General features: G+C 39.5%; 54 protein-coding genes (1 of these 54 cut by a window edge). 29 read left to right on the top strand and 25 right to left on the bottom strand.

All coding sequences use genetic code 11. From position 1 onward, the window contains the following. Positions 1-65: 65 nt before the first annotated feature. The gene (locus JG479_RS19245; protein WP_200220453.1) at positions 66-701 is read left to right on the top strand and encodes a methyltransferase family protein; all 636 of its coding nucleotides are present in this window, start codon (positions 66-68) and stop codon (positions 699-701) included. Between the two features lie 253 nt (positions 702-954). On the opposite strand, the gene JG479_RS19240 is transcribed toward JG479_RS19245, so the two are convergent. The 3 genes from JG479_RS19240 to JG479_RS19230 are packed head-to-tail and all read right to left on the bottom strand — an operon-like array spanning position 955 to position 5,578. Continuing rightward, positions 955-2,976 carry a putative bifunctional diguanylate cyclase/phosphodiesterase gene (locus JG479_RS19240; RefSeq protein WP_200220452.1) on the bottom strand — a complete coding sequence of 674 codons (2,022 nt, stop codon included), beginning with the start codon at positions 2,974-2,976 and terminating at the stop codon, positions 955-957. A 4-nt stretch (positions 2,977-2,980) separates the two neighbouring features. Continuing rightward, positions 2,981-3,508, bottom strand: coding sequence for a YfiR family protein (locus JG479_RS19235; protein WP_080945067.1), 528 nt, complete (start codon positions 3,506-3,508; stop codon positions 2,981-2,983). Between the two features lie 9 nt (positions 3,509-3,517). Continuing rightward, positions 3,518-5,578, bottom strand: a complete 2,061-nt coding sequence (locus JG479_RS19230; protein WP_200220451.1) for a TonB-dependent receptor plug domain-containing protein — start codon at positions 5,576-5,578, stop codon at positions 3,518-3,520. Positions 5,579-6,057: 479 nt separating this feature from the next. Between JG479_RS19230 and JG479_RS19225 the strand changes: the two genes are divergently transcribed. From JG479_RS19225 to JG479_RS19205, 5 genes are all read left to right on the top strand, one after another. Beyond that, on the top strand, positions 6,058-6,933 hold the full coding sequence (locus tag JG479_RS19225; RefSeq protein WP_200220450.1) for a sensor domain-containing diguanylate cyclase: 876 nt from the start codon (positions 6,058-6,060) through the stop codon (positions 6,931-6,933). Positions 6,934-7,082: 149 nt separating this feature from the next. Then, positions 7,083-7,268, top strand: coding sequence for an epimerase (locus JG479_RS19220; protein ID WP_024594980.1), 186 nt, complete (start codon positions 7,083-7,085; stop codon positions 7,266-7,268). A 108-nt stretch (positions 7,269-7,376) separates the two neighbouring features. After that, on the top strand, positions 7,377-8,393 hold the full coding sequence (locus JG479_RS19215; protein WP_200220449.1) for a Kelch repeat-containing protein: 1,017 nt from the start codon (positions 7,377-7,379) through the stop codon (positions 8,391-8,393). Next, positions 8,390-9,106 carry an SIR2 family NAD-dependent protein deacylase gene (locus tag JG479_RS19210; protein ID WP_200220448.1) on the top strand — a complete coding sequence of 239 codons (717 nt, stop codon included), beginning with the start codon at positions 8,390-8,392 and terminating at the stop codon, positions 9,104-9,106. Before JG479_RS19215 ends, JG479_RS19210 begins: the two co-directional genes overlap by 4 nt. Positions 9,107-9,227: 121 nt before the next feature. Then, positions 9,228-10,025, top strand: coding sequence for a response regulator (locus JG479_RS19205; RefSeq protein ID WP_197120515.1), 798 nt, complete (start codon positions 9,228-9,230; stop codon positions 10,023-10,025). Between the two features lie 57 nt (positions 10,026-10,082). Here the strand turns inward: JG479_RS19205 and JG479_RS19200 are convergent, their stop codons facing one another. After that, entirely contained in the window at positions 10,083-11,336 is a 1,254-nt protein-coding gene (locus JG479_RS19200; RefSeq protein ID WP_039486536.1) for an MFS transporter, read from the bottom strand. Positions 11,337-11,354: 18 nt separating this feature from the next. Then, a complete protein-coding gene (locus JG479_RS19195) occupies positions 11,355-12,365 on the bottom strand; it encodes a LacI family DNA-binding transcriptional regulator (RefSeq protein ID WP_052201256.1) in 1,011 nt (336 codons plus the stop codon). Positions 12,366-12,510: 145 nt separating this feature from the next. On the opposite strand from JG479_RS19195, the gene JG479_RS19190 reads away from it, so the two are divergent. Further along, positions 12,511-13,953 (top strand): glycoside hydrolase family 32 protein, encoded by a 1,443-nt coding sequence (locus JG479_RS19190; protein ID WP_200220447.1) that lies wholly within the window; start codon positions 12,511-12,513, stop codon positions 13,951-13,953. 133 nt (positions 13,954-14,086) lie between these two features. Continuing rightward, positions 14,087-16,837, top strand: a complete 2,751-nt coding sequence (locus JG479_RS19185) for a TonB-dependent receptor domain-containing protein (protein ID WP_200220446.1) — start codon at positions 14,087-14,089, stop codon at positions 16,835-16,837. Between the two features lie 91 nt (positions 16,838-16,928). Here the strand turns inward: JG479_RS19185 and JG479_RS19180 are convergent, their stop codons facing one another. Continuing rightward, complete coding sequence (locus JG479_RS19180) at positions 16,929-17,525, bottom strand: LysE/ArgO family amino acid transporter (protein ID WP_200220445.1); 597 nt, start codon at positions 17,523-17,525, stop codon at positions 16,929-16,931. Between the two features lie 105 nt (positions 17,526-17,630). Here JG479_RS19180 and JG479_RS19175 point away from each other — a divergent pair, with 105 nt between their 5' ends. After that, positions 17,631-18,530, top strand: a complete 900-nt coding sequence (locus JG479_RS19175; protein WP_200220444.1) for a LysR family transcriptional regulator ArgP — start codon at positions 17,631-17,633, stop codon at positions 18,528-18,530. 18 nt (positions 18,531-18,548) lie between these two features. Here JG479_RS19175 and JG479_RS19170 read toward each other — a convergent pair whose 3' ends face one another. Next, on the bottom strand, positions 18,549-19,862 hold the full coding sequence (locus JG479_RS19170; protein ID WP_200220443.1) for a M20/M25/M40 family metallo-hydrolase: 1,314 nt from the start codon (positions 19,860-19,862) through the stop codon (positions 18,549-18,551). A gap of 773 nt (positions 19,863-20,635) precedes the next feature. Between JG479_RS19170 and JG479_RS19165 the strand changes: the two genes are divergently transcribed. After that, positions 20,636-21,025: a hypothetical protein gene (locus tag JG479_RS19165; protein WP_052201258.1), complete on the top strand. Its 390-nt coding sequence runs from the start codon at positions 20,636-20,638 to the stop codon at positions 21,023-21,025. Positions 21,026-21,156: 131 nt separating this feature from the next. After that, positions 21,157-21,537, top strand: a complete 381-nt coding sequence (locus tag JG479_RS19160; protein WP_039486545.1) for a hypothetical protein — start codon at positions 21,157-21,159, stop codon at positions 21,535-21,537. Between the two features lie 698 nt (positions 21,538-22,235). On the opposite strand, the gene JG479_RS19155 is transcribed toward JG479_RS19160, so the two are convergent. Together JG479_RS19155 and JG479_RS19150 are read right to left on the bottom strand one after the other, a co-directional pair. Then, positions 22,236-22,916: an SDR family oxidoreductase gene (locus JG479_RS19155; RefSeq protein WP_024591546.1), complete on the bottom strand. Its 681-nt coding sequence runs from the start codon at positions 22,914-22,916 to the stop codon at positions 22,236-22,238. A 55-nt stretch (positions 22,917-22,971) separates the two neighbouring features. Then, on the bottom strand, positions 22,972-23,967 hold the full coding sequence (locus tag JG479_RS19150) for a DUF4382 domain-containing protein (RefSeq protein ID WP_200220442.1): 996 nt from the start codon (positions 23,965-23,967) through the stop codon (positions 22,972-22,974). Between the two features lie 227 nt (positions 23,968-24,194). On the opposite strand from JG479_RS19150, the gene JG479_RS19145 reads away from it, so the two are divergent. After that, complete coding sequence (locus tag JG479_RS19145) at positions 24,195-25,049, top strand: mechanosensitive ion channel family protein (protein WP_182671916.1); 855 nt, start codon at positions 24,195-24,197, stop codon at positions 25,047-25,049. A 75-nt stretch (positions 25,050-25,124) separates the two neighbouring features. On the opposite strand, the gene astB is transcribed toward JG479_RS19145, so the two are convergent. From astB to JG479_RS19130, 3 genes are all read right to left on the bottom strand, one after another. Continuing rightward, on the bottom strand, positions 25,125-26,471 hold the full coding sequence (astB, locus tag JG479_RS19140; RefSeq protein WP_039486553.1) for an N-succinylarginine dihydrolase: 1,347 nt from the start codon (positions 26,469-26,471) through the stop codon (positions 25,125-25,127). A 637-nt stretch (positions 26,472-27,108) separates the two neighbouring features. Next, a complete protein-coding gene (locus JG479_RS19135) occupies positions 27,109-28,215 on the bottom strand; it encodes an L-dopachrome tautomerase-related protein (protein ID WP_200220441.1) in 1,107 nt (368 codons plus the stop codon). 45 nt (positions 28,216-28,260) lie between these two features. Beyond that, complete coding sequence (locus JG479_RS19130) at positions 28,261-28,695, bottom strand: MarR family winged helix-turn-helix transcriptional regulator (RefSeq protein WP_007377114.1); 435 nt, start codon at positions 28,693-28,695, stop codon at positions 28,261-28,263. A 123-nt stretch (positions 28,696-28,818) separates the two neighbouring features. On the opposite strand from JG479_RS19130, the gene JG479_RS19125 reads away from it, so the two are divergent. The 5 genes from JG479_RS19125 (at position 28,819) to JG479_RS19105 (ending at position 34,280) form a co-directional block, all read left to right on the top strand. Next, entirely contained in the window at positions 28,819-29,247 is a 429-nt protein-coding gene (locus tag JG479_RS19125; protein ID WP_200220440.1) for an organic hydroperoxide resistance protein, read from the top strand. Between the two features lie 175 nt (positions 29,248-29,422). Further along, positions 29,423-29,779, top strand: a complete 357-nt coding sequence (locus tag JG479_RS19120; protein ID WP_200220439.1) for a metalloregulator ArsR/SmtB family transcription factor — start codon at positions 29,423-29,425, stop codon at positions 29,777-29,779. A gap of 20 nt (positions 29,780-29,799) precedes the next feature. Further along, entirely contained in the window at positions 29,800-30,810 is a 1,011-nt protein-coding gene (locus JG479_RS19115; RefSeq protein ID WP_200220438.1) for an ArsJ-associated glyceraldehyde-3-phosphate dehydrogenase, read from the top strand. 24 nt (positions 30,811-30,834) lie between these two features. Beyond that, the gene (gene arsJ / locus JG479_RS19110) at positions 30,835-32,052 is read left to right on the top strand and encodes an organoarsenical effux MFS transporter ArsJ (RefSeq protein ID WP_200220437.1); all 1,218 of its coding nucleotides are present in this window, start codon (positions 30,835-30,837) and stop codon (positions 32,050-32,052) included. Between the two features lie 107 nt (positions 32,053-32,159). Then, entirely contained in the window at positions 32,160-34,280 is a 2,121-nt protein-coding gene (locus JG479_RS19105; RefSeq protein WP_033020875.1) for a methyl-accepting chemotaxis protein, read from the top strand. 103 nt (positions 34,281-34,383) lie between these two features. Here JG479_RS19105 and JG479_RS19100 read toward each other — a convergent pair whose 3' ends face one another. After that, on the bottom strand, positions 34,384-34,971 hold the full coding sequence (locus JG479_RS19100) for a TetR/AcrR family transcriptional regulator (protein ID WP_197120524.1): 588 nt from the start codon (positions 34,969-34,971) through the stop codon (positions 34,384-34,386). 112 nt (positions 34,972-35,083) lie between these two features. Here JG479_RS19100 and JG479_RS19095 point away from each other — a divergent pair, with 112 nt between their 5' ends. Continuing rightward, the gene (locus tag JG479_RS19095; protein ID WP_004334524.1) at positions 35,084-35,626 is read left to right on the top strand and encodes a carboxymuconolactone decarboxylase family protein; all 543 of its coding nucleotides are present in this window, start codon (positions 35,084-35,086) and stop codon (positions 35,624-35,626) included. A gap of 60 nt (positions 35,627-35,686) precedes the next feature. Here the strand turns inward: JG479_RS19095 and JG479_RS19090 are convergent, their stop codons facing one another. Further along, positions 35,687-36,217: a hypothetical protein gene (locus JG479_RS19090; RefSeq protein WP_200220436.1), complete on the bottom strand. Its 531-nt coding sequence runs from the start codon at positions 36,215-36,217 to the stop codon at positions 35,687-35,689. A gap of 51 nt (positions 36,218-36,268) precedes the next feature. Between JG479_RS19090 and JG479_RS19085 the strand changes: the two genes are divergently transcribed. Then, positions 36,269-36,652: a DUF1294 domain-containing protein gene (locus tag JG479_RS19085; RefSeq protein ID WP_200220435.1), complete on the top strand. Its 384-nt coding sequence runs from the start codon at positions 36,269-36,271 to the stop codon at positions 36,650-36,652. 25 nt (positions 36,653-36,677) lie between these two features. After that, positions 36,678-37,196, top strand: a complete 519-nt coding sequence (locus tag JG479_RS19080) for a transthyretin-like family protein (protein WP_234047907.1) — start codon at positions 36,678-36,680, stop codon at positions 37,194-37,196. A 213-nt stretch (positions 37,197-37,409) separates the two neighbouring features. Here the strand turns inward: JG479_RS19080 and JG479_RS19075 are convergent, their stop codons facing one another. From JG479_RS19075 to soxR, 3 genes are all read right to left on the bottom strand, one after another. Beyond that, on the bottom strand, positions 37,410-38,495 hold the full coding sequence (locus JG479_RS19075; protein WP_039486587.1) for a rhomboid family intramembrane serine protease: 1,086 nt from the start codon (positions 38,493-38,495) through the stop codon (positions 37,410-37,412). After that, complete coding sequence (locus tag JG479_RS19070; RefSeq protein WP_039486589.1) at positions 38,485-39,126, bottom strand: hypothetical protein; 642 nt, start codon at positions 39,124-39,126, stop codon at positions 38,485-38,487. Before JG479_RS19070 ends, JG479_RS19075 begins: the two co-directional genes overlap by 11 nt. 420 nt (positions 39,127-39,546) lie before the next feature. Further along, on the bottom strand, positions 39,547-40,029 hold the full coding sequence (gene soxR / locus JG479_RS19065; protein WP_138490266.1) for a redox-sensitive transcriptional activator SoxR: 483 nt from the start codon (positions 40,027-40,029) through the stop codon (positions 39,547-39,549). A gap of 77 nt (positions 40,030-40,106) precedes the next feature. Here soxR and JG479_RS19060 point away from each other — a divergent pair, with 77 nt between their 5' ends. From JG479_RS19060 to JG479_RS19035, 6 genes are all read left to right on the top strand, one after another. Further along, positions 40,107-40,580: a flavodoxin family protein gene (locus tag JG479_RS19060; RefSeq protein WP_200220434.1), complete on the top strand. Its 474-nt coding sequence runs from the start codon at positions 40,107-40,109 to the stop codon at positions 40,578-40,580. A 65-nt stretch (positions 40,581-40,645) separates the two neighbouring features. Then, positions 40,646-41,158, top strand: coding sequence for a DsrE family protein (locus tag JG479_RS19055; protein WP_004334547.1), 513 nt, complete (start codon positions 40,646-40,648; stop codon positions 41,156-41,158). An 8-nt stretch (positions 41,159-41,166) separates the two neighbouring features. Further along, on the top strand, positions 41,167-41,802 hold the full coding sequence (locus JG479_RS19050) for an SGNH/GDSL hydrolase family protein (protein ID WP_200220773.1): 636 nt from the start codon (positions 41,167-41,169) through the stop codon (positions 41,800-41,802). Positions 41,803-41,880: 78 nt separating this feature from the next. Then, positions 41,881-43,419: an EAL domain-containing protein gene (locus tag JG479_RS19045; RefSeq protein ID WP_200220433.1), complete on the top strand. Its 1,539-nt coding sequence runs from the start codon at positions 41,881-41,883 to the stop codon at positions 43,417-43,419. 56 nt (positions 43,420-43,475) lie between these two features. After that, entirely contained in the window at positions 43,476-43,997 is a 522-nt protein-coding gene (locus JG479_RS19040) for a hypothetical protein (protein WP_039486600.1), read from the top strand. 249 nt (positions 43,998-44,246) lie between these two features. Continuing rightward, positions 44,247-44,936, top strand: coding sequence for a response regulator transcription factor (locus JG479_RS19035; RefSeq protein WP_039486603.1), 690 nt, complete (start codon positions 44,247-44,249; stop codon positions 44,934-44,936). An 81-nt stretch (positions 44,937-45,017) separates the two neighbouring features. Here JG479_RS19035 and puuE read toward each other — a convergent pair whose 3' ends face one another. From puuE to xdhA, 8 genes are read right to left on the bottom strand one after another with little or no spacing between them, the layout of a single operon-like run. Continuing rightward, positions 45,018-45,950, bottom strand: coding sequence for an allantoinase PuuE (gene puuE, locus JG479_RS19030; protein ID WP_200220432.1), 933 nt, complete (start codon positions 45,948-45,950; stop codon positions 45,018-45,020). Between the two features lies 1 nt (position 45,951). Next, complete coding sequence (locus JG479_RS19025) at positions 45,952-47,163, bottom strand: urate hydroxylase PuuD (RefSeq protein ID WP_200220431.1); 1,212 nt, start codon at positions 47,161-47,163, stop codon at positions 45,952-45,954. A gap of 5 nt (positions 47,164-47,168) precedes the next feature. After that, positions 47,169-48,533, bottom strand: coding sequence for a guanine deaminase (gene guaD, locus JG479_RS19020; protein WP_149603496.1), 1,365 nt, complete (start codon positions 48,531-48,533; stop codon positions 47,169-47,171). A gap of 2 nt (positions 48,534-48,535) precedes the next feature. Continuing rightward, complete coding sequence (gene uraH / locus JG479_RS19015; protein ID WP_200220430.1) at positions 48,536-48,874, bottom strand: hydroxyisourate hydrolase; 339 nt, start codon at positions 48,872-48,874, stop codon at positions 48,536-48,538. Further along, the gene (uraD, locus tag JG479_RS19010) at positions 48,871-49,371 is read right to left on the bottom strand and encodes a 2-oxo-4-hydroxy-4-carboxy-5-ureidoimidazoline decarboxylase (protein ID WP_149603498.1); all 501 of its coding nucleotides are present in this window, start codon (positions 49,369-49,371) and stop codon (positions 48,871-48,873) included. The genes uraH and uraD overlap by 4 nt, the downstream gene beginning before the upstream one ends. Further along, the gene (xdhC, locus tag JG479_RS19005; RefSeq protein WP_149603499.1) at positions 49,368-50,258 is read right to left on the bottom strand and encodes a xanthine dehydrogenase accessory protein XdhC; all 891 of its coding nucleotides are present in this window, start codon (positions 50,256-50,258) and stop codon (positions 49,368-49,370) included. The genes uraD and xdhC overlap by 4 nt, the downstream gene beginning before the upstream one ends. Beyond that, complete coding sequence (gene xdhB, locus JG479_RS19000) at positions 50,251-52,590, bottom strand: xanthine dehydrogenase molybdopterin binding subunit (RefSeq protein WP_200220429.1); 2,340 nt, start codon at positions 52,588-52,590, stop codon at positions 50,251-50,253. Before xdhB ends, xdhC begins: the two co-directional genes overlap by 8 nt. Next, positions 52,577-54,076 (bottom strand): xanthine dehydrogenase small subunit, encoded by a 1,500-nt coding sequence (gene xdhA / locus JG479_RS18995; RefSeq protein WP_200220428.1) that lies wholly within the window; start codon positions 54,074-54,076, stop codon positions 52,577-52,579. Before xdhA ends, xdhB begins: the two co-directional genes overlap by 14 nt. A 198-nt stretch (positions 54,077-54,274) precedes the next feature. On the opposite strand from xdhA, the gene JG479_RS18990 reads away from it, so the two are divergent. The 3 genes in view from JG479_RS18990 to JG479_RS18980 are tightly spaced (at most 3 nt apart) and all read left to right on the top strand, a layout consistent with a single transcriptional unit that may run on beyond the window. Next, positions 54,275-55,834, top strand: a complete 1,560-nt coding sequence (locus JG479_RS18990) for an ABC transporter ATP-binding protein (RefSeq protein WP_200220427.1) — start codon at positions 54,275-54,277, stop codon at positions 55,832-55,834. Next, positions 55,831-56,934 carry an ABC transporter permease gene (locus tag JG479_RS18985; protein WP_200220426.1) on the top strand — a complete coding sequence of 368 codons (1,104 nt, stop codon included), beginning with the start codon at positions 55,831-55,833 and terminating at the stop codon, positions 56,932-56,934. The genes JG479_RS18990 and JG479_RS18985 overlap by 4 nt, the downstream gene beginning before the upstream one ends. 3 nt (positions 56,935-56,937) lie before the next feature. Beyond that, positions 56,938-57,671, top strand: the 5' portion of a protein-coding gene (locus JG479_RS18980) for an ABC transporter permease (protein ID WP_200220425.1). It continues 193 nt past the right edge of the window; only the first 734 of its 927 coding nucleotides appear in the window; the start codon lies at positions 56,938-56,940; its stop codon lies beyond the right edge, outside the window.

Here is a 57,671-nt window from a genome sequence, read left to right as displayed (position 1 = left end):
AACTAAATCTATTGGCTTAGTTGTTTTAAAATTACTACCAATAATGATTGTGAGCTGTAACTTAAATGCCTTATGAAACATTTGTAGATGACTCTGCATCGCTAGTTGAATTTACCCGAGTTTACTTAGCTATTTTTTATACTTTTGTTGCCGGATTTTATACATTTAGAATTATTTATAAAAATCGAAATACACCATCAGGCGTTATTTATCCCGGTGATAAATTTTGTACTAGTTGGTGGAACCATATGGTTTTTAAATTTTTCAGGGCTGCTATTTGGTTTGTATGTGTAATTAGAGTGTTTGTACCTGAGTTAGATAGCTATCTTGGGCTATTCCCAATACTCAATGGCTGGCCAGGCGTATTATTTGGCGATGTATTATTGACCGCAGGCTTTATTTTAACGATGTTTGTACATTTTCATATGGCAGCCCTTTGGCGTTCAGGCATTGATCCTAAGGGACCACATGAGCTTAAAACATCAGGATTATATGAATACTCTAGGAATCCGATGTATTTAGGCGTTGTAGCTGCACAGGTGGGGTTCTTTTTAGCCTTACCTAGTATATTTAGTTTGACCTGTTTAGTTATTGGTTTTACAGCTATATATAGACAAACATTAGTTGAGGAGGCTCATTTAGCTCATCGTTTTTCTACACAATATAAAGAGTATCAACAACTAGTCCCTCGCTGGTTATAGCTTGGGATTGAGCTTTAAATACATGGATTTTTAAGGCAATAGTAAAGAAGTGTTCTGTGTTGGCTTGCTAAAATCTAGCACGATGGACATAAATCAGATCACTTCTTTTTGTTTTATACCAATTAGCTTAATTAAGTGATCTATTTTGAGGATGGAAAAACGTGTTGATAGCTAGGCAAAAAATTTGCTATTTAGTTGTTCTAAATGAGAATTTTTTAACACAGGTAGCGACACGCTCAGCCCCGCAAAATGATTAAGTATTATTGCGGATTGGTATTATATACTTTTCCATAAACTCTTGTTTAGTAATTGCCTTTGAAAAAATGTAGCCTTGAATATAATCACAAGCAAGCTGCTTTAATAGGTCATACTGTTTTTGTGTCTCAACTCCTTCAGCAACCACCATTACGTCTAGATTGTGAGCCATAGTGATAATAGCTTTCACGAGAGCAATACTATTATCGTTTGATTCTATATCGTTGATAAATGAGCGATCTATTTTTAAAATATCTATATCTAAGCGTTGTAAATACGCCAAAGAAGAATAACCAACACCGAAGTCGTCAATCGCAATATCTATATTAATAGTGCTTAAGCGTTTTAATTGTCGTTGTATTGACGAGTCGGGATCCATTAAAGTATTTTCAGTGACTTCAATTAAAATTGTGTTTGCAGGTAGTTGATACTTTTTACTTGCTACAATCCATTCATCCACCCAGCAACCAGCACGGTCAATTTCAAGAGGTGATGTATTCACACTGACTTGAATTGCCTTTTCACTTAAAACATTGAATTGGACGGTATCTTGAATTGCTTGAGATTTTACCCATTGGCCAATATCGTTTATTAATCCGTTTTTTTCAGCAACTGGTATAAATTCATTTGGCCCTATTAGGCCTCGTTCAGGGTGGTTCCAACGAATTAGAGCTTCAGCTTTTGGTACTGATTTCCCGTCGATTGAAAATATAGGTTGGTAAAATAATTCAAATTGGTTTTTAACAATTGCAGTGCGTATCTCCTCTATTAGACGACGCTTTTCTGTGGCTTTTTCTTCTATAGCATAAGAGAAAAATTCATAGCGATTCCGCCCTTTATTTTTAGATAAATACATTGCTTGGTCAGCGCGTCTAACGAGCTCTTCTACTGTTAAACCATCAGCAGGGAAAAATGTTAAACCTATGCTTGCGGTAACATAGACTGTCTCTTTTTTTACTTTAATGCTCTGCATTAAGCTACTTTTTACTGCTTCGGCAATTTTTGATGCTTCATCAGGACTATTTACACCCTCTAAAATTAATGTAAATTCGTCACCACCTAAACGTGCGACTGTATCTTTAGTCGTTATACAACTTTGCAGTCTTGTGGCTACTTGGTGTAAGAGTAAATCACCGTAGTCGTGACCTAGGCTGTCATTTACTTCTTTAAAGCCATCCAAATCTATGAATATAAGGGCGAACTTCATTTCCTTAATACTTACTAAGCTTTGTAGTTTTTCGTAAAAATAACGCCTGTTCGGTAAGTCGGTTAATCCATCTTGGTAGGCATATTGTTGCAACTGAATATTCGCATTTTCAAGTTCATTAGTACGCAGTCTAACTTGGTTTTCTAATGAATTTTCTCTTTGCTCAATGTTGTATAACATCGCATTAAAACAAGAGGTTAATTGTCCTACTTCATCTTGTGATAGCTGTTTAGCGCGTAAGCTATAATCGTGTGATGTAGTTATTTTATTTGCTGTTTGAGCTAGATATAAAATAGGGTTTAAAAAGCGACGCCTTAATAAAAGAGATAAAATTAGGCTGACGGCAAAGGTGAATACCATCAAAATCATTATAAACTTAAAGTAAAAAGTAATTCTGTCTTGAATGTAGCTGTTGTTAGCGCGTATTTTTAATATACCGTAATCATGCATATCGAGCTGAAGGGGTGTACTTACTTCAATACTTTGCTCCATATCTTCATCTTCGGATTGCGCAATAACAAGTTCCTCACCAGTCATACTTGTTACCATTATACTAATAACATCTGAGCGTATAAGTATTGGGTTTATAAGCTCTTGCACTGCATCTATATCATCAAACATAAGTGCTGTAGTTATATTCGGTGAAAGCATTTTTGACAGAGAGCCCAAGCTTTCTATTTGTTCCTCTTTAGCGCTAGTGATTTCATAAGCACTAAATACAATGGTTACTGTCGCGGTTGATACAAGTGCAACACTCATTAAGATAAATAGTAATTTTTTGCTCATCGTATTTAATGCAAATAGTTTTTTCATTGCACTACCTATCTACAACGCGGGCAAGGCGTAGCACTTTTGAGCTCATAGTAATGCCTGCATCTTTAAGCTGTTTTGGAGCAATTTCAAAGCGAATTTTACCACTGGAAAGAAAAAACCTGATATGACCGCCATTTTCAATAAATGTGTCTGTTTCACCAATGAGCATAACGTTTTTCAGCTCTAAAGGTGTTATGTTTTGCCATTCGATAAATGTATCAGAGGTAATAAATAGCATGTTACACGCCGAGGTTGTTACTTCATCAAGAGTGATTAATTTATTGTATAGAGGTAAGTTTTTTATAGTGCGACTTTTTAAAGCGTTGTTAGCCGCATCAATAAAGTATTTATCAGGGCTACAAATAATAAATTCATTAAGAGATTCTAAATGATAATCCCAGTGTCCAAAACGTGCAAAGTTATATAAGAAGCCTGCTTTTAGCATGTATTCTTTTTCAACAGCACAAACGCTGGCACTAAAAAGTGTCAACGTTATTAAGCTACTGTGAATTAAACTTCTTAATTTAATCATCTAATTAACTTAGAAATTTGCTGAAATTGTAAACGTAATACATTCATCAATATAGTTTGGTAATGTATAGGTTTCGCGCGTATTATTGTACTCAATATGTGAACCTGCAAAGAGGTTTTTACCCGAAATTGCAGTAGACCACACAGGTGTTGCTTGCCAATTCCAACTAACATCTAACGTTGTGTAATTATCAGTGTTATATGCATTTGAGTTTATTGCGCGCAATGTCGCAAACACATTATGGTTGGTTAAAAAAGAATAATCGGCTTTTGCAAATAACTGCCTGTTTTTAGAGTCATAGCCGATTGCGGGCTCTACTCGAGGAGGTAAATCGTACTTATAATCGGTGTAACTATAACCAAACTCAGTATTGAGATTATCAACTGGTTGCCATGATACAACTAGGTCGAACCCTTTAGTGGTCGTGTCTGCTACAGATGCAAAGTCTAAATCTATGCGAGTCATTGTTAGTGCTTGAAATACTTCTGGGATTCTCCCTGCTAGAAATAATTCAAGTATAGGTGTGAATTGTTCAGCATGCGTATTCATATCAATAACCGCTACGTTATTAGCATCTGTATAATAAGTAGAAAGATCCAATGACCAATCGTTAGCAGTAAAACGGTAGCCTAATTCATAAGATAGATAGTTTTCAGATTTAACTTTGTCGTTACCATTTAGGTAGGTTGCAATTCGATAGTCGTCTATTTGTCCAAAGCCAGAGCTTAAACCGGTAAGATCTTTAATTTCTGTACCATTAACTTTAAAGTTGTCGTTAAATTCAATCAATGTTGGTGTACGTACACTTCTCGATATAGCACCCCAAGTAAGGTGGTTATCTACTGGTTTGTATATAAGCCTTGCTGACGGTTGATTTTCCCAGCCGGTTAAATCGTTATGATCAAGCTTAGTACCAATAATAAAATCGAGTGTATCAGGCGTCACATTGTATTGAGCTTGAACAAGTGCACCAAACTGTTTGAGGTTATCAAAGTTTTTATCGCTATCTAAAAATACACTTTCTGCGAAAGAGATAGAGTTATACCGGTAGTTTAATCCCCAATCTAGCTGTAGATATTGGTATATGAAGTTCATTTGATAATCAATATCTATCGATTCAAAATCTTCTTTAATATAATCTTGGGAACCATTTTGTTTCAGCCAAGAAATTTGTAGCATTTGATTGGCATCGGGCGACACTCTGTTTTCAAGGCGCGCCATTATGCGTGAGTCTGTTCGCTTTAAATCATCTGAGAATGAAATGTTTTCGTTGGTTTCATCTATAACACCTCGATAGTTTTGACCAAGTGTTGAGTGAGTAACGTCCCCCTGAAGTAGCGCAGACCACTCATCATTAGGGGTAAAGTCAGCCCGAAAACCTAAAGAATTTTGTTTAGTTGTATCGTTAGGTGCGAGTGAAATCCCTTTTTTTGATTCATTCGCATCTTTTACATGACCATACACACGGTAGCTGCCTATGTTACTTATATCACCACCGTAACGAAGATTTGCATCAACATTTATTTGATTACCAGTTGTTACGTTTGCGTATCCACCGCGAGTATCAATACTGTTTTTAGTAATGATATTAATCACGCCATTATTTGCGTTACTACCCCAAAGTAATCCGCCTTGTCCGCGTATTACTTCAATGCGTTCAATATCATACAAAGGAACGTTGAGTGTTTCCCAATAAACTGCAGCAAATTTTGGGGTATATAAGCTTTGTCCGTCAATCATAACCAATAGTTTGCTAGAAAATCGAGAGGCAATACCTCTTGATGAAATAGCCCATTGATTGTTATCGAGCTGACGTACAATTAAACCTGGCACCATTTTCAGTGCTTCAGGTACTGATGTAGCACCAGAGTTAGTAATTTGTTCTTTACTTAATACATAAATAGATGAAGCGGTATCAAATGCTGATTGCGCTCTTTTCATCGCAGAAGTTGCTTGTACATCCATGCCCATTAAAGCATCAAGATCGAGGTCTTCATCTTCAAACGGCTCGGCCGTTAAGAAAGGGCAAACAAAAAGTAATGGCCAAAACAAACGTTGTGATATTTTCACCCAAAAGTCTCCTGCGCAATCAAAAAATCAAAAACAGTCTTTGTTTTTGTAATACATGTGATATCACACAATATTAACATACATTAACAGTGTAAAAGCATAAATGAGATTAAATCAAGGTAACTAATTTTGTAGTAGTTAAAAGGTCTAATTTCGCCCAATTGAACTGTAAAAATATAGTTAAATGAACTTTATAAGTATATTTATTAAAGAGTCAGTAAAATGTAAATAGCTGATAGCTATATGTTTATATACGACTTAAAATTTAGTCTATTTCAGAATAACTTCAAAGTATTTACGGTTATAAATATTTAATCTTAACTTTTTCGTGTCATGCTTCTCAAAGCAATATTAATTATATGGGCACAATTTATACCTAGCCCTGTGTTATCTGCGATTGTGGTTTAATTATCTTTGCTTTTGTTAAAGCTATATAGAATACTTAAATTTGCTTGGTTTTGCTTTGAAGGCACCAAAGTATGATAAAAAATGAATTAATTAATGTAGAAGAAGTACTCGCTTTAATGCTTGATGCCGTTTGTGTGGTAGATAAACAAGGCACATTTGTTTTTGTAAGCGCAGCATTTGAGCAAATTTTTGGTTATACGGCCGACGAAGTTGTAGGCAAAAAAATGATTAACTATGTTTACGAAGGTGATCATTACAAAACGCATAACGCCGTAACATCGCTATTGTCTGGCGAAACGGTAAACCCTCGCTTCGAAAACCGCTGGATGAGAAAAGATGGTCAAGTAGTCCATATATTATGGTCTGTGCGTTGGTCAGAGCAACATCAAGTAAGAATTGCAGTAGCGCACGATATAACTGAGCGAAAAGTAATGGAAGAGCAGCTCCATTACATGGCTCGGCACGATGTGTTAACTGGCTTACCAAATCGCTCTTTATTGATGGAGCGATTAGAAAAAGTAATTATTAGTGCAACTACAAACAACACATTTTTTTCTTTACTGTTTATAGACATAAATGGCTTTAAAGCAGTAAACGACACCCACGGACACGAAACTGGCGATAAGCTTTTATGTGCTATAGCAAAAAGGCTCTCAGCGTCGGTTAGGCATTACGACACAGTAGGGCGTTTAGGCGGAGACGAATTTTTAATTATTTTAGATAATTTAAGTTCTAGCCACGAAACAATCAGAATAAAAAATAAAGTCCTCACTGAGTTTAAAGCTGTCTTTAAGTTAGATGACGTACTACTAAATATTTCCCCCAGTATTGGCATTGCAAACTACCCAGAGCACGGACAAACAGATCACGAACTTATAAAATATGCTGATCAAGCTATGTACAAAAATAAACAACAAGGCTTAGATAACGTAACCTATTTACGTTAAAAAATCATGCTGAACTACCACCTTAGACAACTCATCTTCACAACGCCCTTAACTACAATACATTACTTACCGCCACATTTTTAATAGCGGTTTTCCAGCGCTGCGTTAAAAATCTATAAATGCTCTTACAGCAGTTTGTAGGTAGTTCCTTGATAAATAAACTGCACAAGCTATGCCTGGGTGATAATGAAGGCAATTACCGTATAGGCAGTAATACATTTTTTACTAATGATGCAGGCGAAAGCAAAGTTTCGGTCACTGATTACGCAACAGCAATGGTTGATGTAGCGCAAAATGCAGCGCACGTAAATCAGCATATTAGTATTGCCTACTAATATGGTTACTAATCAAAAGCGTTTGATTATTTAGATATAACAATACTGGCTCACAAGGTTAAAATAATTTAATCTGAGCGTATTAATTCTTATTAAATTATTTGCCTTATGAGCCTTCTTTTTTCTCTTGCGTTAGCAAGCCTTCCCGCTTTACCTGAGCCTGTTGCAAATAATGCTGTGGCTAAAGTTATTGTAAAAAACCAGCCCTACTTTTTAAGCTTTATGGGGCTGGGGGGCGATAAACAATACTCGTCAGTGCATAACAAAGTGTGGGCGCTTAAAGTTGGCGATTCACAGTGGCAATCTAAAACTGGTGTGCCTTCAAGCTTGCCATTAAAAGGGCGCTTAGCAAGTACTGCAGTCGGTTTAGGCGAGTACGCTTATGTGTTTGGCGGCTATACGGTAGCAGAGGATCATACTGAAGTTTCAAGCCCCGACGTATATAGGTACGACGTAATAAAAGATACCTACACTCATCTTGCGAGCATGCCAGTACCCGTAGACGATAGCGTAGCGCTGAGCTACAAAGCGCGTTATATTTATTTAATTAGCGGTTGGCATAACGACGGCAACGTAAACTTAGTACAAGTATACGACACGCAAAATAATACATGGCAACAAGCCTCGCCATTTTTAGGTGAGCCTGTATTTGGCCAAGCCGCTGCTATTAGTGGTAACACCATTGTTATTTGTGATGGCGTTAAAACACAAGCTAATCCTGATTCGCGTCGCTCGTTTGCAGGTGTAGCACAGTGCTTAAAAGGCACAATAGATTCAACTAACCCACAAAAAATAGATTGGCGCACATTGCCACATCCAACAGGCACTGCTCACTACCGAATGGCAGCCACCAGCTATAATGGCAATATTTATATGATGGCAGGCTCTAATAACCCATATAACTACAGCGCAATAGGTTACGACGGCAAACCTGCACCAGCAAGTGACCATGTTTGGCGCTTTAGTATCGAAAAAAACGAATGGCAGATTTTATCCCCAGTTGAAGTAAAGAGCATGGATCATCGTGGCTTACTTGAGCACAGTGGGGTTTTATATCGAATTGGCGGCATAGATAACAGTCAGCAAGTAAGCGCTAACGTGCTCGGTTACGAGGTTGAAAAGTGAACACTCTTTACATTACCGGAGCGGGAGTCAGCGCAGCCAGTGGTATTCCCACCTTTAGAGGGGAGGATGGTTATTGGACCATTGGCAGTAAAAATTATACGCCTATGGAAATGGCAACGCGCGCAATGTACCAAAACGCCCCAAAAGAGTTTTTAGCATGGTATTACCATCGCTTTGCAACGTATCGTAACCATGGCCCAAACGACGTACACCATTGGCTAAGTGACAAAAACCTAATTACTCAAAACATAGATGGGCTTGATGGCAAAGCGGGTAACAAAAATTACATAGCGATACACGGCAGGCTTGATCAAATGACCTTATTTCATGAGCAAGGGGAGCCAGTCACGCCACTTGCCACCCCGTGGGATAGCGTAGACGAAAGCCGCCTGCAAGAGTCTCTTTTTGAGCTATTTAATATTCAAAACCAAACGCCTGAGCTAAACCATTCATTTAAGCCCTTTGTTTTATTATTTGACGAATACTACACCGAGCTTTACAGAATAACACAAGCACAACAGCGTATGCTCAACGCCGATAAAATTGTATTTATGGGCACCTCGTTTAGCGTCAATATTACGCAAATGGCAATTGAAATAGCCCGAAATTACGACATTCCTGTTGAAGTGGTTGACCCCGAACCTGCGCATATTTTGCACGCTAACGTCACATATAAAAAAATGAATGCATTAGATTACATTGAATCTAATTAATAAGTGCTATATTTTAAAGGGGTTGGTAATGTTTTCTTAAATATTACAATCTCTTTATATAATATTAACGAGTCAAAAATGTTATTATTATCCTGATTATAACAATACTAAAGAGATCTGAATGAGCGACTTAACTGCAATAGCAAACTTGTCTATTTTACTTGTAGAGCCTTCAGAGGTTCAGCAAAAAATAATAATAAAATCGCTTTTAGAAAGTGGTGTAAAACAAGTTGAAACTGCATCTACACAAACACAAGCGCTTAGCTTATTAGCAAGTTATCACCCTGATCTAGTTATAAGCTCTATGTATTTATCTGACGGGACAGCCGACTCACTATTGCAAGAAATAAGATCAAACCCTATCACCGAGCATCAACCTTTTATGCTTATATCGAGCGAGCGTAATAAAAAATACCTTGAGCAATTACGTCAATCGGGCGTGTTGGCTATTTTACCTAAACCATTCAGTGCTGATGCAATTACACGCGCATTAAAAGCAACGCTCGATATTATAAGCGAAGAAGAAGTAGAACTAGAGCACTTTGATGTAACACTTTTACGTGTACTTGTTGTTGATGATAGTCGTTTTGCGCGCAAGCATATTATTCGTGTGCTTGCTGGTATGGGTATTCCAACCCCGGTTGAAGCAGAAGATGGTAAACAAGCAGTTGAAAAACTTAACGAACAGTCGTTCGATTTAATCGTTACCGATTACAACATGCCTGAAATGGATGGACGCGAATTAACCGAAACAGTACGTAGCTCAAACGCTTACTCGCATATTCCTATTTTAATGGTGAGCTCAGAGGCAAACGACACCCACTTAGCTAATATTGCGCAAGCGGGAGTTGATGCCATTTGTGATAAGCCGTTTGAACCCGCAACGGTGCGAGAATTACTGTATAAAATAATGTCTTGAACAGACAGCTAAGGCAAAAGTGATTTTAGCCTTAGCAATATATCTCATAAATAAATTCTAAAGACTTCCTTGGGGATTGAGTTTCTCTTTGCTGTTAACTTGGTTCGAATTTTTATCTGAAGTTAAAACAAATGCCGATACAACTACAAAGAATGCAACTACAATACCAATAAGCTTATATGCCTCAGCAAAGCCTATCGCATCGTACAAAATACCAGTAAATACAGATAAACCGCTTGCCGCAACCTGCCCCATAAACTGAAAACCAACAATATAAATAGTGGCAGAAAGCCTTGCATCAAATGTGGCAGATATATATTTAAAAATAGCAATTAGCATAATAGGTAGCTCAACTGCATGTAATAGTTTCATTGCAGAGATTGATAATGGATCAGTTGCATAGCCAGAGCCGATTATTCTTAGTGCCATAACAACACCGCTTACAATTAAGCCGTTTTTTGCGCCAATTTTATTGACTAAAAAAGGGGCTAAAAACATTCCACCCGCTTCTAAAAATACTTGAAAAGAGTTTAAGTAACCATACATAGCATTTCCCTCTTCTCTAGTAGGAAACTGCGCTGCAAAGTAAACAGGGAACTGCTGATCGTAGACGCCATATATACACGAAACGCCAATAACAAAAGTTGTAAACGCCCAAAATTTAGCATCTTTGAATAGCGCAATTGCGTCAGTAATTTTTAATGCGCTGGCGCTTAGGTTTACTTCCTTAGACTCATCACTTGCTTTAACAAACCATAAACACACTAAAAAAACTAAAGCACTTACACTTGCTAAAACAAAATTTAAGGTGGGTGATATATTAAAAATTTGGCCAGTAAAAAAGGTTGCAATAGCCCACCCAACCGAGCCCCACATACGTGCTTTACCAAATTCAAACCCAGTATTGCGGCCAACTCGTTCTATGTAGGTTTCAACGGCCCCAACGCCTGCAAAAAATGCGACCGAGCAAAATAAACCACCAGCAAAGGCCCCAACATACAAAGAACTAATAAGTAACGGGGTATAAACATAAATAAAAAATGGACCGCTTAGTAGCAACATCACACCAACAAACCATAACAGGTTCTTTTTTAAACCTAACTTATCTTGAATAAAACCATAACAAGGCATTACAAACAGTGCTGCAATAGCATTTATACTAAATACGATACCTGTTTGAGTACCATTTAAGCCTATTGCCTGGTTAAGCCATATAGGATAAATCGAAAAGCAGAAAGACCATGTTAAAAAAAAGCTTAAAATACAGCCGCTTAATAACCAATAATTGCGTTTAGATAAGTGTTCAGTCATTTGTCAGTGCCTTAATATCTACGCGGAGCTGTGTGACCCCCTAAGAAGTAGTTCTCCGCTAATTTCATGTGTTTTAGTGTGTGATTGTAATTCTTTATTTATTGCGATTTGTGCAGCTAGTTGGCCCATACGAAAGTAAGGAAGACTCACTGTTGATAATTTAGGTAGTAGGTTTTCGGCGATTAATTTGTAGTTATCGTAACCAACAATAGAAATGGTTTGAGGGATTTTGTAACCCATTTGACGTATAAGCATAAATACGCGCATAGCCATTTTATCGTTACCACAGCATATGGCTGTAGGGCGCTCGTGCCTCGACATAATGTCGCGTAATACATCGGGTAACTGTGCAAACTCATCTTCTGGGTCTGTGCAAACACCTATTTTTATCAACTCTTCTTCAACACTTATGCCTTTTGCTTCGTGAGCGTCTTTAAACCCTAGCGTTCTAAGTGGTGTAGCGGGCATATCTTCAAAAAGTGTTAAATACGCTATTTTTGTGTGCCCTAAATTTAATAACTCTTCAGTTAATTTATAGGCCCCTTTGTAATCATCGGGCAAAATAGTTGGGTGCTTAAGCTGAGATTCAAAGCAGTTAACAAGTATTAAAGGGCACTTATTAAATGATTGTTTAATATTCACTTCTCGGTGATAAACCGTCGCGTAAATAATGGCCTCGGCGCGTTGGCGCCTAAAATCATCCACCAGCCGAGAAAAGCTTTGTTCGTTACCACCAGACTCCCCAATCATTAATAGCTTGGAATGTTTTTCACACTCATGTTGAATGCCCGCAATAATATCGAAAGAGTCAGGCGTGGTGGTCAGGTGTTCGGTAATAAGGCACACAATGCCTTTCTCTTGCCCGCGTAAAGACTGCGCCGCTGCCGAGGGATAAAACTCAAGCGCTTTCATCGCGGCTTCAACTTTGTTTTTGGTTTTATCACTCACGCCCTCAAACCCGCCTAGTACTCTAGAAACGGTTTTTACTGATACGTTAGCTTTAGCTGCTACATCTTTAATTGATGACATATTGTTCAATACTCTCTTTATTTAGAAGGTAATGGATTTTCACACATTACGAACAATAAGTTGACAATAATTTAAAATTAGCCATTATAATGACCAACGATAGACATTTTTACAAGATTTAATTTACATTTATTAAGTGGTGCCTATGCAATCTTCTACAAAACAAAACGACTTAATTGAGCAGCGAAGCTGGACACCTCAATATCACTTTTATAAACCGAACCACTGGATAAACGATCCTAATGGGTTGTTTTATCTTAATGGTACTTATCATCTGTTTTTTCAGCTAAACCCAGATGATGTTGTATGGGGAAATATGCATTGGGGGCACGCAACCTCGGACGATCTTATTAATTGGCAGCATCAACCAATCGCACTTTACGCGGAACCAGAAGGCTTAGGTTATATATTTTCGGGCGGTGCAATTGTTGATAAAAATAATACATCGGGTTTTGCTAAAAATGGTGAAACCCCTATTGTTGCTACTTTTACACAGCAATCTAAAGACGAAACGCAAGTGCAAAGTATTGCGTACTCACTCGATGAGGGTAAAAGCTTTACTGTTTATGATCAAAACCCAGTTATTCCTAACCCAGGCTTAAAAGATTTTAGAGACCCTAAAGTAACCTGGTACGAAAAAGGGCAGTTTTGGATTAAAACGGTAGTGGCAGGCCAGTGCATACACATTTACAAATCGAATGATTTAAAAACATGGCATAAACTATCTGAATTTGGACACAAAATAGGTGCCCATGGTGGGGTGTGGGAATGTCCTGATTTATTCCCTCTTATTTGCAGCGATACTGATACTGAGCGCTGGGTATTAATTATTAGTATTAACCCAGGTGGCCCAAATGGTGGCTCAGCAACGCAATATTTTATTGGTGATTTTGACGGCGAAAAATTTGTATCTCAAGATGAACAAATACGCTGGTTAGATTACGGCACCGACTGTTATGCGGGTATTACATGGGATAACACACCCAATATTAAACATTCGCGTACCTACATTGCATGGATGAGCAATTGGCAATACGCAAATAATACTCCTGATAATACCTGGCGAGGAGCCATGACTCTACCCCGCACTATGTACTTAAAAAAAGCGGAGCAAAGCTATTACTTATTAACGCCAAGCGCAGTAAAACTACCTCAAGATACAGTCCGCTTGCAATATTGCTTAAGTAAAGAGCAGCCTATTAGTGTGCCAGAAGCTTATAGCTTAGAGTGCGATATTTCACTAACTCAAGGGAATATAGCCTTAGTTTGGAAAAATGATTGTAATGAACAATTCAGACTCGAAATAGATGCCGATACACAAAGTGTAACCGCCGACAGAACGAAAGCAGGTTTTACAGATAAAGGCTTTGACTCTGTAATAAAAATGCCGCTTAGCAAACATGAGTGCACTAACTTGCAATTAGAAATATTTGTAGACGAGTGCTCAATAGAGCTGTTTTTTAACAACGGGGCACATTGTATTACCGCATTGGTTTTCCCTAAACAAGCATTCTCGCAGCTGTATATCGATCAAAGCAGCAAAAAAGAGTCGCTAGAAAATTTAAAAATAACCAAGTACACCAAATAGTTAGAATAAACTAATTAACCCCAGCAAACTTTATGTTTAATTTGTTTTTTTAAAGTAAATAAATTGTTGACATAAGGTTTGTGGTGACGATAATGTCTAACGATAGACAACTGACATCAACAGGAACACAACTATGTTTAATAAAAACGTTATAGCTATTTCCATAGCAGCTGTTTTTGCAGCACCTAGCAGTCAACTGTTTGCTCAAGAAGCTGCTCAGGAAGCACAGCAAACAGAAAAAGCTGAAGTGCAAGATATAGAGCGCGTAATAGTCACCGGTGTTACGCGCAATATGCAAAAAATGGAAGCTACATTTTCTATAAATACTATTTCAGAAGAGGAAATGAAAGTTTTAGCACCTCACGGCGCAGCTGAATTACTAGGAAATATTCCTGGGTTTTTCCCTGAAGGCGGAACCGCAGGTGAAAGCCATAACAACGTACTTGTAAGAGGCTTACCACAAGCTGGTGGCTATCGTTATGTACCAAATCTCATTGATGGTTTGCCAGTATACGAAGAGCCCGAAGCGCCGTTTATGAATAACGATGTTTTTATTAAACCCGATTTGATGACCACAACCGTTGAGGCTGTTAAAGGCGGCCCCGGTGGCGTACTTTACTCTAATGCACTTGGCGCTGCTGTAAACTACATTACTCGTACAGGTACTCAAGATTTTGAAGGTGCGTATAAAATAGAAGTGGGTGACTGGGGGCATGTGCGTAACGATTTTTTTGTTGCAGGTCCAATTAACGATAACTTAACGTATGCGCTAGGTGGTTTTTATCGTGTTGCTGATGGTATTCGTGACCCAGGTTACACAGGTAATAGTGGCGGCCAATTTAGAGGTAATTTACTTTACATTAGTGACGATGGCAGCACAGAAGTAAAACTACAAGCTCATGTTATTAACGATAAAACAAATTTTTATCAAAATATACCGTATTCAATTACTGCCGATCGGGCGCCAGGCACGCCAGAAAATCCTTTTGAAATTGATCCAAGTCGTGTAAATAGTCTCGGTGTTGATTTTAGTGATGGAACTGTTTTATCTCATCAAACCAGTTTTTATGAGCTCTATAACGCTGACGGTAGCCAATTAAAGCTAGATATTAGTGACGGGATACAGCCTAAATTTAATATTTATACATTTGAATTAACTAAAGACTTTGCTAATCAATGGCGCTTTGATACCGCATTACGTGCAACAAGCGGTAGTAATGGGTTCCATGCGTTATTTAACGATCCACCAACAGAGCGCAGCCGTTTAGAAGCTGAACAGTTTTCTCGCATTCAAAGCTTTGATGGCGTAATTGGTGACTCGTACGCAAATGCAACAGGCGTTAAAGCATTTTACTCAGATACAGTAACAGGCACCGATTTAAGCACTGCAGAACGCGCAGACTCAATTTTAGCGCATAACATTCCGGTTTACGGCATGGTTGATGCCACAAGCTATGTAGGTGATTTTCGCTTAAGCCGCTTTTTTGACTTTGAAGAACATTCTCACGAGCTAACATTTGGTTTATACACAAGCCATTACACGTATGAAGTTCAATCTGTATTTGCAAGTGCCTATAGTAATATTAGTGAAAGCTCACGATTAGTTGATTTGTATGCTGTGGATGAGAACGATCAGCAGGTTGGCCCGTCTATTTCACAAGGTGGTGTTGATCAGCCCGCGTTATTTGGTTTAGGCGCAGATGCCACTATGCGCACCAATGCATTTTACTTCCTAGACCACATTTCAATGCTTGATGACAGGCTGCAAATTGATATAGGCGGGCGTTATCAAGAACTTGAAGTAGACCGTGTAACAACCAATTCATTCGACCCAGGCAATAGCTCAAACGATTTTACACCAAGTGACGTAGTTGTCGGCTCTACCAACGATACCTTAGCTGATAATTTTGTAAATGTACCCGACGGTACTGCGCTATTTGCCTCAGAAAGCTACGATGACTTTGGTTGGACTGTAGGCGCTAACTACCGCTTAACCGATACTATAACCACGTACCTAAGCTACGCAGACTCATTTAGGCTACCGGGCTTTGAAGATTACATATTTGGTGGCCCTGCAACTAACCCGTCTACCGGTGATATTGCTCGCGGTGACTTAGTCGAAGATATTAAGCAATACGAAGGCGGCATCCGTTTTTCACAAAAAAACTATGAGTTTAACTTTAGTGGTTTTTATATCGATTTTGCAGCAAAAGAAACCTTAGCAGCAACGCTTGATGACTTAAGTGATACAGGTGCAAATGGGGTGTCTTGTAGTGCAGTACCTGCACCGGATGATTGTGCAAAAATACGCGACAGCTTTCGTACAAGCCTAAAAACACGCGGGATTGAATTTGAGGGTACATACCGTCCAGAGTGGTTAGATGGATTATCGCTACAGGGTAGTATTGTTTGGCAAGATCCCAAGCAAGGGCAAGACTCTGCAATTCGCACTGCAATTATAGAAACAGATACAGATGGTGATGGCATTAACGATACACGCCGCTACGATGTGTCATCAGGTTCAGACAGACGACCACGCCGTCAATCTCAGTGGTTGATTAACGTGCGTCCGTCATACACGTTCTCAGAACTACCGGTCACTGTATATGGTCAAGTAATGCACTACAGTGAACGTTTTTCAGACGATGGTAATACCAACGTAACTATTTACCCTGGTTACACGCAATTAAATGCAGGTATGTTGTATTCATTCACTGAGGATATGGAGCTTCAACTTCATGTTAATAACTTAAATAATGCCGATTCGTTTACAGAAGGTAGCTCTGTAACTGAGGGGCTGCGTTTTTCTAATGGCGACTACACCGGTGTAGCTAGGCCATTACTTGGACGAACTATTAAAGCATCATTAATGATTAACTTTTAATAGATTACTTAAAATGTGTGTTGTGCAATGTATTGTAATGTTTAATTTTACAATGTGTTGACGCTAAGGGAGCGCTTGCTCCCTTTTTTTATTATGTAACGCTATACAACTGAAAGGCCACAAAACATAAAATAACCGCAATGCAGCTATCAAATATACGCCATCGAAATGGGGAGCTTAAAACCTTTTTTAATTTTGGTGCAAACAACACCAAGCTACTAAACCAAATAACAGAGGCCACGCAAGCGCCAATAGCAAAATGCAAAGGCGCAGGCTGAAGTGCGCCAATACTGCCAAGTAGTAACACGGTATCTAAATAAACATGTGGATTAAGTAAGCTTATAGCAAAGGCCGCAAGGGCCGTTTTCCACCAGCTCACTTTTATTACCTGAGTTACTTTTAACCCCGATGTGCCCTTAATTGCACTGCGTGCAGCGCCAAATGCTAAATAAAGTAACATAGCTATACCACCCCACGTTAACCACGGTAATAACCCCGGTAGCCATAGCTTTAATTCATTAGCGGCAAATACACCTACAATAATTAAAGTGGCGTCGCAAAGTATGCAAACTGCAGCTAAAACAAAACGGTTAGCGCCCGCCATACACTGGCTTAAAATCCAAATATTTTGCGCCCCAATGGCAATAATTAAACTCAGCCCCAGCATCACACCCGACAAAAACGACATACTTTAAATCCACCCAAATAAAACCAGCTATTCAATGCCTTGCAGGGTAGGGGCTATTCTGTTACAAATCCAATGAATATATTTATTGTTATATGCGTAAAACTCATGATTGATTACCAGTTACTCAATGCGCTTAGTGCCGTTATAAGTGAAGGCGGATTTGAAAAAGCCTCAAAAAAATTATTTATTACCCAATCGGCGGTGAGCAGGCGTATTCATCAGCTTGAGGCCAAACTAGGCGAGCCCGTATTAATAAGAACCCAGCCGCCAACGCCCACGGCACTTGGTAAACGTTTACTTAACCATTTACAGCAAGTATTGCAGCTAGAAGTAGCCCTTAATGTAGAGGCACTTAACGAGCACACAGATTTAAACACCCCGCTTAGCGTAAAGCTTGCTGCTAATGCGGATTCGCTTGCCACCTGGCTGCCCGAAGCACTCGCCATATTAGATACAGAGCTTGCGTGCAAATTACGCTTTGAGGTCATTAGTGAAGATCAATCCATTGCCCATAAAAGAATGAAAGACGGCGAGGTTATGGTGTGTATTAGCTCATCCCCCGAGCCCGTTAATGGCGGGCTGGTAAGCCCGCTTGGCGCCATACGCTACAAAGCCATTGCAAGCCCCGATTTTATAAAACAACATAAGCTTACTGAGCTTTCGCAATTAGCGCATTTACCGTGCTTGGTATTTAGTGAGTATGACAAGCTACAACACCAGTTTTTAGAAGATATTAATGGCTCAGCCCCACTGTTTACCCATATTTACCCTTCGTCAGAGGGATTTAAACAAGCCATGATAGCAGGCCTAGGTTATGGGCTATTACCTACCTTACAGCTTGGAGACTCGCTGGTAAAAGGGGAGTTAGTTGATTTATTCCCAGAATATTATATTGATACACCGTTGTATTGGCACTATTGGCAAACCGAAAGCCCGCAGCTTAAAACGTTGCGTAAATTTGCGCTGCAAGTAGCAGGCAAACGGTTAGAGCCTATTAACCCATAAAAAAGGCTAAGCCTGCCTTTATAACTGCCCTAATCTGTAAATAAGCAGTGCTGTTTTAGCAGTGTTTTTATTTAGGCTGGTTAAATCGGCGGTTTCGTTTTTAGTGTGTGCGCCACTGCCCATTAGGCCAAGGCCATCAAGCGCCATATCAACATGGTTTGCCGCAAACGAAATATCAGCCGCACCTGCATTGCGTGGGTTGGCGGCTACTACTTTGTTGAAGCCTAAATCGTGGCTTGCGTCGCTGTATAATTCTAATAGCTTTTTATTGCCATCAGTTAATGCCATTGGCGGGTAACCGTCTTCAAAAATAAGCTCTGCTTTACTGCCATCTAAGTTTTTAGCCACAATTTGTAGCATTACCCTTTTAGCGCTTTCTACCTGCTTTGGCGAAAGTGCGCGTAAATCACCTGCTACATGCACGGTTTGTGCTATTACATTACTTTTACCAAACGCTGTTGCTGACGAATTAGCACTGTCGTAGTCGGCATTGGTACCGCCCACAATAAGCCCTGGGTTAAATGTTAAATTAGGTTGCGTGGCAAGTTGCTCTCTAAAATCATTTAAAATGCGTGATGCTTCGTAAATAGCGCCATATCCAACGCTTTCGCTAAATATTTGTGACGAATGCGCTGCATTTGCCGTTACGTTTAGCGTCCAGCCGGTATAACCACGGCGCGCCGCCATAGCTGTTTTTATATTGTTATCGCCATTTTCATAGCCAAGCGCTACGTCAGCCCAAATTGCTGCATCAACAATAGCTTGTTTAGATAAGCTAAGCGGGCGACCGCTGCTTTCTTCATCGCCAGTCAATAATACTTTTATGCTTACATTTTCGAGTAAATTAAGGGCTTGTAAGCTTTTAAGTGCGGTAATTATTATCGTGTTACCGCCTTTCATATCGGCTACACCTGGGCCACTGGCTATATCGGCATCAAGTTGTTTGTAGGTAGTAAAGTTATCGTTTTTGGCAAATACCGTATCTAGATGGCCGATCATCAGTATTTTTATTGCATCGGGGTTTTTACTCTCATGGGTTGCCAGTACATGTCCTGCGCGGTTAAACGCACTGCCATCCAGCCATTCAACTTTAAAACCAATGGCTTTAAGCTGCTCACTTGTCAGCGCACCTACTTTTTTTACACCTTCAATATTAAGCGAACCGCTATTAATATTTACGGCTTGCTCTATTTCTTTAAGTGCTTGGGGAATATTTTTATCGACCTGTTTTACTATTTCACGCTCGTTTTTATCAAGCGCCGCATGGCTTGTAAGCGGTAGGGTACTAGCAAGGGTAAAAATAAGTGCATGGCTAAATTTTAAAAATGACATAACAGCATAATAAGTGAGAAATAAGAATATTTAATATGAAGTAAAAATCCAAAGTATTCAATAGAAGTAGATTGTGATTGTTAACTAATTTTATAAGTAATAATGAGTTACAAGTTTAAGGGTTATGGGGTGTACGCGTTATTGGTTTAAACACAGGTATTTAAAATATAACCTGTTAATTAATAATCAACGGGTATAACTAATCAGCTATACGTCTGATATTACTGATCTCCACCATTTTGGGGTTTTGCTTCATTTAGAAAAGGTAAGGTGAATCTAACTAACTGTTTACAGTTGTTTATTTTATAGCTAGCATGAAATCACTGTAATATAGGGACATTTATCGGTTTGTAAAACGACAGATGTCGTAGACTAAATTGTTAACTGGCTCTTAAGCATTGAGCATATAATCAGTTGGGAGTAATAAATTGTTAGCATTTTTGAGAATACACTTTGAAATGTTACTTGCTCACTTGGGTGTTGCTTTATTCTCTGGAGGATTACTCGGTTGGGCGGAAGGTGTAGATAAAGGGTTACTATTCGGTGTACTTTATTTCATATTTATGTTCATCGTTCATTTTTATTTATTTTATAAGCACAGGTCAAGTTACGGTAAAAAACCATTTAAATAAAATGTAAGAATCTAAAGTCAGTTAACAAGGCAAATTAAAAGTGCGGACAAAAACAATTGGCTTTGTTCGTGCCTCACAAATTATAGCCAACTATTTTTAGCCGGTTACAACGGCGTTATAAACCCAGTCTAAGTCAGAGTTATGTCTCAATTAAAATGTAAGAAATGTCAAAGTTCTATAGTCGCAAGAGATCTTACTCCTAAAGGAAGACATAGAAACTATGTTTGCCCTTTATGTGGCACACCTGTTAATGCTCACAAAGAAAAGTATTTTTTTATTGGGGTATTAATTTTTATTGCAGGGTTATTAATTAATGCTTTTTATTTAGGTATTTCAAGTGCAGGATTAAACTGGATATCAGATAGCTACAAGTTATTATTGGTAATTTTAACCTCTTCAATTTTGTTAGTTTACAGCATTTATAAAAATTCAAAGTACAAAGCAAATTCTAATATGGTTGAGCCAAGGCCTTGGCCACTATTGACTGCCATCTGTACACTTTTAATAATATGGACTGTAATAAATCTTTAATTTGTCGCTAGGGTTTATAACAAGAACATTAAACGAAAAAATCACAGTTGGCTGTTTTTCGTTCCTCAAACATTATAGCCAACTTTAATTTTCCGCTTATGTAAGCGTTATATTTTCAAAGCAGGTTGAGTATGCGAATTCTATTAGCATTATATTTCTTTACATTCTTTGCCAATGCAACAAGTTGTATTGAAACTGAAGAACAAAATGCAAAATGGGATGCTGCCTATGCAAGTAAATTTAAAATAAATAGTGTGTTAAATGAAAGCACATATAGTATTTCAGTTTCAATTCCTCAAGAAATTGACGGGCAATCATTTAATTTAGCCGGGATCATTATAGGTAATAAAAATAACCCAGTTTTTTATTCCGCACTAAAAATATTTGAAGACGAAGGTGAGGCTAAAGTGTGGTTTCTCGTAAAAGCCGATGCTATTGAAAAGCATAGCTTAATTCTTAGCTACGGAGATGGCTGTGGTATATCTATAAACGTACCCGTTGTTGTGAACTGAAAATATAACAAGACGATTCAATCAGGACAAAAAACAGTTGGTTTTGCTCCTGCGTGAATTACAGTGACACCCAACCTAAATTTTGTAATGCTTTAAAAACGCTTAGAGTTAATTACAGAAGGTCGTTTTTTAATTAATTTTGGCTGTTTGAGTTACCCTACAGCCTCGTTATATATCCTAGGAAAAGTGTTGTGCTAATTCGAGCAATTAATAGTCAAAGAAAGTTAAAATCTTACTTTTAGTCGCAGTCTGCTAAAGTTGGCGGCGTTGGTTGCTTATTTGGGATTGCAACTGCATCCTCCCCTGTTCTTTGTCGTTACTTCAAGTTTTGGTGTCGAGTCAGATATACCAATCCGTAGCTACGATGGTGATACTGTATTGGTAGTGTTCACATTATGCTTCTTAATTCTCTGTTTATCGCTATACACATTTTGCGCTTTATTTGCCTGCTTTTACTATGGCATTAAGTGCAAGAAAGGATATATCGACCGACAAGAACTTATTAATATCGTATTTAAAGGTATCTATCCAAAACGGTGGCAACGTGGGCTTTAGTTCTGATGTATAACAAAGCCTTTAAACACCCATTACTTTCGCCCTATTTTACTTGCGAACATCTACCTATATTTAACGCAAGCAACCATCAGGTTTAACGCCATTAGCATTAAACCTGATAGCCAAAATCGACCAAGCTACATTTAATTAGTTGGCATTAAATAGATTTCTCGTACGCTGTTGCGCTGGTTTGCTTCAATAGCAAACAATACCGCGTCGGCTACATCTTGCGGGTCGAGTTTGTCGGGTTTAGCTTCATCAAAAAATGGGGTGTTTACCATGCCTGGTGCTATGGTTGTGCAGCGGCCGTTCCACTCACTCATTTCCTCAGCTAAGTTTTGTCCAAAGCCATAAGCAAACCATTTAGTTGCACCGTAAATAGAGCCACCAATTGGCTTACGGCCAGCGGCAGAGCTGGTTAATATAAAGTGACCTTTGTTTTGGCGTAAATGCGGCAGAGTTAGTTTTGCAGTCCACAGTAGGGCTTTAATGTTTATGTCAATCATGGTTGACCATTCATCTGGGTCGCCTTTTTCGGTGCCAGCGGTTGAAACACCCATACCCGCGTTAGCAAAGGCTACATCTAATCGGCCAAACTTTTCAATGCCTTTAGTAACTACGTTTTCAAGTGCGGTAAAGTCGGTTGCATCTGCGGCTACGCTCAGTGCGTTATCTGATCCTAGCTCGGCAACAAGTTGGTTAAGTTGCTCTTCTCTACGGGCGGTTAAAATAACTTTGTGACCGTTGTTTACTAAGGTTTTTGCCGTTGCTTCACCAATGCCACTAGAAGCGCCGGTTATGAGTACTATTTTCTCTTTTGCCATGGTTTTTTCCTTATTAACAAATGAATAAAGGCGCAGCTCAATGTGCGCCATGCAGTTATTGCGCTATGTCAAAATTGACTGATAAATCGTCAGCTTGCGTTAGGCTAATTTGTTTCAGTTGATAAATATTAAAATCAGCATCTATTTGCTCTGCATCGTCTATGTGTGCGCTACATGTATAAGCAAGTTGATAGTCGCCTGGTGTTATGAATGAGAGTTCAAATTCGTATTCATTATCGTCTGCATCAAATACAACATTGGCAGTAGCTAACGGAGCGTTATCAGGCGTTTGGTCATCTATTTCATGAATATCTGTTGGGGTTTGTGCTTGCGCAGAGTAAAGGTAAACAGCATGGCCAAATGATGAATCATCAGCGGCAAGAGCAATGTTGTCAGTCTCGCAATTGTTTATAAGTGTTTGGCTTACAGTGCCTTCAATATCTTGTGATTCAGAAAGGTTTTGTAAACGCACACCGCGAGGTTTTAAAAAGACTTCGTTATTATTTTGTGGATCAACCAATGATTTTTTTAAATCAAACTCTAATACAAACTCGTTGTCGGTTTGATTGAGTGTAAAGCCATCTAGCTGTATTTCACCCACGCCATCATTACCTTTTCTTTTTACGATAAGCGGTGCAATGCTGCCGTCTTCATAAACTACGTGAGATGTTAAGCTAAGGTTGTTTGTGTCGCCGTTTATTACTTGCGCGCGGATCCACGAATAATCACCTGCAGGTACTTCTTGATCGTCAAGTAATTGAAAAATATCGTCGCCCGTATAGTCTAGTAAATTGACCATTTGCGCTAAGGTGGAATCGTTTTTAGAGCGAGTTTCAAAGCTAACTTCTTCACCTTCTTGGGCTTTAATTGTTATTGAATCAAATACAACGTTAACTTGTTTTAAACCAGTGACTGGAGCGTCGGAAATACCTAAACTAAAAGTTGCTTTATCACTTGTTTGTGGGGTTGTTTCAGCATCGTCATTTGATGAGCCGCAGCCTGCTAAGGCAAAAATAATAGCGCTACTTAATATAGTTGATTTAAAGTTCATGGTTGTTTCCTCTTATTCGATTTGTTAAGTGTATGTATTTAACCCTTAACCTAAATTGAATTAAAAATATGAGAAGTTATAACTTTTAACATGCTGTTTTAAAACGTTTTTAATTTCATCGATTTAATCGTTTTTTACTATATACTCGCGCCACTTCTTTTGAAGTCGGTTTTTATTAGATTTAACCATTATTTTGCTGAGTTTCAGCCACATTTATCGGAACAAACATGAAAGATAAACTCTTAGCGTTTTGGCAAAGCCATTCAGAAACAATCATCACTTTAGGTTACAAGGTGATTTTAGCGTTGGTGATTTTAATTGCGAGCGCCTTAATTGCACGCTCGGTTAAAAAAGCGATTAAAAACTCTAAATCGCCATTAAAAAAAGTGGATAGTACGCTGCTTCCTCTTTTATCGAGTATTGCTGGTTATTTAGTTTATATAATTGGCGGGCTATTTATTTTAGATATTTTTGGCGTTAATACGGCAAGCTTAATTGCACTAATGGGTGCTGCTGGTTTAGCGATTGGTTTAGCCCTTAAAAATACGCTGAGCAATATTGCTGCGGGTATTATGCTGCTAATACTCAGACCTTTTAAAATAGGCGATTTTGTTGATGCCAGTGGCACACTAGGTACTGTGAGTGAAATAAACCTGTTTACCACTATTTTTAAAACCACCGACGGCCTTTATATAGCATCGCCTAACGGCAAAGTGTGGGGTGGGAATATTAAAAACTTTACCCGTAATGGCAAAAGACGAATGGACATAGTGGTGGGTATTTCGTATGCCGACTCTATTGACGTTGGCTTAAATGTACTTAAAGAATTAGCCGCATCAGAGAGCCGATTACTCGCAGAGCCTGCACCTAAAGTAATGGTGACATCAATAGGCGAAAGCGCAGTGAACATTCAATTACGTGCGTGGGCTGTTAATGGTGATTATTGGCAAACTGTGTGGGATTTAAATAAACGTGTTAAAGAAGCTATTGAAGGCGCAGGGCTGAGTATTCCGTTTCCGCAGCGTACGCTGCATATATCTGAGTCTATGGCATCGGCAATAACTGTTAACAAAGATGCTTAAATATGTATTAACATAAACACAAATAGCGAGCCTTGGCTCGCTATTTGTGTACTAGCCTTTGTGTAGGCTGAGGTATTAACCTTCTAATTGAAAGTCGTACACTGAGCCTAGATTAAGTAGCTGCGTTAGCTCATCAAGTGCTTGGTAGCTTTCAGTTAATAGGGCTGAGTCTGCAAAGTCACTTGCGCCTAATTTGTCGCGGTAGTTACGTTTTGCCCAGTCACACAGTTGTGTGTATTTAGTATCAGTTAAAATAACCTCTGGGTTTACTGCAGCAAGTTCTTGCTCGTTAAGGGCTACACGTAAACGCAAACAAGCAGGGCCGCCGCCATTTTGCATACTTTGGCGTAAATCAAAAAACTGTACTTGGTTTACTGGGTTATCAGCCATAATCATTTCTTCAATGTAGGCGTTAACCGCGACGTTGCGTTTACATTCTTGTGGTGCCACTAACAGCATTGAACCATCTTCAAGGCTCACAAGCTGGCTATTAAATAAGTAACTACTTACAGCGTCGGTAATGCTTACTTTATCGGTAGGTACTTCAATAATGTAAAATTCTTTATTGCCCACATATGCTTCGCGAATATCTTGCAGTGCCAAAGCTTGGTTTAAAAATGCTTGCTGGTGGCACAGTAATACGTTGGCGTTACCTACTGCAATTACATCGTTATGAAACACGCCTTGGTCTATTACGTCTGGATTTTGCTGTAGTAAAATTTGGCTTGAATCTTTTAAGTTATGTAAGCGACAAATTGCTTCTGAGGCTTCTAGTGTTTGCCTTGCAGGAAATTTAGCTGGTTTTGGTAATTGACTATTAAACGCGCTGGCACCAAATACAAACATTTCAAGGCCTTGCTCGCCGTGGCTGTCACAAAAACGAGTATGGTTTGCTGCACCTTCGTCGCCAAAAAAGCCTTGGTCGGGTAAATGGGTATGATGCGCAAAGTATTTGTCGTTGTTAAACATCGCTTTTAATAAGCGTGTAGTGGTTGCAGGCTCTAATGAACGATGAAACTTATTATTCAAATTAGCTGAAGTAAAATGTACTTTGCCGTCGGTTGTATCAGGAGATGGCGATACCGTAGCGGCATTTGCTGTCCACATTGCAGACGCTGAATAACACGCGCGTAATAAAATAGGATCTGCTTTAAATGCTTTATGAATTACTTGTGCATCGTTACCGGTAAAGCCTAAGCGGCGCAGTACGTTTAAGTCGGGGCGCGCATGAGGGGCAAATACACCTTGAGTTAGGCCTTTGTCGTGCATGGCTTTCATTTTTTCAAGGCCTTGAAGCACTGCTTCTTGAGGATTTGAAAAGCTTGCTGCGTTATTTAACGAGGCAACATTACCATACGATAAACCAGCGTAGTTGTGAGTAGGGCCAACTAAGCCATCAAAATTAACTTCCAAAGCGTGCATACACGTTCCAACTAAAAATTTTCAATAGGATGCAACAATACAACGCATTAGGGCTGCTTGCAAAGTTATAAACGCAGTGTTTTTACTAATTTTTTCGATGTTTTTAAATGTGGAGTTTATTACAAGGGGGTTGTTTTTATATTGAACGATTAATTTGAAGTTTAATTAAAATGTACACATAAATTTCATAGTGTGCAAAAGCTTAGCCTAAAGTAGGTTTTTACATTTAAGCTTTATGCCAAGCCTTTACACAATACGATGTTACTTAACATAGACGCGCTCTTTGTCAGCGGTGGTATGGGTATTTGTTGGATCATTAACTTGCCAAACGCTAATGTCTAAACGCCATAAAAGGTAAAGGGTATGGTATAAGTTGAACATGGTTTTTCCTTGGTATTTTCACTGAACACATCAGTTTATAGAAAGAAGTATGCCAACATTAACTTGAATATTTTATGAATAGAAATCAGGTGTTTAGTATTTAAGTGTAAATACATACTTAAGGGTTAGCACCAAAGAGGTGAAATATTACTAAAAGATGCACCAACGTGGTGTGTTTTTAACAAAAAGCCATGCAACTATTGGGTCACTTAAACGTGCAAGGCTTTTTAAAAAATGTAGTCACTTAAAAAGTAAATTAGCGGCCTACTTTTCCTTTTACTAAAGGCTCGAACGACATTACTTTAAACTTACCGTGGCTTTGATTTTTGCCATTATTAAGTACAGGCGAATTATGTAAATCGTCAACGGTAAAGTATATTTTATGATCGGCTCCGTAACTAAAACCATCAGGCCAGCTCAAACGTTCGTCTTTAAATAATACTTCGTAGTCGCCAGTGGGTTTAACTACGCCAATTGCGCCATTGGTTATGTCGGTTACATATACGTTACCGCCGCCATCAACAATAATACCATCTGAAATTGGCTTAGTGCCGTAACGCGTAACTTTGTCTTCAAGTGCTTTACCCGAAAGGCTCTCGTTATTTATATCGCTGGTGGCAATGCGGTAAACCGACGTGCCCGACATTGAGCCAAAGTAAAGCCAGTCTTCGTTAGGGTCAAGCGTAATAGGGTTAACACCTAAGCGGGCAGGTTGTCCGCCAAGGCTCATTGTGCGCCCATCAATAACCATATCGATATTTTCGGCTGTGGTGTAATGACTATTTTGTAACACTCTGCGTGCTACACCTGTTTTAAGGTTAACCGTAATAATAGCGGCTTGGCTGCCTTGTGCTGTGTCGGCAATGTATACAACGCCATGTTTATTATCGATGACTAAATCGTTTAAAAACGAGGTGTCGGTAATGGTCGGTTTAGCCAGATAAATAATTTTATGTAGTTGCTCTTTGTTTGTATCCCAACCTACTAAGCGCCCAGCGTGATCGGGCCCTGAAGTATCAAGCATCCATAAAACGCCATCGCTTGATACGTTTATACCAAGTACGTCGTAAAAACCTTTACCGTTTTTGTACGCGTATGCCCATTCTTCATTAGGGTAGGGCTTAGTTGTACCATCGCTTAAAAGCTCCATAATTTTTTGCTTTTGGCCAAAAAAGCCATGCACAGATAAAAACTTTCTGCCCGATGGGGTAATAGCAATGTTGCCCGGTGGGTGCTGCGCATCAAAAGTAGCTACTGTTTTTAAATCAGTATTTTGGCCAGCGGTGTTAGCAGTTACGGCGCTGCTACCTAAAAGTGCCGTGCTACACGCCGCTGCTAATAGTAATTTTTTAATATGAGTCATTTTTAAAACCTTTTAAAACACGTTTATTGTTTAAAAATTAAGAGCCTAATCGGCTAAGTCGTTTACTACTAAATCGAGCAGCTGCATCAACTGTTTCGCTTGTGTTGCATCTACACTATCAAATTTACATAAAATATTTTTAGGAATATCGGCTGCTTTTAACTTAAGTGATTGGCCATGCTGGGTTAGCTGAACTAGGCGTTTGCGTTTGTCGTGCTCATCTTTAATAACAGCCAGTAATGATTTGTCGCTCATTTTTTTGAGTATTTGAGTCATTGCACCGCCATCTATCGCGGTTTTATCTACTAGCTCTGCAATTGTTATTTCGTCTTGCTCCCACAGCGCCATCATTACTACGTATTGCGGGTAAGTTAAATTTAGCTCGTTTAAAGGCTCGCGATACGCACGCGCAATGCTGTTAGATGCCATATATAACCGATGACATAACTGATTTTTTAACTTTAATTGCTCAAACGGCATAACGTTATCCTTTATTTCGATACATGGTATTTTAATTTGCATGCAAAGTATTTGCAATCTCTAATTACTTGTTCTATTATTTTGCACACAAACTAAATTAATTACTAAACTTTGGAGTTCATTATGAATGTATTACAAAACGTAGCTTACACAGCAAAAGCAACTGCAACTGGCGGCCGCGAAGGCGTAGCTAAATCTGATGATGGTCGTTTAGATGTAAAACTATCAACACCTAAAGGCTTAGGCGGAGACGACGGTCAAGGCACTAACCCTGAGCAATTATTTGCCGCAGGTTATGCTGCGTGTTTTATTGGCGCACTTAAATTTGTAGCAGGTAGCGAAAAAATAGATTTACCAAGCGACACACATATTGACTCACAAGTGTCTATTGGCGCGATTGAAGGCGGTTTTGGTATTGCAGTAAAACTTGCTGTATCACTAGGTGATATGGATAAAACTGCAGCGCAGGAGCTTGTAGATAAAGCGCACCAAGTATGTCCATATTCAAACGCAACACGTGGCAATATTGAAGTAGAGCTTTCAGTTATTTAATTAATTGCTAAGTTAACAAATACTGTAATAGCCCAGTGGTTTTGCCACTGGGTTTTTTTGTGCGTGGAGTTTAATAAAATGAGTCGTTAAGTAAATATGCAAAAAATCATATATTCACTATTCCATATATTCTGTTTTTGTTTTATTGTATGTGCAATAAAACTGCGAGGACAATATGGAACAATTCTACCCACTTCAATTTTATAAATGCCTAGCGGACGATACGCGTTTAAAAGCAATGCTGCTCATTAGCCATCAAGAAGAGCTATGTGTATGTGAACTGGTTGCTGCACTTGAGCTAAGCCAACCTAAAGTGTCTCGACATTTAGCGCAGTTAAGACAATGCGGATTGTTAAGCGACCGTAAACAAAATCAATGGGTTTATTACAGTATTAATAAAGCCCTGCCAGAGTGGGCTAAAAATGTATTAATGCAAACGCTTACTGCTAACCCTTCATTTTATGAAAACGATTTAACGCGCTTAAATGTTATGGGTAATCGCCCTGAACGTATTACTAGCTGCTGTAACTAACTTATTAAAGGTATTTAATTATGACTATTAAAGTAGGTATTAACGGTTTTGGCCGTATGGGACGTTTAACACTGCGTGCAGCAGTTGATTGGCCAGAAATAGAGTTTATTAAAGTAAATGATGTAGCGGGTGATGCTAAAACCCACGCACATTTAATTGAGTTTGACTCAGTACACGGGCGCTTAGCACAACAGGTTTCTAGTGATGATAATAGCTTTAGTGTGGGTAAACACACTATTGCAGTTACCAACAACAAAACCATAAACGAAACTGATTGGTCAGATTGCGATGTAGTAATAGAAGCCAGCGGTAAAATGAAAACCACAGAGCTGTTAAATCAATATTTAGCACAAGGCGTTAAGCGTGTTGTGGTAACCGCACCTGTAAAAGAAGACGGTATTTTAAATGTAGTAATGGGTGTAAACGATGATCTTTATAACCCAAGTGAGCATAAAATTGTTACAGCGGCCTCTTGTACTACTAACTGTTTAGCGCCAATAGTAAAAGTACTGCAAGAAAAAGTGGGCATTAAACACGGCTCAATGACCACTATTCACGACATTACTAATACTCAAACAATTATTGATGCCCCTCATAAAGATTTACGCCGTGCGCGTTCGTGCGGTACAAGTTTAATACCTACTACAACCGGTAGTGCAACTGCTATTACGCATATTTTTCCTGAGCTTAAAGGTAAATTAAACGGCCATGCCGTGCGTGTACCTCTTACTAACGCATCAATTACCGATTGTGTTTTTGAGCTCGAGCGAGGTGTTACACAAGACGAAGTAAACACGTGGTTTAAAGACGCTGCAAATAACGAGCTACAAGGTATTTTAGGCTACGAAGAAAAGCCGCTTGTATCTATAGATTACAAAACAGATCCGCGCAGCTGCACCATAGATGCGCTTTCAACCATGGTAATTAACAACACTCAACTTAAACTATACGCTTGGTACGATAACGAGTGGGGTTATGCAAACCGTACTGCTGAGCTAATGCTTAAAGTTGCACAAAGTGATTTGGTTTAATCTCGTTTAAAAAGGTTTAACGCTATGTTTGCGCAGTTGGCTAACTTACCGAGCTCTATAAAACAATATTTAATAATTACTAGTAACTATTGGGCATTTACTTTAACTGATGGTGCGCTACGCATGTTGGTGGTGCTGTATTTTCATCAGTTAGGTTATGGCGCATTTGCGATAGCCATGTTGTTTTTGTTTTATGAAATATTTGGGGTGATCACCAATTTAGTAGGTGGTTGGCTTGGTGCGCATTTAGGGTTGAACAAAACCATGAATGTAGGGCTTGGGCTACAACTAGTCGCTTTAGCCATGCTTTGCGTGCCAGGGGATTGGCTAACCGTTGCCTATGTTATGGCAGCGCAAGCACTGAGTGGCATAGCAAAAGACTTAAATAAAATGAGTGCAAAGAGCGCCATTAAGTATTTAGTACCACAAGACGCTGCAGGGCAAAGCCAATTATATAAATGGATTGCCATACTTACGGGCTCTAAAAATGCTTTAAAAGGGGTGGGCTTTTTTTTAGGCGGCTTATTACTAACTGTATTTGGTTTTGTGGGGGCATTAATAAGTCTAATTATTTTACTTAGTGTTGCGTGGGTTATTAGTTTAATTTTTTTAAAAGGCGATATTGGTAAAGCTAAAAACAAACCTAAGTTTAAAGAATTATTTTCTAAATCGCGGGCAATTAACTTACTTAGCGCAGCGCGTTTATGCTTGTTTGCAGCGCGCGATGTATGGTTTGTAGTTGCACTACCTGTTTACTTAGCCGCTCAGTTTAACTGGGATCATTGGTGGGTCAGCGGTTTTATGGCTTCGTGGGTAATTGCTTATGGATTGGTGCAATCGCAAGCACCGCGAATAACTGGGCAAGGTGATTCAACTTCACATTCGGTCAAAAAAGCATACTGGTGGGTTGCTTTATTAAGTGGTGTAACTGGCATTTTGGCGTTGTTGATGCAATTGGATATAGCGGTACATTTTACGCTTGTAATAGGCTTACTTATTTTTGGTGGAGTATTTGCTGTAAATTCATCGCTGCATAGTTACTTAATAGTAAGTTTTGCTAAAAATGATGGGGTGTCGCTAGACGTTGGCTTTTATTATATGGCCAATGCGATAGGGCGTTTGCTTGGTACGATGCTTTCTGGTTGGGTTTTTCAAGTATATGGGCTTAGTGCGTGTTTATGGGTAAGTGTGTGTTTATTAGTTTTAGCCGCAATTACAACAGCACGGTTAGCTAAACTTTAAAAAACCCAACGTATTGTATTAAATTCAATTTGTTTAACGATATTCATAGCTTCGTTGGTTAGATCTACTAAACTGTATCAGTAGTTTTAATTTAAAGGGTGTAATGAATGCGAGAAATATCGTTAGCAAAAAAGTTACTCTGGCTTAGTGTCGGTAGTATATTTATAACTGTACTAGTGTTATCAGGCATTTTGTGGTGGCAGTTATCATCAAGTAATAAGCAGTTAGCGACTAAATCTGAAGAGTACATTACTGTAGAAGTAGAAGAAAAGCTTAATGCTCATGCAGCTGGATACGGAGAAAAAATTGCCGGCTTTATTAATGAAGCTTACCGCATTCCTTATTCATTGGCTGCTTTATTAGGTGACGCAGCAAAAAGCGAAACCCTGAGCCGCGATACGGTAGTAAGTATAAACCGCTCGATGCTAGAGCAAAATACTCTGCTTTCTTCTATATATTCGCAATTTGAGCCTAATGCTTTTGATGGGCAAGATTCGAGCTTTAAACAAGGTTACAAACATTCGGTTAATGGTAATGGCACCTTAGAGGTGTATATAACTCGCGACCAAAACGGCGTAATTGAACAGCAAAAAGTAGCTAATGCTGCCGATAAATATATTACCTCTTTAAATGAATTTGGTATTCGTGAAGCGCATTGGTATTTGTGTGCAAAAGACACGCTTAAGCCTTGTATTATGGAACCGTATTTATACGAAATCCCATCGGGCGACTCGGTAATGCTAACTTCGTTAACTGTGCCTATTTTAAAGTCAGGTCAGTTTATTGGTTTAGCTGGCGTTGATTTAACGCTCCCAACTTTTCAGGGCTTAACCGAAAAGCTGTCGAGCGAGCTTTACAACGGCCAAGCAAAAGTAACACTTTTAAGTGATATAGGTTTAATTGTAGGCAGCAGTCACTATAAATCTAAATTAGGCCGCCCATTTAAAGAAGCGGTTAGTAGCAACACTTACAGTGAGCTGGTTAAATTTAAAGGCCAACATGGTCTCTTTAAAACGCCTAGCGAGTATTTAGTTAACTACCCAATTAATATAAAACTAGCTAACACTCAGTGGTCATTAATCATAGAAGTACCTACAGATCTAGCACTTGCAGGGCCTGAAGCGCTAGAAAAAAACATGCAAGAGACAGCAACATCACTCAGATTTATTATTTTAATAACAGGCTTAGTAATTGCTGTGGTTGCTTTTGTTATTATGAAATTAGTAATAGCAGGTGTAATAGCGCCGCTACAGCAAATTCAACAGCGGGTTGATAACCTCGCAAGTTCTGAAGGTGATTTAACACATACATTGCATGTTGATAGTCACGCTGAGCTTATTGCATTAGCTGGTGGATTTAACCGATTTTTAGCAAAGCTACGTGATTTAATTTCTGAGCTTAAAACGGTGTCTGATCAAACCAAGCAGCAAGGCGAAATAGCACAACACATAGCTATTGATACAAAGCATAATGTGCAATCTCAATTTCAAGAAATTGAAAGTGTGGTAACGGCTATGAACGAAATGAGCGCAACAGCACTCGAAGTAGCCAGAGCATCAGAGCAATCAGCCCAACAAGCCGATGAAATAAATAGCTTGGTAGTGAGCAGTGAGTCGAGCTTATCATCTGCGATGACGCAAGTTAAAACGATGTCTGAAGAAATTAAAGAAGCTAACCAAGCCGTTGAAAAAGTTGCTTCGCGTAGTAAAGACATTACGCAAATATTAGATGTAATTCGTACTATTTCAGAACAAACAAATTTACTTGCACTTAACGCTGCTATTGAAGCTGCGCGCGCTGGTGAACATGGGCGCGGCTTTGCCGTTGTTGCCGATGAAGTACGTGCACTTGCTTCTAAAACGCGTTCATCAACAGATGACATAAGCCAGTTAATTGATAGTTTATTATCTGAAGTAGGTAACGCGTCGACCGTTATTGAAAAAGGCGTTGTACGTGCACAAAATGCCGTTGATGAAACATCAGTAGCTTTTGATGCTCTGCACAGTGTTGTTGTTAAAGTTGATGAAATAACCAACCAAATTACACATATTGCCACCGCTGCTGAAGAGCAAAGTTTAGTGACTGAAGAAATAAACCGTAATTTAACGCTTATCTCTGATGCCGCATCGCAACTTGCTGACTTATCTACACAAGCAGGGGATAGCAGCGAAGCGCTTAATGCACTTGTTGCCCAGCAAGATAATGAACTTAACAAGCTTAAAACGTAACTTACAAATTAAGCTTTAAGCACAAAAAAATGGCCAGTTAATACTGGCCATTTTTATTTAGTAGAATAAATGTAACTTGTTGAGAATGCTCGATAACTGCTATTTATAACTTTTTAATCAACATAAACATTTGGTTGATCATTGGCTCAGCAAATTGCTCTACATTAGGACGATTAAAATAACCGCGTAAACCTGTAAATTGCACTTGAAAAAAGCGCGCATATTCAACAGCGGTCAACGTGTTACGTAACTCACCTTTGTTTATTGCTTGGGTAAATAATTGCGTTAAATAGGCTTCAAATTGAGCCGTTAAATCTAAGCTTAGCTCATACAGGTTTGAGTCTTTTTCTGCAAACTCGCTGTTTGCTTTAACTAGCATACAAATAGCGCTTGGACTGCAATCTTTTGTTTTAATTACCACGTTTTCAACAAACGCACGTAATCCACCAAGTACTGTATCGGCACTTGATAAAAACCCTTCTATTTGGGTTTTCATTTGTACGGTGTAATCTTTCAGCGATTCGCAATATAGACCTTCTTTAGAGCCAAACGCAGAGTAAATACTACCTGGGCGCATATTAACGGCTTCTTGTAAGTCACGCGTTGAGGTTGCATGAAAACCTTTTTGCCAAAATAGCTGACTAGCAACGCGAACTACATTCTCGCGTTCAAATTTAACCTTATTAGCCATATCATTCTCAATCAATTTGAACATTTGCTCAATTTTAACTTGAACAGTCGCTCAAAATCAAATACTATGTGTCTCGAAGTTACTTAAAACTATTAATTATTAGGAGCTAACCATGGCCGAATTTACTTTATACACTCAAGAAAACGCACCAGAAGAAGCAAAACCGTTACTAGCTGATTCAGTAGCAGCATTTGGTATGCTTCCTAACTTACATGCAGTAATGGCTGAAGCACCAACATTACTTAAAGGTTACCAAGTACTGCATGAGTTGTTTCAAAAAACATCATTCAACGCAGAAGAGCTAACAGTAGTATGGCAATCAATTAACGTAGAGCACGACTGTCATTACTGTGTTCCTGCTCACAGTGGCATTGCAGCGGCAATGAAGGTTGATCAAGGTATTGTTGACGCACTTGTTAACAAAACACCACTTGAAAACCCTAAGCTAGAAACTCTTCGTGAAACTACACTCGCAATGACACGTGAACGTGGCGTGATCAGCGATGAGCAAATCGAAAAATTCTTTGCCGCAGGTTACGCTAAGCAACAGCTACTTGAAATTATTGTAGGCTTGTCTCAAAAAGTAATGAGCAACTACACTAATCACCTTGCTGATACACCAGTAGACGCGCCATTTAAAAAATACGTAAAATAAATACGGTTTTATAAATGACAAAAGGCAGCCTAGGCTGCCTTTTGTGCTTTTAAATCACAGCTATTTAAATTGAACCGTTTTTGTACTGCGTGTATAAATACGTTGTTCGGGCTTTGTCCACTCACCTTTTTTTAAATAAGAGGTCGATACAATAAATTTATCGTCTTTTAGTTCACTCATCGATTTAACCTTTGTAATACCATCTTGGCTACCAGTTACATCTTCATAAGCTACAAATTGAGTGGGGCTGAGGACTTTCATAGTCCCTTTTGTATAAAATCCTGCGGTTGTGAAATAGTAAAATACCAAAGACTCTTTTTTACTGTCGTAAAAAATCATCGACTCGCCGCCATACTCACCTTCATTAATAGAGTGCTTGGTATGTATCGCTTTACCGTTTAAAGCACGCTCCCAACGGCCAACATCTTGTATTTTTTTAGCACCTTCAGGTACTTTAAAGTCAGCCTGCCAAGTTCCTAAATAGGGCTTAAATACGGCAAGTTCTTTATCAAGGTTGGTGAATGTATCGGATGCATAGCTGTTAAATGTTAATAAGCATAAGACTAAGAATATCGCTTTAAAATATGTCATAATTTGGCTCTTGTTTTTGTAATACCAATGCCAAGTATAGGCGATAATTAATTGATAAAGAAAATATTAATCACATTCTCATTACTTTATTTAGCCGCCATTTGGCTGGCTTACCTACTGCAATACTTACCTGTTTATATACCAATATATGTACCTGGTTATATAAGTGTATTAAGTGCTACCACTTTTTTAATGTACGCGTGGGATAAGCGACAAGCTAAGCGCTCTTCACATAAAAAAGTAAACCGCACGCCAGAGCGCACACTGCAACTACTTGCATTATTTGGAGGATGGGCGGGGGCATTACTTGCTCAACAATTACTTCGTCATAAATCACAAAAGCGACGTTTTATAGTGGTGTTGTGGTTATGTATTTTAATAAATGCGGGATGCAGTATTATCGCTATTTATTTTCCAGATTTATTGTTAGGTTAAAGTATAAATAGGAAAAGGACTTTTTATGACTAATACAAGAACGGCTGGCGTGACCTTAACGCTTATTTTATTTTTATTAATACCATTGCAAGGATGTGCAGACATGTTTGGGTTTTTTAATAAACAAAACGTTACGTTGTCGTTGCCTGTAAAAGGCAGACTATTAAATAATGGTGAGCCCCAACAGGGCGTTAAAGTAACAAGAGAGCTGATTTACGGTGATACTTATATTGATGAAGCCATAAGTGATAACAATGGTTACTTTTATTTCGATAATAAAACAATACGTAGTTCAAAGCCTTCAAACATGTTTTTTAATAGCTCTTTGCTACAGAGTATTTATATTGGAAACAAAAAAGATGAAGACTCAATCTTGTGGTATACCACAATACAGTTCACCGAAGAGCAAGCACTGCTGTCTGATATATTAAATAACTTTGAATGCGAACTTAGTGAAGAGGCTACAACGTACGATATACCGATAAAAAACACCGGTCAATTTTATACAGTTTATACGCGTTGTAATATCAATTCGCTTAATTAAGTGGTCTATTTTGAGGGCGGAAAAACGTGTTGATAGCTAGGCAAAAAGTTCGCTATTTAGTTGTTCTAAATGAGAATTTTTTAACGCAGGTAGCGACACGTTTAGCCCCGCAAAATGATTAAGTATTATTGCGGATTGGTATAAGTTATAGAAATTAGTGAGAAGTTTGATAAAGCCACCAATGTTCATCTATTAGTGGCTTTAATATGATGATTAACGTTTTAACTGTGCTTCTTTTTGGTTTAGTAAACGAATTATAGGGTTTTGCTCTAATATTTTACTTTTCAAAATATAACCAATAATTAGTCCAGCTATAAAGCCACCAATATGTGCACCATAATCAATGCCATCAGGGCCTGTTACTGCACCAAAAATGTTAAATCCTAACCAAATAGCAAAAAACCATACCGCAGAAAGTTTCTTCTGATAAATTACAAACATAAAAGTGAGGCTTGCGTGCCTAAACCACATCAGATACATGCCAAATAAACCGGCTATCGCACCACTGGCACCCACGCCTGGAATATTCGACATAGGGTTTACAATGTAGCTAGCAAATGATGCGAGTAGACCACAGGCCAAGTACCACAACAAAAAGCGCTTGTGTCCTAAAACATCTTCTAAGTTATCGCCAACGATATATAAAAAGTACATATTGCCAACTAGATGCATTATGGAACCATGTAAAAATACGCAAGTTAATACAGTCCATAGCTCATTACCTTTACTTAAATCTGCAGGTGTCATGGCAAAGTTATCAATGACGTAGCTAAATGAGCTCGGGTTTAAAAAGTAAAGTGCAAAAATCAGTGTGTTTAAGACAATAAGACCGCGAGTTACCCAGGGGGTCTTTTGTGGCTTAATATTATATTCAACAGGCATTTGCGTTAAAAATTGGAACAAGTAAGTTTTCCAACTTACTTTTTGATTTAGCTCGCCTAAACTCGCTTTTATTTCAGGGCTATTTTCAACACTTTCAAGCTCATCTTTATCAATCCATGTGCCATCGCAGTGTCTACAAACATCTATTTCGGTATGAAAAGCTTCAAGTAAGTGAAAACGTTCCAAGCTTTTTTTACAATCAGGGCAGTCAAGCTCAGAAATTCCTAATGCTTCACCAAAGTGAGTTTCAAATTTATCACCTTCAGGGCCTTCATTTATTTCGGAAATCATCCGATTTACTTCATTTTTTTCGAACCATAAGCCACCACATTCACGGCAAATATCTATTTCTTCGCCTTGATAATTGGTTACTTCTAATGGATGGTCTTTACAATGTGGGCAGCTCTTAGTTGGCATTTTCTAGCTCCTTTAACGAACCAACAGAAATGTCATTCTGCTGTAATTCCATTTTTAATTGTTTAGCGCTATTTTTTAGTGCGGGTAGCGTTTGAGTTTTAATTGAGTCTGTTATTTTTGCTAATTCGATAGAAGCCTGCTTAGCAGACATTTTTCTTTCTATTGCGGCATTAATGATAAAATCAGCTCGAGAATAAAACCGACGTATTTTAGTCAAAAATTCACTTGGTGTTTCAAGCGTAGTAGGCGAAAACTGCATGGTTTTCCATATGTACTGCTCAAGTGTGGGTTTAAAAAATTCCATTTCTGATTTTGGCGGGCTCTTCGCTAAGCGTTCTGCATACTTAGCTACCGTATTTGCGTTATCATTAACTTCGTCATAGAGCGATGTACGCAAATAGTAGTTATCTTCCATTTTGCTAAATGAATCGAACTTAAGCGCTTGTTCTAAACCGCTTTGAGCAGCCAAATAAACACCAAATACGGTAGAAATAACCATAAAAAATTGATTTAACCAAAAACCAGTACTTTTGAGCTCTTTATGATCGACCGTTTTAAGGGCTTGAGTGAGTTTCTGAGTAACTACAGGTGGTTTTGTATTGTTGTCAGGGGTGGGATTAGTTGGTTCCAACAGTTTGTTCCTTGAATATTGCTTCCTTTTTAAGCGCACAAGAATACTTAAAAATTAACCAGTTAGCAATGCTACTATCCGTATTGAATATACTTTTTTACGTTTCGACCTGCATGTACATGCAGACGTAAACTTTACTCATTTCCTAAGGAGAGTGGGTAATGAATCTTTAGTAATTATACTTTAAGTGCACAACTACTAAAATCCCCATATCAAAACCGTTAAAGGTTTCAATTGATTACTTTGTGATTAAAAATAAAACAAGCAGCCATGGCTCTTCCTCATTTAACAGTTAAAGCAAATAAGAATTCTGTGCTAGAAAAGCTATGTTTTGCTCATGAGGTAAGTATATTGGTATATATAAAATTGATAATACTAAGTTATGGCTAATTAGTTTTTATTTTAAATATATAACAAAGGTCATTCTTGAAAAATACTTTCAACCTTTGAATTTAAAAATACTGCACCGTTTTGTGTTTTGCCTAAATGGTCGTCTTTATTATAAATAGGGCAGCTTTTCAGTGATAAACAGCCACATCCTATGCAGCTGTCTACCTTGTCTCGCAAACGCTGCATATACGCTATTCGCTCGTCCAGCTGTGCTTGCCATTGCTTTGAAAGGGCTGCCCAGTCTTTTTGCGTGGGTGTGCGCTGATCAGGTAATGTGGCCAGTGTTTGTTTAATTTCATCAAGGGTTATTCCCATTGCTTGTGCGGCTTTTACTACCGCTATGCGGCGCAGTACATCTTTTTTATAGCGGCGTTGATTGCCGCCATTGCGCCAGCTACGTATTAGTCCTTTTGTTTCGTAAAAATGTAGGGTTGATACTTTTACGCCGCTACGCTTTGCTACATAACCCACGGTTAGGTTGGCCTCAGTTAGTTTTTTTTGATCTATTGGCATTATTTTTAATTTCCCTTTGACCTCAATATAACTTGAGGTTTTAAGCTTCTTCCAACATTAAAAAAGGAGCTAACTAAATGCAACAAAAACTTGAGCGTAGCACTGTTATTATTTATTCAAGTGCACGCAAAAATGGTAATACACAGGCGCACGTTAATGGATTTGCAGAGCAAAATACTGTGCGTGTAATATGCTTAGATGATTATAAAATTGCGCCGTACTGCTATAACAAAAACTATAAAAATGATGATTTTTACGCTGTGTTTGAAGCACTTTTAAAATATGAACATTGGGTGTTCGCGTCGCCTGTTTATTGGTACAGCACCACGGTACAAATGAAATTATTTATCGATAGAATAACCGATTATATGGACGATGAAGCATTAAAACCTAAGCTTAGTAGTTTACGCAGTAAGCATTTTTCAGTGCTTTCTAATGCGTCATCAAGTGAAGCCCCCGCCTGTTTTGTAGAGCAGTTTAAAAATACGTTTAGTTATTTAGGTATGCAGTTTATTAACCACAGCCATAAAAGTACCCAAAAGGTTGCTTAAATTGCAGCCTTTTTTGGTTGTCTCTGGTAGTTTAGTAATAATCTTAAAAAACACAGGACTGTTTTATGAAATATTTACTATTGTTAGTGCTGCTTTTTAGCCCTTTAATATATGCAACAGAGCAACCAATTAAGGGGTATGGTAATTATTACAATGTACCCGAGCATGATGAAATTAATGACGCTACGGTATTTAAAATAGCATTTGATGTTGCTGATGGCGCTAAAGAAGGCGCGCAAAATAATTCAATAAATTCGCTAGCGCGTTTTATTAACATGCATGTGGCGCATGGCGTAAAGCCTGAAAACATACAACTTGCATTAGTTGTGCACGGCAGCGCAAGTGTGGATGTGTTAGCTAATAGCGAATATAAAAAACGCTTTAACGCTGACAATAAAAACCAAGCGTTAATTGAGCAGCTACTAGCAAATAACACTAAAGTGTATGTTTGCGGGCAATCTGCTACTCACTTTAAAGTAACGCCAGCGCTTTTAATTGAGGGTGTAAAGATGTCGCTTTCAGCTATGACCGCTCACGCACAACTTCAACAACAAGGCTATACGCTCAATCCATTTTAATGACTCAAATAATAAAAAATATTCTCTGCTTTGGGGATTCAAATACATGGGGCTTAAACCCTGAAACGGGTAAACGTTTGGATGAAAATACCCGTTGGACATCACTTTTAAATAAAAACTTAGGGTGTGGTTTTAACGTAATAGAGGCTGGGCAACCTAACCGCACGTTAGTGCATAATCCCCCGTTTGACGGTGTGCTCAATGGTGTTAGCTATTTAAAGCCTTATTTGGATAAGCATGATCTCGACTTTATTATTATAGCTCTTGGTACAAACGATCTTAAAAAACGTTTTAATTTAACACCTACTTTAATAGCAGATGGCTTGAATGATTTAATTAACTCAATACACATTTATTATCAGCAAGGTAGTACTTTAAAATCCCCTAAGATTATTATTGCTAGCCCACCTAGAATAAGAATTACCGAGCAGTATTCACGTATTTATGAAGAGGCTGATACAAAAGCAACAGAGCTCTCTAGTGCATTTAAAAGCGTTGCAGCTAATAATAAGTGTGCTTTTATTGATTTTAATTCGTTTATTAACATAACAGATGGTGATGGGATTCATTTTGATGATATCCAACATTTGGCAATAGGCTTTAAAATAGCGCAATTGGTTCAAAACTCACTCAATAATTGTTAAATCTATCTGTGTGAATTTAATGCGACTTATGCAATCATCTAATAAAGTAGTGATATAAATTAACAACTTCGAGATGCTATGAAAAAGTACCAACAAAAATCTATTATAGCCGTTCTAACAGGGGTGTTAGTTTTTATAACTGGCTGTCTCATTTTGCTCTATTTTGCAGCGCAAGAACTCACTACTCAAATCAATGCCGATACTAAACACATTCTTAAACATGTTGACTCTGCTGTATTAGAGCGTCGCAGTGTGCTTACACCTCTTAATAAGTTTGGCTTCAAGCAGTGCGATGAAACTACATTGCTTGAAATGCGGCGTGTTTTATTTGATTCACAATATGTGATTGATATCGGTTTTTTTATTGGTAACCAGTTAATGTGTACAACTGGAGCTGGTTTGCTAAGCAGTGTTATAAACGACCTTGAGCCTGACTATATCCGTAAAGATGAGGATGTACGTGTACGTTTTGAGCCGCAGTTGTATTTATTATTATTTACCGGACGTCCTATGGAAGTGGTAATCGTTCGCCAAGGTAATTTTAACCTGATCATGGAGTCAAAGGCATTCAACTCTGCGAGTATTGGGTCCAAAAATTGGGAAGTTGTATATAGAGACTCCGAGGAACTGCATCATTTAGCAGGTACAAAAGGCACTTATAGTAAAATAAGTGGCGACAGCTATTTACCGTATGAAACGGGTGTTGCTTGTAGTACTGAAAATGAGAGCTACTGCGCAGCAGTGCATTTGCCTTGGAGTCAGTTCTTTTCTAATAACCACTTTTTATTAATCATCTCCTTAATTTTAACCTGCTTAGCTGGTGTATCGAGTGCGCTAATGGTAAATGCAAGAATTGCTGCACGTCGCTCTATTAATCAGCGTATTCGTAAAGGACTCAAAAAGGGATCATTTTATTGGACTTACCAGCCTATTATTTGTTTGCAAAGTGGCAAGCTGATTGGTTGCGAGGTACTTGTCCGTTTTGAAGATAAGTACGGTGTTTTATTTCCAGATGAGTTTATTCCGGTTATTAGAAAAAACAATTTAACCTGGACTTTTACTGAGGCCATGATTGCCACCACAATCAAAGAGTTAACTTCTATAGAGGTATTGCCTGAAGGCTTTAAAGTGTCGCTTAATATATTTCCGTGTGATGTAGAGCTGGGTAACGTGTCGTTGCTGCCACAAATTACAGAGCTTACCAATTCACGCTTTATTATTTGTTTAGAGATAACTGAAGACGAATACCTTGATACAAGCATCGCGCATGCTCATTTTAGAACCTTGGTTGAATCGGGATTTAACTTATCATTAGATGACTTTGGTACGGGGTATTCAAATTTAAGAAACTTACAAAATTTGAGTTTTCATCAACTTAAAATTGACCGTACGTTTGTTCAAGATATAGCAACTGAGGGCTTAAAAGCCTCTATGATCCCGAATATTATGGAACTTGTGCATAAGTTTAATTATACCTGTGTAGCAGAAGGAATTGAAACCACTGAGCAAGAAGCCATTTTAAAAACAGCGGGTGTGCATTACGGACAAGGCTGGAAGTACGGTAAGCCCATGACTGCGTCTAAATTTAAAAATTATATAACTAGTCAGCATTTTTAGATCTCAGCTGCCATACTAAACGTATCGGTATGAAATTTATAAATATTAGGTTTATTATGATCAAATTAACATTAAGTGCTTTTGCACTTTTACTACTTAGCGCATGTACTACACAGTACCCAAACCAGCAATTAACAGGTAAGCAGTTTCCAAGCATTAGTGGCGAAAGCTTAGAGCAAAGTATGGTGACTATACCTAGTGATTTTAAAGCAGATAAAACACTACTGCTCATTGGGTACAAGCAAGACAGCCAGTTTGATATAGACCGTTGGTTAATTGGTTTAGATATGGCGGGCGTAACGCTCCCTACATACGAACTACCAACCATTGCCGGCATGGCACCACGTATGTTTAGCACATTTATAGACAGCGGTATGCGCAAAGGCATCCCTAAAGAATTATGGGGTGGGGTAATCACTATTTATAAAGATGGCGAGACAGTTCAAAAGTTTACAGGTAATCAAAGCCCAAATAACTCTCGTGTGGTACTTATAAATAGCAGCGGCGAAATTTTATACTTTTATGATCGAGGTTTTTCGGTTGATGCGTTAAATAAATTAAAAGAGACAATAGAATAATTACCCCTAAAGCTTAGTTTACGACAATGTATATTTAAGGTTTTAAGAATTACTAAACTACTAATCCGATCTGTTATTTATCTTACAAAAACAATTGTAAAAACAAAGGCAATGTAGGTTATATATTGATTTAATAGGTTTTTATCTGTTTTAGGGTGAGAAGCGATAACTTTATTTTAATACCAAAATCTCATTGTAAGTTGTATTTGGTTTAGGTAATGTAGTGTAAATGTTTCAAGGACGAAATTTATGCCCCATAAAAACTCGGTATTCGTAAAAACAACATTTCAATCCTCTTTTCATTTACATAACTACGCCACTATTTTAAGGACACTACAAGCCCTGTTTGGTGATATTAAAATGGATGATGTTTTGCCTAAAATAGAGTTGCGTGCAAATTATGATTTATTTTTAATAGATGGTGCTAAAAGTAAATGGCAAGATCTCATTCCCGCAGACCTTATTTGTTTAGCTAAACACTATAGCGTTGTTATCTTTAATGTTGATAAAGAAGATGTGTGCGAGCAAAACTTATTGCTTAACCATTTTAATGGTGTTTTTTATAAATCAGATGCGCCAGAAGATATTTTTAAAGGGTTAATTCGTGTTGATACTGGCGAGCTTTGGTTTACGCGTAAAGTAATTTCAAAAGCTTTTAACGACATTTTAGCCGTGGCAACGTCATTTAATAACCTACACGGCGACATTGAATTAAAGCAGGACTATTACGAGCATTTAACAAAGCGGGAAAAGTCTGTTATTCATTTAATTGCACAGGGTGCGAGTAACAATACAATCGCTGATAAACTTAGCATTAGCGACCACACTGTAAAAACACATTTGTACAGTGCGTTTAAAAAAACTAACTCACGCAACAGGGTGGAGCTTGCTAATTGGGCGCAGCGCTACATATCTGTTTTGCTGCCAATGGGGAAATAGTTTTTTGAATAAATTTCACTACTCCTAAAGTGACTTTAAGCCCAGCATTGCTGGGCTTTTTTATGTTTTAAAAAATATAAACTATGCTTTTTTATATGGATGGGTTTTAAGCCAGTGCTCGGCTATTTGCTCACGTGTGGCAAACCAAACCTGATCATGCGAGCGAGCATATTCTAAAAACCGTGCTAATGCTTTTATTCTTCCTGGTCTGCCAATTAGGCGACAATGCAAACCTATCGACATCATCTTTGGGGCGTTTTCACCTTTTGGATCGCCTTCCTCGTATAGTGTATCGAATGCATCTTTTAAGTAATTATAAAACTGATCCCCGGCATTAAAACCCTGCACGGCAGCAAAGCGCATGTCGTTTACATCAAGCGTGTAGGGCACTATTAACTGTGGTTTATCTTCTTTAATACTGTAAAAAGGTAGGTCGTCGCTGTAATCGTCGGCATCATATAAAAAATTGCCATTTTCTACAACAAGGGCTGCTGTGTTAGGGCTTGTGCGCCCTGTGTACCAGCCTTTGGGCTTTTTACCTGTGAGCTTTTTAATGACATCAATGGCTTGTTGCATATGCTCGCGTTCGGTTTGCTTATCTATATTTTGATAATTAATCCAGCGCAGGCCATGGCTTGCAATCTCGTGGCCCGCTTTAACAAAGGCTTTAGCTACATCGGGGTGGCGCTCAAGGGCCATCGCCACTGCAAAAATGGTGACCGGTATATCGTATTTTTTAAATAAACGCAGTAGCCTCCACACGCCAGCGCGTGAGCCATATTCGTAAATAGACTCCATGCTTATATGGCGGTCTTCAACATGCGGGGCACTGACTATTTCAGATAAAAATGTTTCGGCTGCCGCGTCACCATGTAATACACAATTTTCGCCGCCTTCTTCGTAATTTAATACTACTTGCACGGCAATACGGGCTTTATTGGGCCAATTTGCATGGGGTACATCAGGGCCATAACCAATTAAATCGCGCGGGTAGTTTTTAAAATGCTCACTCATTTTATTGCTCCTTTTTAAGTGCTGAGAGCCAAGCGCCTAGCGTTTCGCGCTCTGTGTCTGTCATTTTTGTCATATTGGCCAGTGGCATATCTTTGGTTATAACCGCGCGGGTATGAATAAGCGTGCTGGCTTTTTTTACATCACTAATAGAGTCGAGTTTAAAGCCTAGCGGCGCTGTTTGAAAAAGCGCAGAGGTGGGTGTTTCGCTGTGACACCCAGTACAGTGTTTGCTAATTATATCCCACGCTTGTGCGTCGGTAATACTTGCTTGTAAAGGCGCGCTTTCGCCTGCATTTGTTGGTGTACTGGGCCAAGGGGCTATGGCGAGCATAAGGGCAAAAAAGGCGGCAATACCGCTTACAAGTACTGAGGGCTTATTAACGCCTTGATGCTTTAAGTTAAAGTAATGGCGTATCCACATACCAATACCAAACAGCGCAATTAAAATAAGCCAGCCAAAGTTGTGGCTATACGTGTAAGGAAAGTGATTGCTAAGCATAATAAATACCACAGGTAACGTGGCGTAGTTATTATGAATAGAACACAGCTTTGCCTTTAAACCTGGCGCTGAATCAGGGATTCTACCAGCTTCTACTTCACTCACCATGTAGCGCTGCCCTGGCATAATAATGTGATATACATTACCCACCATACACGTGCCAATAAGTGCACCTACATGAATATAAACAGCGCGGTCGCTAAATAATTGATCAACCCCAAAAGTCCACAGAGCTAATAAACCAATAACTACAGCAATAAACACTTTGCCGTTTTCAACCAGTGGGCTTTTACACAATAAACGATAAACACCATAGCCTAAGCCAATAAAACCAAGGGATGCGCCAATAGCTGCAAATTTACTTAGCTCACTTTTGCTGTTATCAATTAAATACACATCGGCGCCAACATAATAAAGTAAGCTAAATAGTAATATACCGGTGATCCACGTTGTGTAGGCTTCCCACTTAAACCAATGCAGAGTATGAGGCATTTGTTCAGGGCCATTTTGATACTTAGCCACTTCGTAAAAGCCACCACCATGCACGGCCCATAAATCGCCTTTTATGCCTTTATCTATTTTCCACTGCGGTGGTGTTTGTAGGTTGTTATCAAGCCATGCAAAATAAAATGAAGCGCCAATCCATGCTATACCAGCAATAACATGAAAATAACGCAGTACTAAATGAGCAAGCTCAAATAAATAGTTTTCCATAACGGTTAAGCCTCTTCTAATACCGGTGAGCGGGTGTCTGAAAATTGATTGTTATCATCGCGCTTATACACACTTTTACCCATGATGTAGGTTTGCTCAACGCAGCGGTCGTCGCCTAACATCATCATTGCAAATAGTTTTTCATGCAGGGTTTTGGCATGTTGTATTCTAAATTTTAAAAATGGGGTTGCTGAACAATCCATTACAATAAAATCGGCCTCACAACCGACTTCAAAATTACCAATTGTCCCTTCTAAATCAAGTGCTCTAGCACCGCCGAGAGTTGCTAAATACAGCCCTTTAAATGCTGAAAACTTTTGACCTTGTAATTGCTGAATTTTATAAGCTTCGTTACCTGTTTGTAGCATAGAAAAGCTTGTTCCTGCGCCTACATCGGTACCCATGCCTACGTTTATACCGTGCTCTTCACAGGCTTTTAAATTTAAAAGTCCTGATCCTAAAAATAGGTTTGAGGTAGGGCAGTGCGATATTGCCGCATTGTTATCTGCAAGGCAGCATAGCTCGCGCTCAGATAAATGAATACTATGGGCAAATACTGAGCGTTTACGTACCATTTTTGCTTGCTCGTACACGCCTAAGTAGTCTTTGGCTTCTGGAAATAGCCCTTTTACCCATTCGCACTCGTCTTTGTTTTCAGATAAGTGTGTATGCAGGTAGGTGTCTGGGTATTCTTCAAGTAACTGAGTGCATTTTTGAAGTTGCTCAGGGGTTGATGTGGGGGCAAAACGCGGTGTAACTGCGTAGCTTAACCTGTCAACATTGTGCCATTTTTTTATTAGGGCTTTAGATTCGTCATAACTTGTTTGCGCGCAATCAGATAAGTCGTCAGGGCAGTTACGATCCATCATTACTTTACCGGCAATCATGCGTAAATTGCGTTTTTGTGATTCTTTAAAAAACGCATCAACCGATTGCGGATGCACTGTGCCAAATACAAGGGCAGTGGTTGTGCCATTGCGCAGCAGCTCGTCTAAAAAGCGATTAGAGATCTCTTTTGAATAATGCTTACATGTAAACTTTTTTTCGGTTGGAAACGCATATTCGGTTAGCCAACTTAGCAGTTGCTCGCCGTACGCACCCACCATTTCGGTTTGTGGCAAATGTATGTGTGTGTCAATCATACCAGGCATAACGAGCTTACCATCGTGGCGGATAACACGCGCTGATTTATCAATTGTTGGTAATATGTCGTGCTCATAGCCAAGTTTAACTACTTTGCCGTGCTTGATAACTAATGCGCCTTTTTCAAAAAAACGATGGGCGTTTTCGCCAGCAATGGCAGGGTCGTCAACAAAGTCGAGTATATCGGCACAAACTACTGTTAAGTCATTATTGTTTTGTGTGCTCATAGTTAGCTACCTCTGTATGTAGAGTAGCCAAACGGGCTAAGCAACAATGGGATATGGTGATGTTTAGTATCTTGTAATCTAAACGTTATTTGCGCCTCTGGGTAAAACGCAGGGGTAGGTTGATTTTGGTAGTAGCTATCTAAATCAAATACTAGCTTATAGGTTGCAAATTCTACTTCTGTATTTAGCCAGTCGGTAATTCGCCCATCGGTATCGGTTGTGCCTTGGGTTAGTTGTATCCATTCGTTATTTGTAAGTTTAAATAGCTTAACAGCAACGTTTGCCGCAGGTTTTCCGGTGCTGGTATCAAGTATATGGGTGGTAATAGGGCTTTTGTTCATAGCAGTGACTCCAATCTTATTTTTGTTATTTTGGCTTGTTCGCCCGCGGCTATATTTAGCTCTGTACTGCGGGTGTTGTGTATGCGCTGCTCTATGAGTTCGAGCATTTGTTCGGCCGTTTTACCGGTGGCGCACACAATAAAAATAAAGCCAAACTTGTTTAGGTACTCTTTATTGAGGGCAATCATTTTGGTAAGTACGGCCTCGTTTGCTTTGCTCATACCTGATTGCTCATGCCCCGCTTTTTGTGCGGTAGCAGCGTATTTTTTGCTAAGGGTTGATAAGTCGCCTATTTGCGGGTGGCCTTCAAAGGCAGCTAAATAGTCGCTCTCGCCAAGGCTATCCCATGTGCTTTGTGCGCATTCAAACAGCTGTTGAGCACTTTTAAATGGCATTGCTTTTATCATGCCCGCTACCCAGTTAGGAGCCGCGCAGCAATGCTCAAGTGCTTGTTTTGCTTGTGCATCATTTAGCGTATTTATTTGTAAACTGCTCATGCGTCTACTTCCTCCTGCGTGGTGCTAATTAAGGCATTTTTTAGTGTGCGCCATTGCAAGCCTTGGCGTTTTGGCGCTTGGGTTTGCATAGCCTGATAAAGGGCAATTAGCTGTCCACTAATCGAAATAGCCACTTCCATTGGTAATTTGCCCGTAATATTTTTAAGCCCAACAGGGCAGGTCATTTGTTGTATTTGAGCGGCTGTAAAATCGCGATGTGCTAGGCGTTGTTTAAAACGTTTTGCTTTAGTGTCAGAGCCAATAACGCCCAGCCAATTGGCATCAGCGCGTTTAATAATGGCTTGGGTGAGTGCAAAGTCGAGCTGGTGGTTATGGGTCAATATTAAGTAGTTGTTAGACTTAGGTGCACGCTTTACTTGTTCTGTGGGCTCTTCATCAACCACTTTTACTACGTTATTTGGAATAGTCTGTGGGAATACATCTGCGCGGCTATCTATCCAACGTATGCGCATAGGCAGCTGTGCCAATATACCAATAAGCGCTTGTGCTACATGGCCTGCGCCATAAATGTCGAGGGTAAAGCGCTCGCATTGCATGCATTCAAGCATAACGGTGGCAGCTCCGCCGCAGCACTGGCCTAAATTTGCACCTAGGTTAAATTGCTCAATTACTTGGGCGGCTTCGCCTTTGGCAAGTAGTTCGCGGGCTTTTTCTATTACTACGTATTCAAGGTGGCCACCGCCAAGAGTGTCGTAAATATGCTCGCCGCTTATTACCATTTTTGAGCCTGTGCCGCGTGGGGTTGAGCCATTGGTGCCAAGTACCGTGGCAATTACATAATTAGTGCCGCTTTGTTCGTGCTCGTTTATAGCCTGCGCCCAGTTTTGAGTATGAAAACCCTGAAACGACTCATTTAAATTAGTCATGTTGATGCTCCTTAAACCAGCTCGCGGTTTGCTCAATTGCACTCAATACTCGCTCTGGGGTTGCGGGTGTATCCAGTGGGGCTGTGTATTTGTAATCAGCCACACTACTTATTGCATTACGAATAGCGCTCCATACACTAAAGGCCAGCATAAATGGCGGCTCGCCTACGGCTTTTGATCTAAACACGGTGGTTTCTGGATTTGCTGAGTTATAAAGATTGACGTTAAATTCGGCAGGTGTATCGCCAATGGCTGGTATTTTGTAGTTGGCTGGGCCAAAGCTTGCAAGCTGGCCTTTATCATTCCATTGTAAGTCTTCGGTTGTTAGCCAGCCCATACCTTGCACAAAGGCGCCTTCAATTTGGCCTATATCAAGAGCTGGATTAATTGAACTGCCTACATCGTGCAGTATATCAACGCGAGTTACCGTGTTTTCGCCAGTTAGGGTATCTACTTCTACTTCGCTGAGTGCTACGCCGTGAGCGTAGTAAAAAAATGGGCGGCCTTCACCTTTGGCTCTATCGTAATGAATTTTTGGTGTGGCGTAATAACCGGTAGATGAAAGCGATATACGATTCATGTAAGCAAGATTTGCAAGTTCGCTAAAGCTAATTTCCCCTTTACTAAAAGTAATGAGGTTATCTTTAAATGTAATACTTTGGCTGTCTACTTCAAAGTGCTCGGTAATAAAGTTTATTAAGCGCTCTTTTATTGTGTTTACTGCATTTAGCGCCGCCATACCGTTTAAGTCGGTACCGCTTGAGGCCGCTGTTGGTGAAGTGTTTGGCACTTTGTCAGTACGCGTAGCACTAATACTTACCGCGTTAAAATCGACCCCAAAGCCATGGGCCACAATTTGCGCAATTTTGGTGTTTAGCCCTTGGCCCATTTCGGTGCCGCCATGGTTTAAATGTATAGAGCCATCGCTATATACATGTACTAATGCACCAGCTTGGTTTAAATGTTGTACCGTAAACGAAATACCGTATTTAACCGGCGTCATTGCAAGGCCTTTTTTGATAATAGGTGACGATACGTTAAATGCTTTAATAGCCTTTTTACGTGCCCAGTAGTCACCCGACTCCTCAAGCTGAGCAATCATATCTATTAAAATATGTTGCTCTACGGTTTGATGATACGGCGTGGTATCGCGGCCTTTTTTGTATAAATTAAGTTTTCGGATCTCAAGCGGATCTTTACCTAATTTAGCGGCTATATCGTCCATTATCAGCTCGCCCATAATCATTCCTTGCGGGCCACCAAATCCTCTAAATGCGGTATGGCTTACGGTATTCACTTTACAGCGATTACCTTTAATTGTGGCGGCTGGGTAGTAGTAGGCGTTATCGGCATGAAACATGGCGCGATCTACAATTGCATCTGATAAATCTGGGGAGTAGCCACAAAATCCGTTTACGGTAATGTCGGCACCTTCTATTAAACCATTTTCGTCAAAACCAACATGATAGTGGTTATAAAAAGGGTGGCGCTTACCGGTTAATTTAAAATCGTCGCTACGGGCTAGGCGCATTTTTACTGCGCAGCCAAGGTGGTAAACCGCAAGGGCTGCAAGGCATGCCCATGGTGCGCCTTGGGTTTCTTTTCCGCCAAAAGCACCGCCCATACGGCGGGTTTCTACGTTTACAAAGCTAAATGGCTTTTTTAAAATTTTAGCAACTAAGTGCTGCACCTCAGTAGGGTGTTGCGTAGAACACTGAACATGTATGCCCCCGTCGTTATCAGGTTGCGCCAGCGCTATTTGGCCTTCTAAATAAAAGTGCTCTTGCCCGCCTATGCTTATTTTGCCTTTAAGCTGGTGGGCTGCGTTATTAATGGCGTTTTCGCTGTTACCACGGTTAAGTGAATGCGGCGGCCTTACCCAATGCTCTTTGCTAATGGCTTCTTTAATATCAAGTATTGGAGTAGTTTGCTCGCACTCTATAACCACCAAGCGTGCCGCGCGGCGCGCTATTTCATATGTGTCGGCAACGACAATTAATACAGGTTGCCCGTGGTATTGAATTTCATGGCTGGTCAGCAGTACATCACCAGGAAATACCGGGCCAATATCTAATTTACCCGGAACATCTTCGGCCGATAAAATACGTTTAACGCCTTCAACTGCCAGTGCGAGACTGGTATCTATTGATTTAATAAAGCCGCTTGTAACAGGGGCGAGCACTGGGTAAGCATGCAGGCAGCCGTATGGCTCAGGGTTATCGTCGGCAAAATTAGCACTGCCACAAACTTGTTTAATAGCGCTTTCGTGATATTTAGATTCTCCAACGCTACCACCTTGCGCTTTTAGTTTATCCATTTCAAAGTGACGCATGTGAGATCCTCGTAATGGCAATGTTGTTATTGTTGCGTGCTTGTGGCTCACAAAACTCAATACCAATGCGTTGTAATAAGTTTTTGCTTACCGTGGTGCGATAATGCGCACTGCTTCTTACATCGCTCATAGGCGTAAAGTCATCGTTAATAGCCGTTGCTGCGTCTATAAAACTACTTACTTGTAATGATTGAGATATCAGCTTTTGCTCAATATGCTGCGCGCGCTTAGGAATAGCTGCCATACCGCCCATAGCGCAGCGGGCTTGAGTAATCATGTTTTGTGAATGTTCTATAGCAAGCACCAAACACACGGTAGATATATCGTCTTCAAAGCGTTTTGATATTTTATGACACGCCAGTTTTAGTGACTCTGGGCGCTTTGGAATGGTGAACTTACTAATTACTTCATCGCTTTTAAGAACCGTTTTTTTGTAATCAATAAAGTAGTCGGCAACTTTAATAGTGCGCGTACCAGCGCTGCTTAATAAATCCATTGATGCATTAAGAGCGATTAAAAGGGGAGCTGGATCGCCAATAGGAGAGGCATTCCCTATGCTGCCACCAAGTGTGCCGCTGTTACGTACTTGGCTTGATCCTAAGCGTTCAAATAGCTCTTTTGACTCTGGGTAATGGTTATAAAATACCTCAACAAATTGGCTATAAGGGAGTGCTGCACCAATGTGTAACTCATCGTTATTATCTGCCAAGGTGCAAAGGTCCTTTACTTGGCTAAGGGAGATAATTACATCCGGTAAGAGCATGTTTTGGCTAAGCTCAATGGCAAAGTCGGTGCCACCAGCAACTAAATGTGCATAAGGATAAAGCGCTTTTAGCTCAACAAGTTGTTGGGCAGTTTGTGGTAAGTAAAATTTGCGAGGACCATTTTTTAAAAATGGAATATCGTCATCATATTGTGTATTAAGTGATGCTTTAAATTGAGCGGCCATTGCTGAGTAAGGTTCAGCTTTACGCTCATAGCTATAGGCTTTTTCGGCTGCAAGTAATATAGGGCTATAACCTGTACAACGGCATAAGTTACCACCAAGTGCATGAATAACCGCTTTTTTACCAGGGTACGTTGGTTCATTAATATAAAGAGCCAACAAGCTCATTATTATACCGGGCGTGCAAAAACCACACTGCGAACCATGGCACTCCACCAGTGCACGTTGTACGGGGTGTAAATCGGTTAAGTTTGGGTATAAGCCAGTAGTCACAGCCTCTACCGTTACTATATGTTTTGCATGCGCATTACCTAATAACAATAAACAGCTGTTCATTGTTTTGTATTGCCAACTAGTTTGCCCGTTTGCATTTATACGCTCTTCACCCACTAAAATTGTGCACGCGCCACAGTCGCCAGTTGCACACCCTTCTTTGGTGCCCACTTTCCCTTTTTTGGTGCGTAGCCAGTCCAAAATGGTGAGACTTGGCGAACATTCTTGTACTTCAATTGGCGTGTTATTTAATAAAAATTGAATCACACAGACCCCCTTAATTTTTATAAAGCCCTGATACATAAAGGCTTGGCGTATGTTTTTTCTTGTTGTTTGCGCACGGGTAAGAAAAATACTTTTTCATCTTGGTAAGTATATTGCAGTTACCATGCCATTGTTGACCGGTTGGTCAGTTGATGTTTTGAGTAGGTTAAATTGCTCATTAAGTACAAATAGGCCCTAATAATGAATAATAAATACCGCCTTACTATGCAGGGAATGACAAAGCAGTATCCCGGATGTATAGCCAATAATGACGTAACCTTAAAAATTAAGCATGGTGAAGTGCATGCCTTATTAGGTGAAAACGGTGCAGGTAAAAGCACATTAATGAAAATGCTTTATGGTGTGGTTAAACCTGACCAAGGGGACATGTTTTTCAACGGCCGTATAATGAATATAAAAGAGCCTGCTGATGCGCGTGATTTAGGCATTGGAATGGTGTTTCAGCACTTTTCGTTATTTGAAACACTTACGGTCGCCCAAAATATTGAACTAGCGTTAGGTGATTTAGCAGGGCATAGCAGCACGCTTGCGGGTCGAATTACGAAAACATCAACACGTTATGGTATGCCATTAGACCCCCATAGACTGGTATCAACACTTTCAACTGGCGAGCGCCAACGAGTAGAAATTGTTAGATGCTTATTATTAGATATTCAGTTACTTATTTTAGACGAACCCACTTCAGTACTAACTCCACAAGAAGTCGATGCATTATTTAAAACCCTAAAGTCACTTAAAAAAGAAGGCTGCTCTGTGCTGTTTATTAGCCATAAACTGCACGAAGTGATTGAGCTATGTGACAGTGCTACCATTTTGAGAGGCGGGAAAGTAAGCGGGCATTGTATTCCTAAAAACGAAACTAGTGAGTCAATTGCTAGGCTGATGGTAGGCGACAATACGCCAATTAGTAACCAAACTCGCAGAGCTTTGGGTACTGCGGATTTTTTAACCGTTAATAATCTAACCACCGCCGCACAAGCGTTATTTGAAACACCCCTTAAAAACATTAACTTTGCAGTACAGCAAGGCGAAATAGTGGGGATTGCGGGTGTTGCTGGCAACGGACAAGAAGAGTTATTAAAAGTGCTTTCGGGGGAGCAAATTCAAGCTAGTAGTAGCGCCATTAAATTTAAAAATACCGTAGTTGATGCACTGTGCCCGCTAAAAAGGCGCCGCCTTGGGCTTGCATGTGTGCCAGAGGATAGGCTTGGGCGAGGAGCTGTGCCCACTATGGATTTAGCACAAAATGCACTGCTTACTAGTTTTGATAATGGGCTGGTTAAAAATGGCTTTTTAGTAAAACAAAAAATTACTGAGCTTGCTAATAAAATCATTACAAAATACAAGGTTAAAACACCAAGTTTTCGCACTCATGCAGCTAGCCTTTCAGGTGGTAATTTACAAAAATTTATTATTGGTCGCGAGGTAGAGCAAAGCCCAAAACTACTCGTTATGTCGCACCCTACTTGGGGTGTAGATATAGGCGCACAAGTGGCGATACATGAAGCTATTTTAAAGCTTCGCGACGAAGGGTGTGCGGTACTCGTTATTTCAGAAGATTTAGACGAACTTTATAAAATTTGCGACCGTATTGGCGCAATTTGTGATGGCAAACTGTCTCCTATTTTAAATACCGATACCGTACCGCTTGTGCAGTTAGGGCAGTGGATGGCTGGCGACTTTAGCGATGTTTTTAATAACCAGCCTAAAGTACACACACCACAAGGGGCACTCGCATGATTAAGTTAGAACCACGTGTTGAACGCTCACCGGCTTGGAGTTATCTCTCTCCTGTTTTAGCTATTTTACTAACATTAATAACCGGTTACGTGGTGTTTGCCTTATTAGGGCATGATCCTCTAAATGCCCTGTATACATTGCTTATAGCACCTGTTGCCGATTGGTATGGTGTAACTGAGCTACTTGTAATGACCATTCCTATTTTGCTATGCGCCTATGGCTTAGCGCTTTGTTATAGAGCATCGGTTTGGAATATAGGCGCAGAAGGGCAACTGCTTATTGGTGGTGTATGTGCAAGTGCTGTAGCCGTTAACTTTGTTGGCTCAACAAGTGCTTTTGCAATGCCACTTACATTATTCGCTGGTATTGCTGGTGGCATGTTGTGGGCGGGGCTTGCTGCTTTTATGAAGCTGCGTTTAAACACCAATGAAATTTTAGTCACCATAATGCTCAACTACATAGCAGTAAATGTATTGCTATGGGCTGTTCATGGGCCACTCAAAGATCCTCACGGTTATAACTTTCCTGAAAGTGCATTGTTTGGCGAAAGCACGCTATTGCCTGTTTTATTCGACGGTACTCGATTGCACTTAGGCCTGGCGTTTGCGTTATTAGCGCTATGCGCCACATGGGTTTTTATTAGTAAAACCTTTATAGGCTTTCAAATACAAGTACTTGGGCTTGATGCATCCGCGGCCAAAATGGCGGGTTACAAGCGAGCATTATTAATTGCCGGAGTGCTAGTTATTAGCGGGGGCTTGGCGGGGCTTGCTGGAGCGGGCGAAGTAGCTGGACCTATTGGGCAGCTAGTTCCGCAAATATCACCCGGTTATGGCTATGCCGCCATTATTGTTGCTTTTTTAGGGCGACTCCACCCAGTAGGAATTACGTTTGCGGGCTTATTAATGGGGCTTATTTATATGGGAGGTGAACTTGCGCAAATTAACATGGGATTACCTAACGCTATAACCGGTATTTTTCAGGGGTTAATGCTGTTTTATTTACTCTCGTGCGATGTGCTTATTACTTATCGCCTTAGATTTTCGCTGCCATTTAAACAACAAAAAGCGCAGCCAATACATATTGCACAGGAGTCTTAAATCATGGAATTAGATGTAATTACTAATATTTTATACGCCACTATTCGTACAGGCACCCCCTTATTGCTGGTGGCGCTGGGTGAAATGGTATGCGAAAAAAGCGGCACCTTAAATTTAGGGCAAGAAGGCATGATGCTTTTAGGTGCGGTGGCAGGGTTTATAACCATGTACCAATGCGACAACCTATTTATTGGTTTTACGGTAGCAGCTGTGGTCGGGGTTATGGCCTCACTTATTTTTGCTTTTGTAGCACTTAATTTAAATGCTAGCCAAGTAGCGGCAGGTTTAGCGCTGACTATTTTTGGTACAGGCCTTTCGGCATTTTTAGGGGCCGACTATGAGGGAAAAACCATTAACGCGTTACCTACTTTAGCAATTGCAGGGTTTGAGCATATTCCGGTTTTAGGCAAAGCGCTATTTTCGCAAGACGCCATTGTGTATTTAAGTTGGGGTTTAGTGCTTGGTGCGTATTTGTTTTTTAAATACCACAGAGCAGGGCTTGCAGTACGAGCTATTGGCGAAAACCCAAGTGTGGGTAATAACTTAGGATTACCTGTAATGCGTACACGTTATTTAGCCGTAATGTTTGGCGGCGCACTGGCTGGCATTGCGGGCGCATATTTGTCGTTGGCTTATACACCACTTTGGACTCAAAACATGACGGCAGGGCGAGGTTGGATAGCCCTTGCTTTAGTGGTGTTTGCAAGCTGGCGTATTGAGCGCGTAATGCTTGGCGC

This window comes from Pseudoalteromonas sp. LC2018020214 (assembly GCF_016598755.1).
GTDB classification, from domain to species: Bacteria; Pseudomonadota; Gammaproteobacteria; order Enterobacterales; family Alteromonadaceae; genus Pseudoalteromonas; species Pseudoalteromonas distincta.
This window is presented reverse-complemented; position numbering and strand designations above follow the sequence as displayed.

Bases quoted from the DNA above. Each gene is read 5' to 3' on its own strand.
- JG479_RS19045 (WP_200220433.1), top strand. From the start codon at position 41,881: ATGAAAAAGTACCAACAAAAATCTATTATAGCCGTTCTAACAGGGGTG.
- JG479_RS18985 (WP_200220426.1), top strand. From the start codon at position 55,831: ATGATTAAGTTAGAACCACGTGTTGAACGCTCACCGGCTTGGAGTTAT.
- JG479_RS19245 (WP_200220453.1), top strand. From the start codon at position 66: ATGCCTTATGAAACATTTGTAGATGACTCTGCATCGCTAGTTGAATTT.
- JG479_RS19215 (WP_200220449.1), top strand. From the start codon at position 7,377: ATGAGCCTTCTTTTTTCTCTTGCGTTAGCAAGCCTTCCCGCTTTACCT.
- JG479_RS19235 (WP_080945067.1), bottom strand. From the start codon at position 3,508: ATGATTAAATTAAGAAGTTTAATTCACAGTAGCTTAATAACGTTGACA.
- uraD (WP_149603498.1), bottom strand. From the start codon at position 49,371: ATGAGCAGTTTACAAATAAATACGCTAAATGATGCACAAGCAAAACAA.
- JG479_RS19200 (WP_039486536.1), bottom strand. From the start codon at position 11,336: ATGACTGAACACTTATCTAAACGCAATTATTGGTTATTAAGCGGCTGT.
- JG479_RS19195 (WP_052201256.1), bottom strand. From the start codon at position 12,365: ATGTCATCAATTAAAGATGTAGCAGCTAAAGCTAACGTATCAGTAAAA.
- JG479_RS19060 (WP_200220434.1), top strand. From the start codon at position 40,107: ATGCAACAAAAACTTGAGCGTAGCACTGTTATTATTTATTCAAGTGCA.
- astB (WP_039486553.1), bottom strand. From the start codon at position 26,471: ATGCACGCTTTGGAAGTTAATTTTGATGGCTTAGTTGGCCCTACTCAC.
- JG479_RS19025 (WP_200220431.1), bottom strand. From the start codon at position 47,163: ATGGAAAACTATTTATTTGAGCTTGCTCATTTAGTACTGCGTTATTTT.
- JG479_RS19205 (WP_197120515.1), top strand. From the start codon at position 9,228: ATGAGCGACTTAACTGCAATAGCAAACTTGTCTATTTTACTTGTAGAG.
- guaD (WP_149603496.1), bottom strand. From the start codon at position 48,533: ATGAGCACACAAAACAATAATGACTTAACAGTAGTTTGTGCCGATATA.
- JG479_RS18990 (WP_200220427.1), top strand. From the start codon at position 54,275: ATGAATAATAAATACCGCCTTACTATGCAGGGAATGACAAAGCAGTAT.
- JG479_RS19120 (WP_200220439.1), top strand. From the start codon at position 29,423: ATGGAACAATTCTACCCACTTCAATTTTATAAATGCCTAGCGGACGAT.
- JG479_RS19190 (WP_200220447.1), top strand. From the start codon at position 12,511: ATGCAATCTTCTACAAAACAAAACGACTTAATTGAGCAGCGAAGCTGG.
- JG479_RS19135 (WP_200220441.1), bottom strand. From the start codon at position 28,215: ATGACTCATATTAAAAAATTACTATTAGCAGCGGCGTGTAGCACGGCA.
- JG479_RS19115 (WP_200220438.1), top strand. From the start codon at position 29,800: ATGACTATTAAAGTAGGTATTAACGGTTTTGGCCGTATGGGACGTTTA.
- uraH (WP_200220430.1), bottom strand. From the start codon at position 48,874: ATGAACAAAAGCCCTATTACCACCCATATACTTGATACCAGCACCGGA.
- JG479_RS19155 (WP_024591546.1), bottom strand. From the start codon at position 22,916: ATGGCAAAAGAGAAAATAGTACTCATAACCGGCGCTTCTAGTGGCATT.
- JG479_RS19035 (WP_039486603.1), top strand. From the start codon at position 44,247: ATGCCCCATAAAAACTCGGTATTCGTAAAAACAACATTTCAATCCTCT.
- xdhC (WP_149603499.1), bottom strand. From the start codon at position 50,258: ATGACTAATTTAAATGAGTCGTTTCAGGGTTTTCATACTCAAAACTGG.
- JG479_RS19095 (WP_004334524.1), top strand. From the start codon at position 35,084: ATGGCCGAATTTACTTTATACACTCAAGAAAACGCACCAGAAGAAGCA.
- JG479_RS19225 (WP_200220450.1), top strand. From the start codon at position 6,058: ATGATAAAAAATGAATTAATTAATGTAGAAGAAGTACTCGCTTTAATG.
- JG479_RS19150 (WP_200220442.1), bottom strand. From the start codon at position 23,967: ATGAACTTTAAATCAACTATATTAAGTAGCGCTATTATTTTTGCCTTA.
- JG479_RS19090 (WP_200220436.1), bottom strand. From the start codon at position 36,217: ATGACATATTTTAAAGCGATATTCTTAGTCTTATGCTTATTAACATTT.
- JG479_RS19165 (WP_052201258.1), top strand. From the start codon at position 20,636: ATGTCTCAATTAAAATGTAAGAAATGTCAAAGTTCTATAGTCGCAAGA.
- JG479_RS19160 (WP_039486545.1), top strand. From the start codon at position 21,157: ATGCGAATTCTATTAGCATTATATTTCTTTACATTCTTTGCCAATGCA.
- JG479_RS19055 (WP_004334547.1), top strand. From the start codon at position 40,646: ATGAAATATTTACTATTGTTAGTGCTGCTTTTTAGCCCTTTAATATAT.
- arsJ (WP_200220437.1), top strand. From the start codon at position 30,835: ATGTTTGCGCAGTTGGCTAACTTACCGAGCTCTATAAAACAATATTTA.
- JG479_RS19175 (WP_200220444.1), top strand. From the start codon at position 17,631: ATGATTGATTACCAGTTACTCAATGCGCTTAGTGCCGTTATAAGTGAA.
- JG479_RS19080 (WP_234047907.1), top strand. From the start codon at position 36,678: ATGACTAATACAAGAACGGCTGGCGTGACCTTAACGCTTATTTTATTT.
- JG479_RS19125 (WP_200220440.1), top strand. From the start codon at position 28,819: ATGAATGTATTACAAAACGTAGCTTACACAGCAAAAGCAACTGCAACT.
- JG479_RS19170 (WP_200220443.1), bottom strand. From the start codon at position 19,862: ATGTCATTTTTAAAATTTAGCCATGCACTTATTTTTACCCTTGCTAGT.
- JG479_RS19145 (WP_182671916.1), top strand. From the start codon at position 24,195: ATGAAAGATAAACTCTTAGCGTTTTGGCAAAGCCATTCAGAAACAATC.
- JG479_RS19100 (WP_197120524.1), bottom strand. From the start codon at position 34,971: ATGGCTAATAAGGTTAAATTTGAACGCGAGAATGTAGTTCGCGTTGCT.
- JG479_RS19075 (WP_039486587.1), bottom strand. From the start codon at position 38,495: ATGCCAACTAAGAGCTGCCCACATTGTAAAGACCATCCATTAGAAGTA.
- JG479_RS19040 (WP_039486600.1), top strand. From the start codon at position 43,476: ATGATCAAATTAACATTAAGTGCTTTTGCACTTTTACTACTTAGCGCA.
- soxR (WP_138490266.1), bottom strand. From the start codon at position 40,029: ATGCCAATAGATCAAAAAAAACTAACTGAGGCCAACCTAACCGTGGGT.
- JG479_RS19105 (WP_033020875.1), top strand. From the start codon at position 32,160: ATGCGAGAAATATCGTTAGCAAAAAAGTTACTCTGGCTTAGTGTCGGT.
- JG479_RS19180 (WP_200220445.1), bottom strand. From the start codon at position 17,525: ATGTCGTTTTTGTCGGGTGTGATGCTGGGGCTGAGTTTAATTATTGCC.
- JG479_RS19185 (WP_200220446.1), top strand. From the start codon at position 14,087: ATGTTTAATAAAAACGTTATAGCTATTTCCATAGCAGCTGTTTTTGCA.
- puuE (WP_200220432.1), bottom strand. From the start codon at position 45,950: ATGAGTGAGCATTTTAAAAACTACCCGCGCGATTTAATTGGTTATGGC.
- JG479_RS19240 (WP_200220452.1), bottom strand. From the start codon at position 2,976: ATGAAAAAACTATTTGCATTAAATACGATGAGCAAAAAATTACTATTT.
- JG479_RS19130 (WP_007377114.1), bottom strand. From the start codon at position 28,695: ATGCCGTTTGAGCAATTAAAGTTAAAAAATCAGTTATGTCATCGGTTA.
- xdhB (WP_200220429.1), bottom strand. From the start codon at position 52,590: ATGCGTCACTTTGAAATGGATAAACTAAAAGCGCAAGGTGGTAGCGTT.